The following is a 56,678-nucleotide window of genomic DNA, read 5'->3' on the forward strand; positions in this document are numbered from 1 at the left end:
CGACCATCGACTCGGTCCCTGGGTGGCTGGTGCCCCAGGCGAAGCTGGAAATGGCGGTGTCGATGTGGTCGGCACCGTTTTCGATGGCCTTGAGCTGGCACATCGCGGCCAAACCAGCCGTGTCATGGGAGTGGATGAAGATCGGCAGGGCCTGCTCGGCCTTCAGCGCCTTGACCAGTTCGCCGGTGGCATATGGCGTCAGCAGACCGGCCATGTCCTTGATCGCGATGGAATCGCAACCCATGGCTTCCAGTTGCTTGGCCTGGGCCACGAACGCTTCAACGGTGTGCACCGGGCTGGTGGTGTAGGCGATGGTGCCTTGGGCATGTTTGCCGGCGGCTTTCACCGCTTCGATGGCCACGCGCAGGTTACGCACGTCGTTCATGGCGTCGAAGATGCGGAATACGTCGATGCCATTAACGGCGGCCTTGGCCACGAATGCCTTGACCACGTCGTCACTGTAGTGGCGGTAGCCCAGCAGGTTCTGGCCGCGCAGCAGCATTTGCAGGCGGGTGTTGGGCAACGCGGCGCGCAGTTTGCGCAGGCGCTCCCACGGGTCTTCTTTCAGGAAGCGCACGCAGGCGTCGAAGGTCGCGCCGCCCCAGACTTCCAGGGACCAGTAGCCGACTTTGTCGAGCTTGTCGCAGATCGGCAGCATGTCGTCGGTGCGCATGCGGGTCGCGAGCAACGATTGGTGGGCGTCGCGCAGGATGGTGTCGGTGACAAAGATTTTCTTGGACATTGTTGTATTCCTCACAGGCCTGCGTGGGCGGCGATGGCGGCGGCGATGGCCAGGGCCAGCTCTTCGGGTTTGCGCTTGATCGAGTAGTTGGTCAGTTCAGGGTGGGCTTCAACGAAGCTGGTGTTGAACTGGCCGCTGCGGAATTCCGGGTTGCGCAGGATTTCCTGGTAATAGGCGGCGGTGGTCTTCACGCCTTGCAGGCGCATGTCGTCCAGGGCACGCAGGCCACGGTCCATGGCTTCTTCCCAGGTCAACGCCCACACCACCAGTTTCAGGCACATGGAGTCGTAGAACGGCGGGATGGTGTAGCCGGTGTAGATCGCCGTGTCGGTGCGCACGCCAGGACCGCCGGGCGCGTAGTAACGGGTGATCTTGCCAAAGCTCGGGAGGAAGTTGTTTTTCGGGTCTTCGGCGTTGATACGGAACTGCAACGCGAAGCCACGGTGCTGGATGTCTTCCTGTTTCACCGACAGCGGCAGGCCCGAGGCGATGCGGATTTGTTCGCGGACGATGTCGATCCCGGTGATTTCTTCGGTGATGGTGTGTTCCACCTGCACGCGGGTGTTCATCTCCATGAAGTACACCTCGCCCTCGGCGAGCAGGAACTCCACGGTGCCGGCGTTCTCGTAGCCCACCGCCTTGGCGGCACGTACCGACAGGTCGCCGATGTAGGCGCGCTGTTCCGGTGTCAGTTGCGGGCTTGGAGCGATTTCAATGAGCTTCTGGTTACGACGCTGGATCGAGCAATCGCGCTCGAACAGGTGCACCACGTTGCCGAAGCTGTCACCGAGGATCTGCGCCTCGATGTGCTTGGGGTTGACGATGCACTTTTCCAGGAACACTTCCGCCGAACCGAAGGCCTTGGTGGCTTCGGAGATGACACGCGGGAAGGCTTGTTCAAGTTCTTCGCGGCTGTTGCAGCGACGGATACCACGGCCACCACCACCGGAGGTGGCCTTGAGCATCACCGGGTAACCGATGCGGTCGCCTTCGGTGAGTGCTTCGTGGATGTCCGCAACGTTACCTTCGGTGCCCGGCGTGACCGGCACACCGGCCTTGATCATGCTGCGTCGCGCTTCGGTCTTGTCGCCCATGCGGCGAATCACTTCCGCCGACGGGCCAATGAATTTGATGCCACGTTCGGCGCAGATGTCCGCCAGTTCGGCGTTCTCCGACAAAAAGCCGTAGCCGGGATGCAGCGCATCACAACCGGTTTCCACCGCCAGGTTCACCAGCTTGCGCGGGTTCAGGTAGCCAGCCAGCGGCTCTGCACCAATGCTGTGGGCTTCGTCGGCACGCTTGACGTGCAACGCGTGGCGGTCGGCGTCGGAGTAGACCGCGACCGAGCGAATGCCCATCTCGGCGCAGGCACGCACGATTCGTACGGCAATTTCACCACGGTTGGCGATCAGGATCTTTTTTATCACTTGGAAATTCCCTTGAGCCGATTGCTGCGTTCTTTGACCCGCTGGATCCGGGTCGGCGCGTGACCAAATGTTTCATGACAGTCGCGAGACACACACTAAGCCCGCCGAGGGATTAACAAAAATCAATAATTATTGGGTCGTGCATAAGTAAAGACTTATAGTTTGGCTCATCGGGTTCAGCGGGAGTGTGCTAAAAATGCGTAAGTCATTGATGCGTATGACATTGCGTCAATTGCAGATCTTCAATGAAGTGTGCGATTTGCGCTCCTACAGCCGCGCTGCGGAGGAAATGTCCCTCACACAACCCGCCGTCAGCCTTCAAATTCGCCAGTTGGAAGAGCTGATCGGGCAGCCGCTGTTCGATTATGTCGGCAAAAAGCTCTACATGACCGAGGCCGCTGAAGCCTTGCAGCGGGCGAGTCGCGACATTTTCGGGCGCCTGGAAAACCTCGATATGCAGCTGTCGGACATGCAGGGTTCGCTGCAAGGCCAGTTGAAGCTGGCGATTGAGTCCAGCGCCAAGTACTTCGTGCCGCACCTGTTTGCCGCCTTCAAGCGCCAGCACCCGGAAGTGCAGTTACACCTCACGGTGGTGAACCGCGCCCAGGTGATCCGCAGGCTTTCGGACAATCGCGATGACTTGGTGATCATGTCCATGGTGCCTCAGGACATGGGCCTGGAATTCCTGCCGTTCCTCAACAACCCGATCGTCGCCGTGGCGCCACCCGATCACCCGCTGAGCCTGCAAGGGCCGCTGCGCCTGCAGGATCTGGAACCCTACACACTGCTAGTGCGCGAACCGGGTTCCGGTACGCGGCTGGCGTGCGAGGAGTATTTCAAGGAGAAACGCGTGCACTTCACCCAGACGGTGGAAGTGGCCTCGGCCGAGGCGCAGCGTGAGTGTGTATGCGCGGGGTTGGGCGTGGCGCTGATGACGCGTCACGCGGTCAACATGGAACTGGCCACCGGCGGGCTCAAGGAGCTGCCGGTGGAAGAGCTGCCGCTGTACCGCAGTTGGTGCCTGGTACAGGCCAAGGCCAAGCGCCTGTCACCGGTGGCCCATGCGTTCCTGGGCTTTATCCGCAGCGAAAGGGTGCAGATCAGCGCGCTGGCTGAGCGTTTCGCTGGGCAGCCGCGGGTGCCTGCCAGTGGAGTTCCGGGTAGTCACTGATGCTCTGGAGCAACTGGCGCTCCTCGCAACGGTCTTCGATTGCGCGACGGAACGCCATGCGGCGTTGGTCTTCCTGCTGACGACGGGTTTTAACGGAGCTGTTGCTGTCTTCGTAGGGCCGGGCCATTTGGAGTCTCCCAATGCGAGTGCGGGGAGTTCAGGATGGCCCTGGGCGATGACGGTTTGGCGGCGCGGGGATTACAAACTGATGAAAGTTTGATCAATCATCCAATGCTTTGACGGACTTGGGCGACAGGCGAAGGCTACGCAAACTGCGCTTCACGCTCTTGAGGTGGTTGACCAGGCTCGGCCCACGCGCCATCGCCACGCCCATCGCCAGCACGTCGATCACCACCAGGTGGGCGATGCGCGAAGTCAGTGGCGTGTAGATCTCGGTGTCTTCGTGCACGTCAATCGCCAGGTTGACCGTAGACAGTTCCGCCAACGGCGTCTGGCTCGGGCACAGGGTGATCAGCGACGCACCGCTTTCACGTACCAGGTTGGCGGTGATCAGCAGGTCTTTGGAGCGCCCCGACTGGGAAATGCAGATGGCCACGTCTGTAGGCTTCAAGGTCACCGCCGACATGGCTTGCATGTGCGGGTCGCTGTAGGCCGCAGCGGTGAGCAGCAAACGGAAGAATTTGTGCTGGGCATCGGCAGCCACCGCGCCCGAAGCGCCAAAGCCATAGAACTCGACACGCTGGGCCTGGGACATGGCGGTCACGGCCTTTTGCAACTCCACCGGGTCGAGCTTCTCGCGCACTTCCATCAGGGTGTGCAAGGTGGTGTCGAAGATTTTCAGGCTGTAGTCGGCGACGGAGTCGTCTTCATGGATCGCAAATTGGCCGAAGCTGGCGCCAGCGGCCAGGCTTTGCGCCAGCTTGAGTTTCAAGTCCTGGAACCCGGAGCAACCAATAGCGCGGCAGAAGCGCACGATGGTCGGTTCGCTGATGCCCACGCTGTGCGCCAGGTCGGCCATGGAACTGTGCATCACAGCCGCAGGGTCAAGCAGCACGTGATCGGCAACCTTGAGTTCCGATTTGCGTAACAGGTGGCGCGACTGGGCGATATGTTGCAACAGGTTCAAAGGGCAGGACTCTTGTTATGGGCAGGGCCAGGGATGTAGCAAGCTTGTAGTTATACTACAAGAATTGTCGTTTTGCCCGTCCGACGCATCACTAAATCGCCCCGCTCCCCTTTGAATCTAAGGGCGGCCAAGTTGTAGCCACAGGGGCGCCCCAGGCATCACTAGGGAAAATCTGCATTTTTCCGTAACAAATCTGCCAGCCCTTCGGCCTGCATCGGCCGACTGATCAAATAGCCCTGCACTTCGTCACAACGTTCACCGCGCAGGAAATCCAACTGCTGCTGATCTTCCACGCCTTCAGCCACCACCTTGAGCGCAAGGCCGTGGGCCATAGCGATAATGGCGCGGGTGATAGCGGCGTCTTCACGCCCCTGGCCCAGCCCACGGATGAAGGTCTGGTCGATCTTCACGTAGTCCACGGGAATGCGCTTGAGGTAGCTGAGGGACGAATAACCGGTGCCGAAATCGTCGATCGCCAGCTTCACGCCCAGGTCCCGCAGTTGCTGGAAGGTCGCGATGATGTGTTCGACGCTGTCGAGCAATTGGCTTTCGGTCAGCTCCAACTCCAAGTACTGCGGATCCAGGCCGGTCTCTTCGAGCACCTGGCGCACCAGGCTGACCAGCTTGCCCTGGCGCAGCTGATGCACCGACAGGTTCACTGACACCCGGATCGGCGCCAGGCCCTGGCGCTGCCATTCACACGCCTGCCAGCAGGCCTCGCGCAGCACGAACTCGCCCAGCGGCACGATCAGGCCGGTCTCTTCGGCCAGGCCGATAAAGTCTCCCGGCGGCACCATGCCCCACTGCGGATGCTCCCAGCGGATCAACGCTTCAGCGGCATTCAACTTGCCGGTGGCCAGGCACAGTTTCGGCTGATAGAACACCGTGAGCTGGCGCTCCTCAATGGCTTTGCGCAAGTGGTTTTCCAGTTGCAAACGCTCCAGCGTGCTGGCTTGCAGGCTGTCGGTGTAGAACTGGAAGTTATTGCCGCCCAGGTGCTTGGCATGCTGCATGGCCATGTTGGATTGGCTGACCAGTGCGGAAATTTCCCGCGCATTGTCCGGCAACAGGCTGACGCCCATCGAGGCACTCACCACCAGCTCATGCCCTTCCACCGTCACCGGCACCCGCAGTTTGGCCAGCAGCCGCGTGGCGACCCGCGCCAGGCTCGACAGGTTGCCGTAGGCGTCGAACAGTACGGCGAACTCATCCCCGGACAGACGAGCAATAGTGTCAGCCTCGGGTAACGCATTGATCAGGCGACGCGCCATTTTTTGCAGTAGTTGATCGGCCACTTCATGGCCGAGACTGTCATTGAGCAGTTTGAAGCGATCCAAATTAATGTGCAGCAGCGCCAGGCTACGCCCGCCCTGGCGGACCCGCTGGTGGGCCTCGCGCAGCCGTTCGCGGAACAGCGAGCGGTTGGCCAGGCCGGTCAATTCGTCGTAATGGGTAAGGTAGCGCATGCGCTCTTCGGACTCACGTCGCGCCGAGAGATCGGCGAAGAAGCCCACGATATGGCTGACGTTTCCCCGGATATCGCGCACCACATTCAATTGCAGCCACTGCGGGTACAGCTCGCCGTTCTTGCGCGTTTCCACCAGCTCACCTTGCCAAGTGCCGTGGCTGAGCAATGCCTGGCGGATCACTGGAAAGTGACGGCGTGCATCGCGGCTGCTGGGCAGTTCGACCACATTGCGGCCGATCATGTCGTCGGTTTCAAAGCCTGTGACACGGCTGAACGCCTGGTTCACGGCGATCAGCTTGTAGTCGGGGTCAAGGATCACGATGCCTTCGCTGGCGGCCTCGAATACCGTCGATGCCAAACGCTGCTGTTCTTCCAGGGCCTTGCCGGCAGTGATATCGCGGCGTGTACCGAGCATGCGCGTCACCCGCCCACTGGGCGCGCGCTCTACGGCGCGGCCACGGTCTTCGATCCACACCCAGTGCCCATCGCCGTGGCGCACGCGGTATTCCACCAAGTAGTCCTCGCTGCGACCCTTAAGGTGTTCCACCAAGGCACGCTTGAGCAGCGGCAGGTCTTCGGGATGCAGGCGCGGCTTGAGGTGGCTGAGCATCGCCGTGACGTATTCCGGCTCCAGGCCGAACAGTTCCTTGAGCTGCGTGTGATGGACTTCGTCGGTTTGCAGGTTCCAGTCCCACAGGCCCAACTCACTGGCCTGCAGGGCCATGGCCAGGCGCGCTTCGCTTTTATTCAGGGCCAGGCTGGCAGCGTCCAGCTCCTGGCTGCGTTGGGCCACACGGTCTTGCAGGCCGATCTGGGCTTCGCGCAGTTCTTGCTCGACCTGGCGACGTTGTTCAACTTCGCGCACCAACTCCTGATTGAGCTGCTCGCTGCGCTGTTGTGCCTGTTGCAGATGCTCGATCAGCGCCTGATTCTGAAAACGGCGCAGCAGCCCGCGCTGGATCAGGCGATTGACCTGCCACGCCACCAGGCTCAAGGACGCCAGCAGGATCAGGCCAAGCACGCCCCAACCGCGCTGCTGCGGATCGCCCGTCCAGAACAAATAGACGATAGCCGGCACCAGGCACGGCAAGGCAAACGACAAGAACGCCGGCAAGCTCACGGCATAGGCCACGCTGGCCGACAGCGTCGCCGCGCCGATCAGGCCGAACACCCAGGCCTGTTGCATGAAGCTGTCCACCGGCACCAGCGCGATGGCGGCCGTAGCCAAGGTCAGGCCGCTGACGGCCGAGCCGAGCATGAACATACGCCGCCACACCGGTTGGGCCTGGCGACTGGGCATGGCCGAATCGAACGCCGCCACTTGGATCACGCGCATCGCCACCAGGGCCAGCAGCCAGACCAGCCAGATGCTGTCCAGCAGGTATTGCTTGGGGTTCCACAACAGCCAGGCGCAGACCAGGCCATTGACCAGCATCAACAGGGTCGGCAGCAGCGAGCCTTGATACAGCAGGCGCGTGCGCTCGACCGCCATCTCCGTGGCGTAGTGTTTGCGAAGAACCTGCGCGGGGGCCGCTGAGGGGCCGAGCAGGTCAGTGCTGAGGGTCATAGGCAGTGTTCTTATAATGGTGAGCCCGAAACGTCGACGGAGCATACACAAGCAAGCGCCTGGGCCAAACTGCTCTGCGTCATAAAAACTGCACGGTCGCGCAGCGCAAACTTCCGGGCCAGACGGCTTGAGCGAGACGCCGCGCGGGCTGTGGCCATTGACCGACCGGTCATCAGCCTGGCGGTTTTCCGTCGACCACCCGGCATTGGTATTTGCCCCACTCCCCCGGGCACCCTAGAATGCGCCGATGCGCGATGATCTCTCCCTTTTGCTGAACTCCCTCAACGATGCCCAACGCCAGGCCGTAGCGGCCCCCGTTGGCCGTCAGTTGGTCCTGGCCGGTGCTGGCTCCGGTAAAACCCGAGTGCTGGTGCACCGTATCGCCTGGTTGATCCAGGTCGAAAACGCGTCCCCGCATTCCATCCTGTCGGTGACCTTCACCAACAAGGCCGCTGCCGAGATGCGCCACCGCATCGAACAGTTGATGGGCATCAGCCCGGCCGGCATGTGGGTAGGCACCTTCCACGGCCTGGCGCACCGCCTGTTGCGGGCGCACTGGCAGGAGGCGGGCCTGGCCCAGACCTTCCAGATCCTCGACAGCGATGACCAACAGCGCCTGGTCAAGCGCGTGATCCGCGAGCTCGGCCTCGACGAACAGCGTTGGCCAGCGCGCCAGGCGCAATGGTTCATCAACGGCCAGAAAGACGAAGGCCTGCGCCCGCAACATATCCAGGCCAGCGGCGATTTGTTCCTGGCCACCATGCGCAGCATTTATGAAGCCTACGAGGCTGCCTGCGTGCGCGCCGGGGTCATCGACTTCTCCGAGCTGCTGCTGCGCGCCCTCGACCTGTGGCGCGACAACCCAGGCCTGTTGGCCCATTACCAGAAACGCTTCCGCCACATCCTGGTGGACGAGTTCCAAGACACCAACGCCGTGCAGTACGCCTGGTTGCGCCTGCTGGCCAAGGGCGGTGACAGCCTGATGGTGGTGGGCGACGACGACCAGTCGATCTACGGCTGGCGTGGCGCGAAAATCGAGAACATCTATCAGTATTCCGAAGACTTCCCGGACGCGGTGACCATCCGCCTGGAACAGAACTATCGCTCCACCGCCGGGATCCTCAAGGCCGCCAACGCCTTGATCGCCAATAACACCGGGCGCCTGGGCAAAGAGCTGTGGACCGACGGCGGCGAAGGCGAGGCGATCAACCTGTACGCCGCGTTCAACGAGCACGATGAAGCGCGTTACGTGGTGGAAACCATCGAAAGCGCGCTGAAGACCGGCCTGGCGCGCAGCGACATTGCGATTCTGTACCGTTCCAACGCCCAATCGCGGGTCTTGGAAGAAGCCTTGCTGCGCGAGCGCATTCCGTACCGCATCTATGGTGGCCAGCGCTTCTTCGAACGTGCGGAAATCAAGAACGCCATGGCTTACCTGCGCTTGCTGGAAGGCCGCGGCAACGATGCGGCGCTGGAGCGGGTGATCAACATCCCGGCGCGTGGCATCGGCGAGAAAACCGTCGAAGCGATTCGTGACCATGCGCGCCATGCCGATGTGTCGATGTGGGAAGCCATGCGCTTGCTCATCGTCAACAAAGGCCTGACCGGCCGCGCAGCCGGCGCTTTGGGCGTGTTTGTCGAGCTGATCGAGAACCTGGCGGCCAAGTGCGCGGAAATGCCGTTGCACCTGATGACCCAGACGGTGATCGAACAGTCCGGGCTGATCGCTTACCACGAAGCGGAAAAAGGCGAGAAAGGCCAGGCCAGGGTAGAAAACCTTGAAGAACTGGTGAGCGCCGCCCGTGCGTTCGAAAACACCGAGGAAGACGAGGAGCTGACCCCGCTGGCCGCGTTCCTCGGCCATGCCTCGCTGGAAGCCGGCGATACTCAGGCGGATGAGCATGAAGACAGCATCCAGCTGATGACCTTGCACAGCGCCAAGGGCCTGGAATTCCCCTATGTGTTCCTGGTGGGCATGGAAGAAGGCCTGTTCCCGCACAAGATGAGCCTGGAAGAACCCGGCCGGCTTGAGGAAGAACGCCGCCTGGCCTACGTGGGCATCACCCGCGCCATGCAGAACCTGGTGATGACCTACGCCGAGACCCGACGCCTGTACGGCAGCGAGACCTACAACAAGGTGTCGCGCTTCGTACGTGAAGTGCCGAAGGGTCTGATCCAGGAAGTGCGCCTGTCCAACAGTGTCAGCCGCCCGTTCGGTGGTGGCCAGCAGCAGAGTGCCAGCACCTTGTTCGCCGGTTCCGAGATTCCGGAAACCCAGTTCAGCCTTGGCCAGCAGGTAAGGCACTCAGTGTTTGGCGAAGGCGTGATCCTCAATTTCGAGGGCGCAGGTGCACAGGCGCGAGTGCAGGTGAATTTCGCCGAAGGCAGCAAATGGCTGATGATGGGTTACGCGAAGCTCGAAGCCATCTGAAACACTGCACCTTTATTGTAGGAGCCCGGCTTGCCGGCGATAGCGGCCTTAAGATTGCTATCGCCGGCAAGCCGGGCTCCAAAAGGTGAAGAATCGCGCCCCTCCCTTGTTTTTTACCCGCTCGGGCCAATATCTGTAATTAGTCCTACAGACCCTTCTGAATCGATCTTACGCAAAAGCCCGAAACATTATGTCGCTAGCCACTGTCACTCCACCTGTGCAACATGGCGCGCGTGCAATCCACAAATGGGAATTCCCTTTATGAAACGTTTTCTTAGCATCGCCATGGCGTTGTGCATCGGCCTGACGATGAGCATCGACGCCAACGCCAAACGCTTCGGTGGCGGCAAAAGTTCCGGTGCGGCACCGACTCACCAGACCAGCCAAATGGCTCCATCCGCCGGCGGCATGGGCGGTGCAGCCGCGACCGCAGGCGCAGCCGGTGCTGCTGGCGCCGCTGCCAAGGCCGGCGGTGCTTCGCGCTGGTTGGGCCCCCTGGCCGGTATCGCCGCCGGTGGCCTGCTCGCTTCCATGTTCATGGGTGGCGGCTTCCAGGGCATGCAGATCTTCGACATGCTGATCCTGGCGGTCATCGCCTTTGTGATCTTTCGCTTTATCGCCGCTCGTCGCCGCAAGCAGCAGGAGCACCTGGCTCCAGCCGGCGCGCCGATGCAACGTGAAGTGTTCGAGCAAAAACCAGCCATGGGTTCGATCTTCGGTGGTTCGGCAGCGCCTGCTGCGGCCCGTCCGGTGATCAACGCGCCGGCCTGGTTCAACGAAGAGCGTTTCGTCGAAGCGGCCCGTAGCCACTTCCAGTCCCTGCAGCAGCACTGGGACGCCAACGAAATGGACAAGATCGCCGAGTTCGTGACCCCGCAACTGCTGGAGTTCCTCAAGCGCGAACGTGCCGACATTGGCGATGCTTTCCAGTCGACCTACATCGACGACCTGCGCGTCCAGCTGGAAGGTGTGGATGACCGCGCCGACAAGACTATCGCCACCCTGACCTTCAGCGGTGTGTCGAAGACCTCGCGTTTCGACCAGGGCGAAGTGTTCAGCGAAAGCTGGAACATGGAACGTGCCCAGGGCGACAACCAGCCTTGGCTGGTCGCCGGTATCCGCCAGAACGGCTGATCCTTGCACGCGTGAGCAAGCAGTTACAAAAAACCCCGGACCTGTCCGGGGTTTTCTATTTCACGGTTGCACTTATAGCGAGCTACTGTATAAAACGCCCCTATAAACCGCGCCATCTAGCAAGAGGATCCCGGCCGTGGAAGAAATCATCGAACAATTGCGTGAAGCCAACGAACCGGTCCCGGTTCCTTTGGAGCTGCCTGACGAAGACCAACTGGTGGAAATCGAGGAACAACTGTTCATCGACATCCCGTTCGTCTTTCGTGAATTCCTGCTGACCGTCAGCGACGTGGTGTACGGCAGCCTGGAGCCGGTGACCGTCACCGACCCGCAATCCCACACCTACCTGCCGGACGTGGCCGCCAACGCCTGGGACGCCGGTGTTGATCGTAGCCTGATCCCGATCTGCCAGGACGGCGACGACTACTACTGCGTTGAGGAAGACGGCACTGTGGTGCTGTGGTCTGGCGAAGAAGAAATCGTCACCGAGGAAACCTGGGAATCGGTGTGGCACTGGGCGCGGGACGTCTGGCTGGAAAGCTGAGCCCTGCACCCATGGTGACCGGCTCGCTGTGGTGATCGGGCTTAGCGTGGTGAGCGCGCTCGCCCCGCGCTGGGCTGCGTAGCGGCCCCATGCCTCACATCGCCAAACCTGAAAGAACGCGTCGCCTGGACTGGGGCTGCTACGCAGCCCAGCGCGAGCAAGCTCGCTCACCACAGTAAGTGGCCCGCTTACCTCAGTGTTCGGGCGTATCCTTGTGGTTATCCAGCGTCTCCAACAAGGCGACCTGCATCCGCGTATGCACGCGGATGAACCACCGCCAAAGCACCGCCGCCACTGCAGCCGTGACCACGGCGATCAGCACCAGCAACTTGTTGGTCGGCAGAATACTGGCCGACAAGGCTGCCAATAGCAGGAAGATCACCAGCAACGAAAGAATCGGGATCAACTCCGCGATCACCCGTCGTACGCGCTGGGTATGCCGCCCGGCCATTTCCGGCTTCACACTCATCTCCGCCAACAGCATCGACAGCGCCTTGAGCTTGCGATACGCCGCGATCAGGAAGGGCAGCGACAATAGCAACGCCCCACCCCAGATCAACGCCTTCTGCCAGCTTGGATCACTGATCCAGCCTTCCAGATACCCACCGATACGCGCCGCGAAAAAGCTGCCGGCAAAGAAGATCGCCACCACCAGCGCCAGGTTCACCCCGACTTGCAGGATGATCTTGCGGATCATCGACGCCAGCATCGCGCCTTCGCCCTGGGGCTGGATACTGCGCAGCCATTCACCGTACATGCCGAACACCCGGCTCAATCGCTTGGGCATGACCGCTGCAATCTTCAAGGACAGTGGGTCGGCACCACGAATCAGGTACGGCGTGAGCAGTGTGGTTATCGCTGAAACGGCTACGGCGACAGGGTAAAGGAAGTCGCTGGTCACCTGTAGCGTCATCCCCAACGCCGCAATGATGAAGGAAAACTCACCAATCTGTGACAGCCCCATGCCGACGCGCAGTGAGGTACGCCCGTCATTGCCGGCGATAAACGCCCCCAGGCCACAGGACAGCATTTTGCCCAGCACCACGGCCACAGTGATCACCGCGATCGGCCAGGCGTATTGCAGCAGGATCTGCGGGTCGATCATCAAGCCGATGGCCACGAAGAAGATGGCGCTGAACATGTCGCGGACTGGCTCGATCAGTCGCTCGATCTTAATCAATTGCTTGGATTCGGCCATGATCGCACCGATCAGGAACGCGCCCAGCACCATGCTGTACTCCAGCTTGACCACCAGCAGGCAGAAACCGAAACACAGGCCCAATACGGTGATCAGCAGCATCTCGTTGCTGTCGAACTTGGCCACGTAGGCCAGCAAACGCGGCACCAGCAAAATGCCGATGACCAACGCAACAATCATGAACAACGACAGTTTGCCGACCGTGGAAAACACCTCGCCGGAGCTGACCGTGCCGCTGACGGCAATGCTCGACAGCAAGGCGATGATGCCGATGCCGAGGATGTCCTCGACGATCAGCACGCCGAAAATAAGCTGGGCAAAGCGCTGGTTCTTCATCTTCAGGTCATTGAGCGCCTTGACGATGATGGTGGTGGAGGAAATCGCCAGGATCGCGCCGAGGAACAGTGAGTCCATGGTGCTCCAGTCAAACCAGCGGCCGATCTCGTAGCCGATCCAGATCATCAAGATGATTTCCAGGAAGGCCGCGATAAACGCAGTGGCGCCAACCTTGAACAATTTGCGCAGGCTGAACTCTAGGCCCAGGCAGAACATCAGGAAGATCACCCCCAACTCGGCGAGGGTCTTGATGGTGTCTTCGTCGTGGATCAGGCCGAATGGCGGGGTGTGGGGGCCGATGATGAACCCGGCGACGATGTAGCCCAGGACCACCGGCTGTTTGAGGCGGTGAAACAGGATGGTGACAACCCCAGCCACCAGCATGATCACGGCCAGGTCCTGGATAAAGCTGATGGCGTGCATGGCGAGGGGCTCCTTGAGGGTACTGGCGCTTTTCCCACTTCCGCCCGCGCCTTTGAAATGTCGCAAAGAGCGAAAGGAAAAGTCTGCCTTGATCGTAAGAAATGCCCTGAGGTGGGCTTTTGAAGGTTAACACCGCGACTTCCGGCAGAAAGCCGGTGCAATATATGGAAACAGATCGGTGCACGCGTGACGGCAAGCCGCCTACCGGCGTCCCGTTAAGGAAGGCGCAGCAAAGAGTCCAGCACCCGCAGAGGTGTCCCCCAACCAAATGCCTACAACCCGTGAGTGTGCTATGGAACCCGGAAACGCCCAGCTGTCGATGACGGTATTGATGACCCCTGATATGGCCAACTTTTCAGGCAATGTCCACGGCGGCACCCTGCTCAAGTACCTCGACGAAGTGGCCTACGCCTGTGCGAGCCGTTATGCCGGCCGCTATGTCGTGACGTTGTCGGTGGACCAGGTGATTTTCCGCGAACCGATCCATGTCGGCGAGCTGGTGACCTTCCTCGCGTCGGTCAACTACACCGGCAACACCTCGATGGAGGTGGGCATCAAGGTGGTGACCGAGAACATCCGCGAACGCTCGGTGCGCCACACCAACAGCTGCTTCTTCACCATGGTGGCCGTGGACGACCAGCGCAAACCGGCCGCCGTGCCGCCGTTGCAGCCGCAGAACAGCGAAGATAAGCGCCGGTTCGTTCAGGCACAGCAGCGCCGGCAGATCCGCCAGGAGCTGGAGAAGCGGTATCAGGAAATCAAAGCAGACGCGTAATCACAGGCCGATCGGCGTCGCCTCGAACCGCACGCGGGGATGGGCGATACGGTCCTGAGCACGCACCAACTCCAGTTCATAACTGGCGCAAGCCTGGGTTTCCAGCAGCACTTCATGCACCGCTGCGGCAGTGAACTCGAACGCCGCCACCAGGCTGTCGCCCAACAGTACCCGCGCCAGGAACAACCCCGAGGTCAGGTCGCCCACGCCCACGGGCTGACGCGGAAACGCCAGCAGCGGCCGGCGCAGGTGCCAACTGCCATCGGCGGTCACCAGCAGCATCTCAAAACCGTCCGGCAGCTTGCCGGGGTAATCCAGGTGCTTAACCAATACCGCCTTCGGCCCGCGCGCCAGCAACGCCTTGGCCATGGCCAGGCAGTCGAACAGCGATTGCGGCTTGCGCCCGGCAAAGCTGTCCAGCTCCAGCTGGTTGGGGCACAGGAAGTCAGCCATGGCCGCGGCTTCGTCCAGCAGAAAATCGCTGACTTCCTGGGGCACGATGCAGCCCTTTTCCGGATGGCCCATCACCGGGTCGCACAAATACAGGGCCTTGGGGTTGATGGCCTTGATGCGCGCCACACCGCTGAGAATCGCACGGCCCTGGTCTGCACTGCCCAGGTAACCGGACAGCACCGCATCGCAGTTGCCCAGCTCGCCAATCGCGGCGATGCCTTCTACCAGCGCCGGAATCTGTTGCGGCGCCAGCACTTCGCCCGCCCATTGGCCATACTGGGTGTGGTTGGAGAACTGCACCGTGTTCAACGGCCAGACGTTCACCCCGACGCGCTGCATGGGGAATACGGCGGCGCTGTTTCCGGCGTGGCCAAAGACCACATGAGACTGGATCGCAAGCAGATGAGGTGTGCGTTTCATGCGCGGGATTTCCGTAAAGCCATTGAAATTCTGGCCGCGCAGTATGCGACTAAACGCAGCCTGTACGACAGACCGGCGACACAGTTAAGCTGCTCTCACTTTGTTGGAGTCTTTCGCATGCTGACCCTGGGAAACATCTTCGTGTTGATGCTGCTGGCGACCGGTGCCGCCTGGGTGTGGCACAACCACGGCCTGCGCGAGCGGGCGCTGGAGCGGGTCAAGCAGCATTGCGCCAAGCTCGACATCGAACTGTTGGACGGCGCGGTGGCGCTCAAGCGCATCGGGTTTGTGAAAGATGCCAACGGGCGGCGGCGCCTGGCGCGTATCTACAACTTTGAATTCACCGTGACCGGCGAAACCCGCCACCCGGGCACCATCACCCAATTTGGCGCCCACAGTGCGCAGATCGAACTGGCGCCCTACCCGTTCGAGATCAAGACGCCGCTGCCCAGTGCCGAGGTGATCGAGCTGAGCCAGTGGCGCCAGGACCACGCCAAGAACCGTCAGTAACGGCAGGCCTTTAGTGCGGCCTGCAAGGCAGCCAGGTCCTGTGGCTCGCTGAAAATCAATTCGATACGTGAATCGCGGCGCCACTCGCTGGCCTGCCAAGTCAGCTCGCTGTTATCCACCGCGTTGGTCGAAACCCACCCTTCGGCGCTGTGGATAACCAGTTTGGCGCGGCGCCATTCAAGGCTTGTCAGCCACTGGTCGAGGCGGCGGGTATCGAACTGCTGGCTCGGGTGCCAGCGCCAGCCGACACTCCAACCACCCTCTTGGGCCTGACTCAGGCAGATCGGTTGAGTGGGATCGCTCCACACCGCCGGCATTTGCGCGAGGCCTTCGGGCACTTCGATGTTATCCACAGCGGCTGAAGCCTGCGCGTTCAGGCCGGGTAATTGTTGCAAGGGCAATTGCGCCTGACGGGTCCAGTAGAGCGGGCATTCTGGCAACTGCAGTTCGATCGCTCGGCGCTGCCCAGCGTCCACCCCTTCATCCTTGTTCAACACCAGCAACCCGGCACTCGTCAGAGCCTCTTGCTGCGCTGGCGGTAATGGTTTCCCTGCGGCCAGCGCCTGGGCATCCAATACCAGCACGCAAGGCTGGACGGCCAGCACGCCCTGCCAGGGCGCCTGTCGCAACTGCTTGAGCAATTGCGCCGGATGGCCCAGGCCCGACGGTTCGATAAACAGCCGGTCGGGCTTGGCCTTGCGCAACAGACGGCCCAGTCCTACCTGAAACGGTGCACCGTTCACACAACACAGACAGCCTCCGGCGACTTCGCCCAGGGCAATGCCGTCGTCATCCTGAGTGAGCAAGGCCGCGTCCAGGCCAATCTGCCCGAACTCGTTGATCAGCACGGCCCAGCGCTCGTTGGCCGGACGCTGGGCGAGCAGGTGCTTGATGAGGCTGGTCTTGCCGGCGCCCAAGGGCCCGGCAATCACGTGGGTGGGAATGTTCTGCAGCATGAAGGGCATCGTTCGGACCGTGTAGAGCGTTTGATCCTACGCGGTTATGCGAGCCAATCCAGTGTCAGGATCAATCGGCGCTCGTCGGCCTTGAGTGCCGGTGACCGGTGGATCAAGCCGTAATTCTCATTACCGTGCCATTTGGTGCCCTTGAGCAGGGCGACTTCGCCGCAGTGAATCTGTTCGACACGCTCGCTGGGCTCGGCCTCCGGCTGGCTCAGCCTGCGCCGGTCCATCACGCCTTCGCGCAACCACTGGCTGCCGACCCCCGCATAGGTGGTGATCAGCCGCACTGGAACATGGTCGACGTGAAAACGTGGGCACATCGCCTTATCCAGCAACCTCAAACGCACACCAATACGCTTGGCGCCCAGCAAGCAGGCGAATGCGCTGACCAGCCACGACAAATCGGCAACAAAGCCTTCGTAGCCTTCAAGATCACGGCAACTGGACGCCAGACCCTGCAAGTCAGGCACGGCGTCTTCGTTGTTAAGGTCGATCACCATGGAATCGGCCAACGGCTCGTTGAGCGCCACCAGCAAGGCGCCGAACTCGGCGATGTGCAACGGCAACTGCCGCTCCCACACAGCCAGGTTGACGCCATCTTCCAGGATGTCGGACAGCGCCAGCGGGGTTTCGCCACGGGTCTGGCGAATCACGGGACGCAGGGGAATCACCGGGGCCAGCATCAGGCGGCTGCCTCCTCATACCAAGGGCCAAAAGGATCGGCCAGCAGGCGCCAACCGTCGACGCCCAGGGCCATTTCTTCATCGTTTAGCAGGCATGCGTCCAGCTCGGCACGCAGTTGGGTGAAGTCGATGTTCTGCCCGATAAACACCAGTTCCTGGCGGCAATCACCGGTGCTCAGTTGCCAGTTGCCCATGATCGCCGCGATGCTTTCTTCGTCCTGCGGCCACTGGCTTTTTGGCACAAAGCGCCACCAGCGTCCGGCAAAACCATGGCGCATCAAACCGCCGGCCTGGGACCAACTGCCCGCATCTTGGTGCTTGCTGGCCAGCCAGAAAAAACCCTTGGAGCGCAGCAGTTTGCCGTTGACCCACGGGCGGTCGATGAAGTCGAAGAAACGCTGTGGATGGAAGGGACGGCGCGCACGGTAAGCGGTGGAAGCAATACCGTATTCCTCGGTTTCCGGTACATGTTCACCACGCAATTCCTGCAACCAGCCCGGCGCTTGCGCGGCGCGTTCGAAGTCGAAACGGCCAGTGTTGAGAATCTTGTTCAGCGGTACTTCACCCATGACCATCGGGATGATTTCCGCCTGGGCGTTGAGGCGTTCAAGGATCGCCATCAACTCTTCGCGTTCGCGGCTGCTGATCAGGTCGATTTTGCTGATGAGGATCACGTCGGCGAATTCGATCTGCTCGATCAGCAGGTCGGTGATGGAGCGCTCGTCTTCTTCACCGAGGGTTTCACCACGTGACGCCAGGCTTTCGGCGGCCTGGTAGTCGAGCAGGAAGTTCATGCCGTCGACCACGGTGACCATGGTGTCCAGGCGTGCGATGTCGGCCAGGCTTTGCTCGTTTTCGTCGCGGAAGGTGAAAGTTTCGGCCACGGGCAAGGGTTCGGAGATGCCGGTGGACTCGATCAGCAAGTAATCGAAACGACCTTCCTTGGCGAGTTTTCCGACTTCTTCGAGCAAGTCTTCCCGCAAGGTGCAGCAGATGCAGCCGTTGCTCATCTCCACCAGTTTTTCTTCGGCGCGATTGAGCGTGACGTCGCGCTGGACTTCACTGCCGTCGATGTTGATTTCACTCATGTCGTTGACGATCACCGCCACCCGCAGGTTTTCGCGGTTGCGCAGGACATAGTTGAGCAGCGTGCTTTTACCGGCGCCGAGAAATCCGGACAACACAGTAACGGGGAGACGATTGGGCATCAGGTATTCCTTATCAGGGTTGGCCGGTCAAATCGCCCGTTTGTGGCGTTCGCGCAGCTCTTCACGTTCTTTGGCTTCGATACACAGGGTGGCGGTAGGACGCAGCAACAAGCGCTGTAGGCCGATGGGCTCGCCGGTTTCGCGGCACCAGCCGTATTCCCCGCGCGCGAGCAATTCGAGGGCGTCGTCGATCTTGTCCAACAGCTTCTTTTCCCGCTCCAGCAGGCGCAGTTGCCATTGGCGCTGTTCTTCGGCGCTGCCGACATCGGCGGGGTCGCTGTTGGTTTCCTGCTCGCGCAGTAACAGGAACTCGGCGTCGATGCGGGCTTGCAGCTCATTGCGCTGGGCCAGCAGCAACTCACGGAAGAACCCTTGCTGGGCTTCATTCATGTAGTTGGCGGAAGGCTGGGCCAGGAGGTCTTGTTCGGTCATGGGGAGCGGTTCACGGGTCAGGCTGTTTTTTAATGTTATAGTATAACAATACAAATAAGCCAATCCTCTCTTGCTCGCCACGACGAGGGGCGCAATGCTTGAATACTTCCCGACCTCGAGAAACCCTATGAAACGCTTGGTGTGCGCCCTGTTATTGATTGCCGCAGGACCTGTCTGCGCCCAGGTGCCGAGCCTGCTGGCCAACTGCACGCGCAGCGCCAACCTGCTTGCTTGCGTTGACCCTTCAGGCAACGCCTACAGCGTGGCGACGGTCGGCAGCACCACGTATTTGCGCGGGTACGAGGTGATCGGCAAACGCTATTGGGCACAGACCAACAGCCGCTACGGGCAACTGACGTTCTTTACCGGGTTGGCGTCGGATGGTGAGGCGTGGGTCGGCTACACACGGCGCGTGGGCTGGACCACCCTCAACCGGTTTTCCAGTTCAGGCGGCGCCAGCGCCAAATTCACCTGTAGCCGTATAACCGGCTGTTAGACCTGGCCGTTCTTCTGTTCCTGCACCCACGCCATGTAACTGTTCATCGGTGGGTTCTTCTGGAAGTATTTCTTCAGGCCTTCGAACAGGCCATCGGCAACCGCCTGTTGATGACGCGCGGTGACCAGCCGCGCACTGTCCCGCGCGTTGGAAATAAACCCGGTTTCCACCAGGATCGACGGCACGTCCGGTGACTTGAGCACGGCGAATCCGGCTTGTTCCACGCGCTTCTGATGCAGGCTGGTGATGCCTTCCAGGCTGCCCAGGATCGAGCTGCCCAGTTGCAGGCTGGACGCGATGGTGGCGTTCATCGACATATCCAGGATCACCCCGGCGAGCATCGGGTCCTTATCTTTCAGATTGAGCAGACTGGTGGCACCGAGCAGATCGGCGCCGTTCTCACGTTGCGCCATGAATCGCGCCGTAGCGGAAGTGGCGCCGCCTTCGGACAGGGCATACACCGAAGCGCCCGACGCCGTGATACGCGGCGCCGCGTCCGCATGCACCGAAATAAACATATCGGCATTGTGCTTGTGGGCGATTTCCACGCGCTTGCGCAGCGGTACGAAGAAATCGTCGTTGCGCACCAACTTCACGTCGAAACCTTTCTCGCGCTTCAAGCGCTTAGCCAGCAGTTGGGCGATGGACAGCACCACATCTTTTTCGCGCTGGCCTTTGGAGCCGACGGCGCCTGGGTCCTTGCCGCCATGGCCGGGGTCGACCACCACGATGATGTCGCGTTTGGGGTGGGCCTTGTCCACCAAAGGCTTGGGCTCGGCCGCAATCTGGCGAGGCGCCTGGGTGGCGCTGGTCAGGTCCAACACCAGGCGATGGCCTTGGCCATCCTGGGGCGGCAATAGAAAGCTGTTGAGCTGCATCGGTGCGGCAAGGTCCAGCACGATGCGCGTATCGCCTTTGCCGAAATGCCCGGAGCGGATCGAGGTGATCCCGCTGTTTTTCAGCGCCAACTGAGAGAAATCACCACTGAGCCCGGCGCCGCTGAGGTCGATGATCAAGCGTTCCGGCGCGCTTAAGGTGAAGGTCTTGTACTGGACCGGACCGCTGAGATCGAACACCAGCCGCAGCTTGTCGTCCGAGCGCCACAGGCGGGCGTTGCTGATCTGCGTGGCGTGGGCGGTAAACGGCAAGGTGAACAGCGGGCTGGCCAGAAGCAAGTTTAGGAGCTGACGTCTGTGCATGAAAAATACCGCAAATAAAGGAGCGTCCCTACTCGACATGACTGAAAAAAGGCTGGAGCAGAAAAATCATCGTCGACTCAATAGTTATAATATAACATGTCTTTTTATTTCCAACGATGGACCTGCTCATGAATGCGCTGACTCTGCCGGATATCGCCGCGCAGGCTTCACGCCAAGCCTTGCCACTCGACTGGGTGGGCATGTGCGGTATCGCCCTACCGGTTCTTATCGACGGCCAACGCTTGGCCGCAACCGCCGATGCCGGCGTGAGCCTGGACGATGGCGCCGCCCGTGGCATTCATATGTCTCGCCTGTACCTGGCGCTGGAGATGCTCGACCAGCAACCGCTTACGCCCGCACTTCTGCGTACTGTACTGCAGCGTTTTCTCGACAGTCATGAAGGTTTATCTAATAACGCCTACCTACGCATCCACACCGATTTGCTGCTCAAACGCCCGGCGCTGGTCAGCCCGCTGGCCGGCTGGAAAGGCTACCCGGTGAGCATTGAAGCGCGCCTGGAAAACCAGATGTTCCACGTGGAACTAAAAATTGACGTTACTTATTCCTCAACGTGCCCATGCTCCGCTGCCCTCGCCAGGCAGTTGATTCAGCAACAATTTCTCGACGACTTCGCCAACACACCGTTGCAGCATGAAGACATGTTGACCTGGCTTGGCAGCGCCAATGGCATCGTCGCCACGCCTCATAGCCAGCGCAGCAGTGCGCAGTTGCATGTCCAGTTAAATGGCGAGCAACTGCCGCTTACGGAGTTGATCGACACCGTCGAAGCCGCCCTGGGCACCGCCGTACAAACCGCCGTAAAGCGCGCGGACGAACAAGCATTCGCCCTGGCCAACGGGCAGAACCTGATGTTCTGCGAAGACGCCGCCCGCCGCCTGAACCTCGCCTTGAAACGGTCGGATGCCGTCAAAGCCTTCCACCTGAAAGTGGTCCATGCCGAAAGCCTGCACGCGCACGATGCCGTGGCTGAAAGCCGCTGGACGAGACACCCTGCATGATCACCTGCACCGCTTTACGCTGGGGCGCACCCGGCCAGCCGCTGACGCCCGCCATCAACCTCACCCTGGAAAAAGGCAGCCTCACCGGCATCATCGGCGCCAATGGCACCGGCAAAAGCAGCCTGCTTAAAGTCATCGCCGGCCTGCAGAAACCCCTGGCGGGTAAAGTCACGGTGGATGTTCCACGCCGTGGCGGGCTGTCGTTTCTGCCCCAGCAGCAACACTTGGACCGACAGTTTCCCATCAGCTTGCAGGAACTGGTCGCTGCCGGTTTCTGGGGGACGCAACTTTCCCCGCAACAACGCAGCCAGCGCCTGGAAGCGGTATTGGAAGACTGGTGCCTTGGCGGCCTCGAACACCGCCCCTTGATGGCGTTGTCCGGTGGCGAACTGCAACGCGCCCTGCTCGCCCGCATGAGCCTGACCGAAGCGCCGGTTCTGCTACTTGACGAGCCCCACGCCGCCCTCGATGAAGAAGGCCAGGCGCTGTGCTGGAAGCATATCCACGCGTGGCATGAGCAAGGTCGCACGTTGATCGTGGTCTGCCATGACCTCGCCTCCGTGCGCCACCACACCCAGCAAGTGGTGCAGATCAAAAGCAGCGGCTGCGTGTTCGGCCCGAGCAAAGAGCTGATACGCCCGCAGCCACAGATGCAGGTGGCCTGATGCATTTCGCCGCCCACCTGTGGATGCCTTTTGTTGATTTCGTCTTTATGCGCCGCGCCCTCATCGGCGGGTTGGTGCTCGCCTGCAGCACCGCGCCACTGGGCGTGTTCCTGATCCTGCGACGCATGAGCCTGATCGGTGACGCCGTCGCCCACGGCATCCTGCCCGGCGCAGCCCTCGGCTTCTGGTTCGCCGGCCTCAGCCTCCCCGCCCTGACCATCGGCGGCCTCGGCGCGGGCCTGAGCATGGCAGGCCTGTCCGCGTGGATCACTCGTCGTACCGGCCTGCGCGAAGACGCCAGTCTCGCGGCCATCTACCCCATCTCCCTCGCCGCCGGCGTACTGATCCTGGGCCTCGCCGGCAAACGACTCGACCTGCTACACCTGCTGTTCGGCTCAGCCCTGGCGGTGGACGAAACCACCCTCACCGGCATGCTGTGGGTGTCCAGTTTCAGCCTGATCGCCATGGCCGTGATCTACAAACCCCTGCTGCTGGACACCCTCGACCCGTTGTTCCTGCAAACCGTCAGCCGCCTCGGTCCGCTGGCCCATGGTTTGTTCCTGACTTTGGTGGTGCTGAACCTGGTGATCGGCTTCCAGGCCATCGGCGCCTTGATGGTGGTGGGCCTGATGATGTTGCCGGCCATCGCTTCACGTTTCTGGAGCCGGCGCCTGCCGGTGTTGATCGCGGTATCGGCAGTGCTGGGATGCCTGTCGGTGTGGCTGGGTTTGTTGCTGTCGTTCTACTACTCGTTGCCCAGCGGCCCGGCGATCGTGCTGGTGGCGGGCGCCGGGTATCTGCTGTCCGTGGTCTTCGGTCCGGTGCACGGCTTGCTGCGCCGCCCGCCCTTGCTGTCATCCCAATGAGGTGTTTACCGATGCGCGCTCTACTCGTGCTGTTCAGTCTCGTCCTGTCGTTGTCGACGGCCCAGGCCGCCGACAAGCTTCAGGTGGTTACCAGCTTCAGTATCCTCGATGACATCACCCACCAGATTGGTGGTGATCACATCCAGATCAGCAACATGGTCGGCCCCGACGCTGACGCCCATACCTACGAGCCTACCCCGGACGATGCCAAGGCATTGCTCAAGGCCAAGGTGATCATCAAGAACGGCCTGGGCTTCGAACCCTGGCTGGACCGTCTGGTGACCAGCACCGAAACCAAAGCCACGGTGGTGACCGCCAGCAAAGGCGTGATCTCCCACACCATGGACGAAGACGGCGAAACCATCCCCGACCCGCACGCCTGGCACAACCTGGCGAACGCTGAAATCTACGTGAATAACATCACCAAGGCGCTGATCGCTGCCGACCCGGCCAACAAGGCCGACTACCAGCACAACAGCCAAACCTACCTGAAAGAAATCTATCGCCTGCTGGCCGAAGCCAAGACCAAGTTCGGCGCTCTACCCGCCGGTAACCGTCGCATCGTCACCTCCCACGACGCCTTCGGTTACCTGGGCCAGGCGTACGGCATCGAGTTCCTTGCGCCACAGGGCCTGTCCACCGAACGCGAGCCGTCCGCAGCCGAAGTGGCCGCACTGATCACCCAGATCCGCAAAGACAAAGTCAAAGCCGTGTTCATGGAAAACATCAAGGATTCGCGCCTGCTCAAGCAGATCGCTGACGAAAGCGGCGCGCAGATCGGCGGCACGCTTTACTCCGACGCCCTTGCCGCTGAAGGCCCGGCCAGCACCTTCACCGGGCTGTTCGAATACAACCTCAACACACTGTGCGCGGCCCTAAGCTCACCTGAAAAAGCCAAGCCATGACCTTGAGCATGCTCGACCTGGAAGGGGCTGCCGTCGGCAGCCGCTTTCCCCTCGAACCCGTGCTCGATGCCCTGCCGTGGAACAGCGATGGCCTGATCGCCGCCATCGCCCAGCAACATGGCAGCGGCGAGGTGTTGATGCTGGCCTGGATGAACCGCCAGGCCCTCAAGGAAACCCTGGGCACCGGGCAGGTCTGCTACTGGTCGCGCTCACGTCAGCGGTTGTGGCGCAAGGGCGAAAGCTCCGGTCACTGGCAACAACTGGTGGAAGCACGCCTGGATTGCGACGGCGACGCGGTCTTGCTGATCGTCGACCAGCAAGGTCCGGCCTGCCACACCGGTCGGCCGACCTGCTTCTACAACGCCATCGACGGCAACTACGTCCACATCATTACGGAGCCCTTAGCATGATCCGCAAAAACCCGTCCGGCGATCTGCCCGTGATTGCCGAGTCAGCCTACGTCGACAAGACCGCCATCATCTGCGGCAAGGTCATCATTGGCGAAAATGTTTTCGTCGGCCCCTACGCCGTGATCCGCGCCGACGAAGTCGACGCCAGCGGCGGCATGGACCCGATCATCATCGGCGCCAACTCCAATATCCAGGACGGCGTGGTCATCCACTCCAAATCCGGCGCGGCGGTGACCATCGGAGAATTCACCTCCATTGCGCACCGCTCCATCGTCCACGGCCCCTGCACCGTCGGCGACCGCGTGTTCATCGGTTTCAACAGCGTGCTGTTCAACTGCGCCGTGGGCGACGGCTGCGTGGTGCGCCACAACTCGGTGGTCGACGGCCGTGATTTGCCTGCGGCGTTCTATGTGCCCTCCACCACCCGCATCGGACCCAACACCGACCTCTCGCAATTCCCGCCGGTGAGCGTGAGTGCCTCGGAGTTTTCCGAAGACGTGGCGCGCACCAACGTTGATCTGGTGCGCGGCTACAAAGCCCTGCAAAACGAGTTCTGAACCATGAGCCGCCTGCTGATCCGCAACGCCCGCCTGGTGAACGAAGGCCAGGAATTCGACGCCGATGTATTGGTCGCCAATGGTCGTATCGAAAAGATCGCCAGCAGCATCCAGGACAGCAACGCGCCCGTCGCCATTGACGCCCAAGGTCACTGGCTGCTGCCCGGCATGATCGATGACCAAGTGCATTTTCGCGAACCTGGCGCGCCAGACAAAGGCAGTTTCTACAGCGAATCCCGCGCAGCGGTAGCCGGTGGTATCACCAGCTTCATGGACATGCCCAACACCCACCCGGCCACCCTCGACCTGGACGCCCTGGCCGACAAGAAACGCCGCGCCGCCCTGCACTCGGTGGCCAACTATGGCTTTCATTTCGGCGTGAGCAACGACAACCTCGACACCGTCGCCGCCCTCGACCCGCGCGAGGTGGCCGGAGTCAAAGTGTTCATGGGCGCTTCAACCGGCAATATGCTGGTGGACGACCCTCGGATCCTGGAACGCCTGTTCGCCGAAGTGCCCACCATCCTGCTGGCCCATTGCGAACACACGCCGAGCATCCAAGCCAACGAGCTGCGCCTGCGCGAGCGTTTCGGCGAGCACATCCCCGCCGTCGCGCATCCGCTGATCCGCGATGCCGAGGCGTGCTATCGCTCGTCATCCTTTGCCGTGGAATTGGCCAAGCGCCATGGCACCCGTCTGCATGTGCTGCACCTGACCAGCGCCCGCGAACTGGCGCTGTTCGAAGACAAGCCCCTTGCCGAAAAACGCATCACCGCCGAGGTCTGCCTGCACCACCTGCTGTTCGATGACCGTGACTATCATCGCCTCGGCCACCAGATCAAATGCAATCCGGCGATCAAGACCCGCGCCGACCGTGATGCCCTGCGCCTGGCGTTGCTGAGCGACCGCCTGGACGTGATCGGCAGCGATCACGCGCCGCATACCTGGGCGCAAAAACAGTTGGCTTATCGCGAGGCGCCGTCGGGATTGCCCCTGGTGCAGCACGCACTGCCGGCGCTGCTGGAGCTGGTGGCCGATGGGCTGCTGCCGCTGACCACGCTGGTCGCAAAAACCAGCCACCGCGTCGCCGACCTATTCGCCATCCCCGATCGCGGCTATCTGCGTGAAGGTTATTGGGCCGACCTGGTGCTGATCAAACCCGAGCCCGAGGGCAAGCCGGTCAGCAGCCAACCGATCCTGGCCCGCTGCGGCTGGACGCCCTTCGCCGACCGCAGTTTTCGTCACAGTGTCAGCACCACCCTGGTTTCCGGCCACTTGGCTTTTCATAACGGTCAGGTAATCGACAGCTGCCAAGGATTACCTTTGCATTTCCTGCGTTAGAGACGACGGCGATGATCCGCATCACCTTGCCAGACGGCACGCAACGCGAGTACGACGAGGCGCTGTCGGTTTACGAAGTTGCTGCCAGCATCGGCGTGGGGCTGGCCAAGACGTCGGTCGCCGGCCGCGTTGACGGTGTGCTGGTGGGCTGCGAACACCTACTAGAGCAGGACGCCCGGCTCCAGATCATCACCACCCAGGATCCCGAGGGGCTGGAGATTCTGCGACGCTCCTGCGCGAGTCTGTTGGCGATGGCCACTCAGCAACTGTTTCCTATCGCTCAACTGACAGCCGGGTCGCCCATCGACGATGGTTTCTTCTACGACTTGGCCTACGAACGCGCCTTCACACCGGTCGACCTTGAACAGATCGAAGCACGCATGCGCCATTTGGCGAACACCAATCATTCGGTGCGGCGCCTGGGCGATTTTGAAGCCCTATGTCACGGTCTTCATGTGCCCAGCACCGGTGTGATCCGAGCCTTCAAGCTGACCAAGGTCACCATCAACGCGTCGCAGCAACGCATTTACGGCACCTGTTGGGCCAGCCAGCAGGCGGCGGTGCTCACCCTGAGTGAAAGCCAGGCTGACTTCGGCCAGCAGGTCTGTGAAGCATTGAGACGTGTGGGTATACGGGCGGTGGTGGACCGACGCAACGAGAAGGTCAGCTACAAGATGCGCGAGCACAGCCTGCATGAAGTGCCGTATCTGGTGATTGTTGGCGAGAGGGAAGAAGCCGGCGGCTACGTCAGCCTGCGTAGCCGCCTGGGGGAAGACCTCGGTCAGATGAGTGTCGAAGCCCTGTGCGAAAGGCTCAAGCGCGAGGCTTGACCGTCCCGCAATCGTTGCCCAACCATTGGGCATGGCTGTCCAGGCTGCCCTTCTGCTGAATGCCGGTGGCATTGAAGGTGCCGTTGACGGTGGTGGTGAATTCTTTCTGGCTCTGGAAAGTTGCTACGCCAGTGCCTTGGGCTTTCGGGCAACTGAAACGGAATTTCCACTGGTTGCCGGTCTTGTCCGTCACTTCCTGCTTGCAGCCCGATTGCGGGTCGGTCAGCGGGATCGAATCGGAGGCGACCTGCGCCGGAGTCAGGCACACCTGCACACCTTTACCGGCCATAGTGATGCCTTGTTTTTCGAGCATGGCGCGTTGTTCCGGGGTCATCTGTTGCTTGAGCTGACCGAGGATCAGCGACAGGTCCGGCAGGTCCTGGTTATCGACTTTCATATTGCTGGTGGTCAGTTCCCACAAGCCCGGCGCCAGCATCTGCGCCTGCGCCGCCACCGGCAGCGACACACCAATCATCATGGCCAAAGACAGCAGACGAGCATTCATCGGGTAACTCCAGGGTAATGTTGGGCGTTAGACGCCGCAAAGGTGCCAGGGTTGCACGGCAAATAAAATAGCGACATTCCTGACCAGACATGGTCTGTTAGGCACTTGGATTGCCTGGAGTAACGTCGTCCATGGATTTCTTTGGCCCGCACCTGCTCGCCTACTTAATCGCCACGCTGCATTTTCTCGGGACCCTCGCCGCGATCCACGCGGTGCTGACCGTCAGGACCGCCCAAGGCTCAATCGCCTGGGCCTTGTCGCTGATGTTCATGCCCTACCTCACGCTGATCCCGTACCTGATCTTCGGCCGCAGCACGTTCGACGCCTACATCCAGGCCCGTCGCCAGGCCAACCAGGAAATGCACACCGCCATCACCGAGCTGAACTGGCGCCCATGGGTCGAAGAAGCCTTGGCGGCACGCAACTCCAGCGCCTACGCTTCGCTGCGCGCCATGCCCAAGCTGGGCCGCATGCCGTGCCTGGCCAACAACGAAGTGCGTTTGCTGATCAATGGCGACGCTACCTTCAGTGCGATCTTCGCGGCAATCCGCAGCGCCAAGACGGCGGTGCTGTTCCAGTTCTTCATCATTCATGACGACGAACTTGGCAGGCAGTTGCACGCCCTGTTGAAGGAAAAGGCCGCAGAAGGCGTCTCCATCTACGTGCTGTATGACCGCATCGGCAGCCATGCCCTGCCCCATCGTTATGTGCAATCGCTGCGCGACGCCGGGGTGAACGTCAAAGCCTTCGCCACCCGCAGCGGCTGGCTCAATCGCTTTCAGGTCAACTTCCGCAACCATCGCAAGATCGTGGTGGTGGACGGTATTACCGGGTTTGTCGGCGGGCATAACGTCGGCGATGAATACCTGGGCAAGAAACCACCACTGGCACCATGGCGCGATACCCATGTGCAGGTGACCGGCCCGGTTGTGGCGTGCTTGCAGGAATCGTTTGCCGAAGACTGGTTTTGGGCCGCGCGCGAACTACCGCCGCTGATATTGCCGGACGCCTACCCGGAAGACGGCGTGCTCTGCCAATTGCTCGCCAGCGGTCCGGCCGACCCCTATGAAACCTGCTCACTGTTCTTCGTCGAAGCCATCCACGCAGCGACGGAGCGGGTATGGATCACCAGCCCCTACTTCGTCCCCGACGAAGCGGTGTTCTCGGCCCTGCGCCTGGCCGTGCTGCGCGGTGTCGACGTGCGTCTGCTGCTGCCTTCACGGCCCGATCACCGCATCGTCTACGCCGCGTCCAGCCTGTACGCAATCGAAGCCGTGCGCGCCGGCGTGCGGGTGTTCCGCTATATGCCGGGCTTCCTGCATCAGAAGGTGGTGTTGGTAGACGACGAAATCGCCGCTATCGGCAGTGCGAACATGGACAACCGTTCGTTCCGGTTGAATTTCGAAGTGATGTTGCTGACGGTCGACGAGGCCTTCGCCAAGGAAGTCGAGCACATGCTGCTGGGCGACTTCGCCCTGGCCCATGAAGTCAGCCAAGAAGAAAGCCGCGAAACCCGTCGCCTTCAGCAACTGGGCATGCGGGTTGCGCGGCTTATTTCACCGATTCTCTAACAAACAACCCAATACCCACTGCAGGAGCTGGCTTGCCAGCGATGGCGGTGTATCAGTACCGAATCAGTCGGCTGACACCACGCAATCGCCGGCAAGCCAGCTCCTACAGTGTTTTCAATAATCAGCGGTAGATATCTTCCCGTGTCCACGGCAGGTCATGGCTGCCATCGGCATGGGGTTTCACCGCCAGAATCTGGTGCAGGTTGATCCAGCCCCGGGCAAACGCATACGCGCAACCCGCCAGGTACAGCCGCCAGATGCGCAACGCTTGCTCCGGCACCATTTTCGCCGCCGCTTCCAGGTTGTCTTCCAGGCGCTCGCTCCAATGGTCCAGGGTGCGCGCGTAGTGCAGGCGCAGGCTTTCGACGTCGACCACTTCCAGCCCGACTTCGCTGATCTCGGCCGTCATCATCGCCAGGTGTGGCAGCTCGCCGTTGGGGAACACGTAACGCTCAATGAACTCCCCGGCGCCACGGCCCACAGGGCGACCATCGGTGTGCTTGGCGGTGATGCCGTGGTTCATCACCAGGCCGCCTTCGCGCACAGCGCCGAACAGGGTCTTGCAGTACTCCGCCAGGTTGGCGTGGCCGACGTGTTCGAACATGCCCACGCTGACAATTTTATCGAAACGGCCGTCTTGCGGCAGGTCACGGTAGTCGAGCAGTTGCAGGTCCACCTGGTCTTCCAGGCCTTCGGCTTTTACGCGTTCCCGGGCCAGCGCCAACTGCTCCTTGCTCAGGGTGATGCCAAACACCTTGACCCCGAACTCCCGCGCGGCAAACCGCGCCAACCCGCCCCAACCACAACCGACATCCAGCAGATACTCGCCCGGCTGCAGCCGCAGCTTGCGGCACAGGTGGCGGAATTTGTCTTGTTGGGCCTGGTCGATGGATTCGCTGCCGGTTTCGAAATAACCGCAGGAGTACACCATGTCCTGGTCCAGCCACAGCTGGTAGAAATCGTTGGACAGGTCGTAATGGTAGGAAATGGCCGCTGCGTCGGTGGCCTTGTCGTGGATCGAGCGCACCGGACGACTCCCCTCGTCATCCTCGATCAGGGCGTGACTCAATTCGTCACATACCCGGATGACCTCGGAAATGGAGCCTTCCAGCTCCAATTTGCCCTCGACGAAGGCTTCGCCCAGTGAGTTGAGCGTGGGATGGGTCAGCTGGCTGACAACCGTGGGGTCCTTGACCACGATGGTCACACTGGGCTCGGGGCCCAAGTTGAATTCATGGCCGTCCCAGAGTCGAAGACGCAGCGGTAGCTGAAGATTCTGTAAGGCCGGTGGAAGTTGCGCGAGCATGAGTAGTCCCCCCTTGTTTCAGACGTCTGCTGAGAGGTTAGACCATCCAAAGACAAAGTAGGAGGCTATCGATTTGATAGCGCTCCTCTATGGGGCTCGACGTTCGAGCAACCCGTCCTGGACCCACTGCTTCAGCCATGTGACGGCCTGCAGTGGCGCACCCTCTGCATGAGTGACTGCCAACTCGGCGCACAGTTCGGCAAAGCTCCAACCGGTGGTCGCCATTCCTGTCAAGGCAGAGACTTCGGCGGGCTCCAGGCTACGGTAATGGCAGACATTCTGATGGCGCCACACCAGGCACGTCTGCGCCGGGGCCAGTGCCTGGCTGTCGGGAAAGTCGGATTCGTCCTTACTGGCGCGCCAGATCGCTACGCTGTTGAACTGGCACAGCAGCGGTTGCACCGTCGGCGCCAGGGAAACCTGCAACACCGGCCACGCCTCCGGCGGTAACGACGCCATGTCGTTCAGCGTCAGCGGTTCGCCCTGCGGCGCATCAAATGCCAGGGTAAACGCCCATTCCAAACGCGCTACCTCCGCCAATGGCGCACTCTGCTCCGCCACCAGATGCTCAAGGATAAACGCCGGAAAACGCTCGCCCAGCCAGCGCAGGCTGTAATGAGCCGAGGGGTAGCGGCGCAGGTAGGCCTCGGTCAACGCGGCAAACTCGTCATCACCCAGCCAATAAAGGACGGCACTGAAGTCATGCCGCAAGACTTCTTGCAACCGTGAGAGGTAGGCGTTGTGGTAAATCGCCAGGCCCGTGTCCACATCCAGCGTCGGTCCGCCCAGCAACGTGGCGGCGAAGTCACTGCGGGCACTCGGTGTGTCGGCTAATAGATGTTGTTCGAAGGCCAACTGCCAATCGGTCAGGCGCATAACGGCCTCCTGGCCAGGACCGTCGCGCCCAGTTCACGGGCCTTGCTCAGCTCGGTGAGCAGCTCTTCAAAGGGTGGGAAATGGTCGTCCCGCTCCAGTAGCGTCGACACAGGTCCCAGGTACTCAAGCGTCTGTTGATAAAGCGCCCACACCGGATCACACACGGGATGGTCATGGGTGTCGACTACGTAGTCGCCGTAGTCCATATGCCCCGCCAGGTGTAGCTGGCGAATGCTTTCCGATGGCAGGTTGCGAATAAACGTCCAGGCGTCAAAACCATGATTGCGCGAGCTGACATACACATTGTTAACGTCCAGCAACAGCTGGCAGCCCGACAGGTGGGCCAGGGCATTGAGGAATTCCCATTCGGTGAATTCGTCCGCTTTCGAACGCACGTAACTGGAGACGTTTTCCAGCACCAATGGGCGTTGCAGCACGTCCTGCACTTGGCGCACACGGGCGGCCACGTGGTAGAGGCTTTCTTCGGTGTAAGGCAGCGGCAGCAGGTCATGCAACTGGTGGGCGCTGCCGCGGCTCCAGCACAGGTGATCGGAAACCCACGCCGGCTGGATACGCTCGGCGAGCTGTTTGATCTGCTTCAGGTAATCGATATCAAGGGCATGCGGCCCGCCGATGGACAGGGAGACACCGTGCATGACCAAGGGATAACGCTCGGCTATCGCATCCAGGTAATACAAGGCTTTACCGCCCTGGACCAGGTAATTCTCGGAGATCACTTCGAACCAATCCACCGCGGGGGATTGCGCAAGGATCTGCTCATAGTATTCGTTGCGTAAACCCAGGCCGTAACCCAGAGAGGAGAAAGAGGTAGGCATGTGGACTCCTGGAAAGTGTCCGCAGCGGCTTGAAGGTCCGCTGCGGTTGCACCCGGCTAGCGATTACTCGCCGACTTTTCCGCCAGCAGCATCGCAGGCGGCCTTGGTCATCGCCTTGAAGCCATGACCCTTGCAGACAGCCTGGCCTTTGCAGGCGTTCTCGGCGGTCTTGCAGTCGTTCATGCCTTTGCAGGAGGTCACGCCGTAGCAATGAACAGTAGCGTCGGCGGCCTGTACCTGGGTGGCGACACCGGCAAACATGGTGGCGGCAGCGATGGCCAGAGCAGCACCGGAAACGGCGTTTTTGATGTTCATTTTTGTAGTCCTCAGAGATCAGTAAGGGTGTCGGTCTGAACGGATTGTTCAGTCTCGACACACCACTAGAGTGAGGTCCCTCATGCGCGTTACAGCGCTGTACAAAAATTTCTGAAATTATTCCTCAAGCTTCAAAAGCGGTTCCTGAAAACGCAGTAATCGCCCGGCGTTGCCCAGTACCAGCAAGGTGCTGAGGTTATGCAACACCGCTGCAATCATGGCGCCCGCCGCACCCAACCAGCCAAACGCGGCAAACACGACAATGGCCAAGGTCCAACCCAGGCCGATGATCACGTTGACCTGCAAGGTCTGCCGGCACTGGCGACTCAAGCGCACACAGGTGCCCAGGCGCCGCAGGTCGCTGCCGATCAGCACCACGTCCGCCGACGCCAAGGCAATATCCGCCCCGCCCGCGCCCATGGCCACGCCGACCACACCGGCCTTGAGCGCCAGGGAATCGTTGATGCCGTCGCCTACCACCATCGGACGGAAGCCGCTGCCGATCTCACCCAACACGCGGTTGAGCTTGTCCTCCGGCAGGGCCTGGGCTTCGACATCGCTGATGCCTACCTCCAGCGCCAGGCTGTTGGCCACGCTTTGACGATCGCCGGTAAGCAGCAGTTGGCGACCGAGACCGAGGTCACGCAGTTCTTGCAGGGCCTGGCGAGCCTCCGGCTTGACGCTGTCGGCCAGCAGCAACCAGGCGAGGAACTGCCCATTCAGCGCCAGCCCGGCGATGGGGCCATCGTGGTTCGGTACAACGGTGGTGACGATGCCCAGTTGCTCGAACAACTCCGGCCGCCCCAAGGCCGCTTCGCCCTGATCGGTCTGCGCCACGACGCCCAGCCCCTGGCGCTCACGAATATCCGTCAACGCCAGCAGTTGTTCCTGCGTTGCCAACCCCGCCAACGCGCGGCTGACCGGATGGCTGCTCGCCGAGCCCAGGCTGGCTGCCAGATTGAGCAGCACTTGCCGATCCGGCGCGGTGGTTTCGATGGATTGCAGGCGCAGGGTGCCGAAGGTCAGCGTCCCGGTCTTGTCGACCACCAACGAGGTCAGGTCCGCCAGCTCCTCCAGAAACGCCGAGCTGCGAATCAGAATCCCATGCCGCGCCGCCACCGCGATCCCGGCAATCGCCGTGGCCGGTGCCGACAGCACCAACGCGCACGGGCACGCCGCCACCAGCACCGCGAGCATCGCCTGGGCGTCGTTGGTTACAAACCAGGTCACCGCCGCCAGCAACAACACCAGCACCATATAGCTGCCCGCATAGCGTTCCAGCAGCCGCGTGATCGGCGGTTTTGACCGCTCGGCGTTCTGCATCAGCGCAATCACCTTGCCCAAGGTGGACTCATTGCCCGTGCGCGTCACTTGCAGGCGCAGCAAGCCATCCAGGTTGATCGCCCCGCCAAACACCTGCACACCCACACTGGCTTCCAACGGCACCGACTCACCGGTAATCGGCGCCGTGTCCAGGCTCGCCAGGCCCGACAACACCACGCCATCGGCGGGCACCCGGTCACCGGCCCGCACCTCGACCACATCACCGGTATTCAGCGTGCCGTTATCCACTTCAACAATGCTGCCGTCGGCCTGCACCAACCGCGCATGGCTGCGCGTCAGTTTGCCCAACGCATGGATCGCTTCCTGCGAACCGATCACGCTGCGCTCTTCCAGCACATGGCCGAAGATCATGATGATCGGCAGCAACGCCGCCGTCAGCAGGTCCCCTGTGGCCCAGGCACCGAGCATCGCCAGGGCGATCAGTTGATCGGTGATGCCATGCAGGCTCGGAAACCGCAGGCTGTACCAGGCCGAACGCATCACCGGCACCGCCACCAGCAACGACGCGACGCCCAGCAGCAGTTGGCTCACGCCGGTCTGGTCCGGCGCCAGCCAGCGCCATACCAGGCCCAGCACCAGCAAACCCAAGGCCAGCATGGCAAGGGTCAATTGCCGGGCAGCGCTGCGCTGTTCGGCGGAGGTCAGCATGGGTGCGCTCATTGTTCGGCTCCCTGGATGATCAAACGGGAGTCGTCTTTAGGATCGACCGTGGTCACGGAACCGGCCTGGCCGAGAATTTTCGGCAAGCGCTCGCGGTACAGACGCAGCAGCAAACCCGGGTCTTTAACTTGGGCCAGGCTGGCAACGGTTGCGGTTTGCGCCTGGGCGTTGGCCAGGCGTTCGCTGGCCTGGGCGTGGGCGACTTGCACCAGGCGGTCGGCCTGCTGGGTCGCGGTCTGGGTGAGTTTTTCCGCGTCGGTACGCGCGTTGGCCACGGCCTTGTCGGCTTGTTGGCTGGCCGTCAGCACGGCGTTGAAGGCATTCACCGCCGGGGCCGGCAGGCTGGATTGCACATCGACACGGGTCACTTGGATACCCAATCCCAAGCCTGTGGAAGCCAATTCCACCAGGCGCTTGTTGATGCCTTGCACCAAGTCGCCACGCAACCGCTCACGGCGCTCGGCGGCGCCATTGTCGGTGCCGATCAGTTCAGGTCGCGCCACCAGAATCGTGTCCAAGTCCCGCGCCGCGGTGAGGGCTACCGCGCTGCGCGTCACCAGTCGATCCAGAGCCGGCAGCACATGGTCGCCCTGCAACACAAAGGCATAGGGTTCAGTGACTTTGTAGAACACCCGCACATCCAGTTGCACCACGCCGGCATCGCCGGTCAGCAGGTAACCGGAACCGGCCAGCGCATCACTCAAGGGCGTGGCGAAGCTGGCTACACGGTCGGCCTGGAGCGCCGCGTCGGAGCGCAGCAGGTTCTCCACCCGGCGTTCGATCACGCGATCAGCTGCCGGTAGCAGCACCACCTGCTCGAACGGCTGCGGCCATGCCAGCAAGAGTCCGGCATTCTGGATACGGTCTAGTGCGCCAAAATGCAGGACCACCGCACGGTTCTGCGGGTCGATCTGGCGCACATTGGAAAACGCCCAGGCCAACGCCGCCAATACCGTCACCGCGTACAACGCCAGGAAGGTCAGGCGCCCGGCCTGGATCCAGGGGCTGTCCGGGCTGTCACGCTCGGTCATGGCTGGACGTCCTTCGGCCCGTCCACCAAGGCGCGGAACGGCGCCGCGTCGGTGCGCAGGATGATCTTGGTGCCTGGCGTGACCACAGTGCCCAAGGTATCCAGAGAGCGCAGCAGGTTGTATAGCTGTGGATTACCCGCGTAGGCGCGGCCATAAATCTGCGCCGCTTCGACCCGCGACTGGGCCTCGATATCGGCAGCCTTTACCGTGGCATCGGCCTGCACGATGCGCGCATCACGCTCGGCGGCGGAGCGGATCTGCGCGGCTTCACGCTTGCCCACGGCGGTTCGTTCGGTGGCGATGGTTTCACGCTCAGCGCGCATACGGTCGACGGTGGCCGTGAGGGTGACGGATGGCAAGGTCAGGCGTTCAACGCCGATCTGGGCCACGCGCACGCCATAGGTGGTGAGCAATTGTTGATCAATCTGCTGGCGCAACTGCGCTTCGAAATCAGCGATGCGCACCTGGCTGGCATCGGTGTTGATCAGGCTGGACAGGTCGAAGCTGGCGGCCGTGGTTTCCAGCGCCGAACCCACGAAGGTACGAATCTGCCGCGCCGCTTCATCCGGCTGGTTCTGCACAGCGCGCATGAAACGCTGCACGTTGTCTGCGTCGCCCTGCACCTGCCAGGCCACATAGGCCTGCACGATAATCCGCAGGCCATCGCGGGTGCCCACATCCTGCAAACCACTGGAGGTGGTGCGCAGGCGCAAATCCACCGGGATCGCCGCTTCGAACGGCGCCGGCCAACGCCAGCCCAAGCCCGGTTCCAACAACACCCGCGACGGGTTACCGAAACGGGTAATCACCGTGGCCTCGCCGGAACGCACCTGCACCAGGCTGGCGGCAGCGACCGCAAACAGCACCAGCAACAGCGCCCAGGCCATACGCCGCCAGGGGAAAGGGCCGGCCGCTTGTTCGTCACCGTGATGATGGTGGTGGTGATGGCCGTGATGATGACCGTGATCGTGAGAATGAGCGCTCAACAGACAGACTCCTTATTGAACGGCTTTACGCGGCACCGAAGGATCGGCCGGCAAGGTAAAAGAACGCAGATCGATCGTCGGCGCGCCGTCGGCACCCAGGCGATGATCCAGAATCAGCAGCTTGGCGTGGGCCAGGCCCTGGCTGAGTTGGCCGAGGTACTGTTCCAGCACGAACGCCTGCCCGGCGGTGGCGTAGGCCTTTTGTTCGGCGGTGAAGCGCAGGTTGGCCGCTTGCGCGCCCGCGTTCACTTCGCGGGCCGTGGCCGTGGCCTGGTCGCGGGCGGTGCTGGCTTGCAGCAACGCCTGGTTGGTTTGCTCACTGGCCGCGCCGCGTTCGCGGGAGATCAGGGCCTGGGCGCCGATCTGTGCAGCCTGCACACCGTGGTAAGCGTTGGCGGCACCGGCCGGCGGGTGGATCGCCTCTACCACCGTGGCGAGGATTTCCACGCCGCTGTCGAGCTTTTGCAGGTCGGCCTGCACGGCGCGGCCAATTTCCTCGGCCAGGCGGGTGCGTTGTTCGCCGAGCAATTCGTCGAGGGTGCGCGAGGCGAAGTCATGCACAAGGATGCGGCTGGCGGTGCTGCGGATCAGCGTCGGCACGTCCGCGCTGTTATAGGTGGCGGCGAGCGCGGCCTGGTCGGTGAGGCCGATGCGGTAGACGAACCGCACATCCATATTGACGATCTGGAAGCTCTGTTTGTCGCCGCTGCTGCTGGCGATCACCTGGGACTTGTCATTCACATGGCTGGCGTCCCACAAACGGTTGGCGATCAGCGGGGCCGGGCCTTCGGCAGGCGCCAGCTCCGGTGTAGCGGCTTCGCTGACGCTGGTGGCCAGTTCATGCACCACGCCGTTTTCCACACTGATCACGCGTCCCAATGGCCATGGCAATCCCGCATGCAAGCCAGGGCCGAAGACCTGCACCGGCTTGCCGAAACGTTCATAGATCCCACGGCCCTGCAGAGGCACTTCGTGCACGCCAGTGAGCGCCCAGCCTACCGCCAGTACCACCAGCAACACCGGCAGGAACGCCCGGCGCATGTAGGTAAATGCCCAGATCTGGCGCAAGTCGATGCCGAAGCGGTTGTGCAATTCATGCTGCAGCGCGAGCAAGGGTTGCGGCGGCCAGCGTAACAATCCGGCGATAAAGCTTTGCGCCATCAGGCGAGGCTCGAGGCGTGGCTGGCGTGGGCTGAACAGGGACAGCACGGCTCTTAATAAAAATTCGAGCGAGACCAAGGCCGGCAGCAAACCGATCAACACAGCCAACCTCAGTGGCCAGACTGAGTTAGCCCCGGCAAACAGCAGACACACCGCACTGACCACCAGGCAAATAATCGCTACTCGGCTCAACTGCGCCAGTTGCGAGGCTTCCGGCCATTGCGCGGCGGTCTCCTGGGCCAGACGGCGTTCAAACACCAGCAAACCAAACGCCAATCCCAACGCCAGCGCGGTGCCGATGCTTGCCGATTGACCGACCGGTGCGGCGGGCAGCGCCAGGTTCCAGAACTCGACAATGCTGACCAGCGCCAGCAACGACCAGCCGCCGAGCCACAACACCGGCGTACCGATCTGTTTGCCAAAACGCTCCACAAGGCGCGCGTACCGGCTTGCGTCTTCAACCGGCGCATCAGCCGACGGTTCTTCCAACGCCTGGGCACGCCAATCCGCCACCCACCACGCCGATTGCAAGCCGGCCACCAACAACAGCAACGCCGAGGCACAGTTGATCAGCACCACCGGCCAGATCGACAGCGGCGCAAACAGCGCGACAAACAGCGCCAGCACCCAGCCGGCAACCGCCAACACCGTCAGGCTGGTACCGGCCTGGCGCAATCGGCGGACATGGAACAGCCCCTGTTGAAAACGCGGAAGGCCTTCCACCGAAGCGCCGTCAGCTTCCAGATCCACTTGCATCCACTTACGTCCGCTCGAACACAATTAGTTACGATATAACACAAGGCGTGAAATTTTTGTTCGCTTAGAAGCAGACCGTGACTAAACCCCCAGAAACACGCGCCATCACTGGTGCAGGCCACGAAGAATCGGGCACACTCCAGAACAGTTTTTCGCGGGTCCACGGACAAGGAAGCGTCACTCCCCATGATTTCGATCTATCAGCTCAAGCCGCGTTTTCAAAACTTGCTGCGCCCTCTTGTGCAGCGCCTCTATGACAATGGCACCACCGCCAACCAAATCACCGTGCTGGCCGGCGTGATTTCCTTGCTGGTCGGCCTGTTGATTGCCAGCTTCGCCCAACACCTGTGGCTGTTTGCGCTGATCCCGCTGTGGATGATCCTGCGCATGGCGCTCAACGCCATCGACGGCATGCTTGCCCGTGAATTCGGCCAACAGTCGCGCCTGGGCGCCTACCTGAATGAACTGTGTGATGTGATCGCCGACAGTGCGTTGATCCTGCCGTTTGCACTGATCCCCGGCGTGAGCCTGGCGCCGGTGCTGCTGGTGGCGCTACTGGCGGTGTTCAGCGAATACGCCGGCGTGCTGGGGCCGATGGTGGGCGCATCGCGACGCTATGACGGGCCGATGGGCAAAAGCGATCGCGCGTTCGTGCTCGGCGTACTGGCCACCGGCGTGGCGCTGGGCTGGCTGGGCGCGGGTTGGGTCGACGCGGTGATGTGGCTGGTGGCCGCCCTGCTTGCCTACACCTTGGTCAACCGAGTGCGTCAGGGCCTCAAAGAACAACAAGAAACCTCACCGATTGCATAAGGATTTTTGCGATGCGCGAACAACAACAGCACACCTTCAGTACCCACGACGGCGTCGAGCTTTTCTACCGGCACTGGCCGGCCACGGAGACTACCGGGCCGCGCAAGGCAATCGTGTTGTTCCATCGCGGCCATGAGCATTCGGGACGTATCGCCCACCTCGTGGATGAGCTGAACCTGCCGCAGTTTGATTGCTTCGCCTGGGACGCGCGTGGGCATGGCCAATCTCCCGGCGAGCGCGGTGACAGCCCCAGCTTCGCCACCAGCGCCCGTGATGTGCAGACTTTCTGCGACCACATCGGCGCCACCTATGGCATTGAGGAAGATAACTTCGCCGTCATTGCGCAAAGCGTGGGCGCGGTGATTGCCGCGACATGGGTGCACGACTACGCGCCGAAGATTCGCGCGCTGGTGCTCGCGTCCCCCGCGTTCAAGGTCAAGCTCTACGTGCCATTTGCCCGGCCAGGCCTGGCGCTGATGCGCAAGTTCCGTGGCAACTTTTTCGTCAACAGTTACGTCAAGGCCAAGTTCCTCAGCCATGACCCGGAGCGCGTGGCGTCCTACGACAGCGATCCGCTGATTACCAAGGCCATTTCAGTGAATGTGCTGCTCGGCCTGTACGAAGCGGCCGACCGGGTTGTCGCCGATGCCCAGGCGATCCAAGTGCCGACGCAACTGCTGATCTCGGGTTCGGACTTTGTGGTGCACCGCAAACCCCAGCAGCAATTTTTCGACCGCCTCGGCAGCCTGAAAAAAGAGCTGCACATTCTCCCCGGTTTCTTCCACGACACCCTCGGCGAACGCGACCGCGCCACTGCGGTGAGCAGCGCCCGGCGTTTCATCCTGCAGAACTTCGAACACCCGCTGGACCGCGCGTCACTGCTGGACGCCGACAAGCTGGGCGCCACCTGCGCCGAGTCCGAAGCCCTCGCCGCGCCACTACCGCGCAACTCCTTGCGCGACCTGTACTGGCGCATGACCCGCGCCAGCATGGGCCTGGGCAAGAACCTGTCGGACGGCGTGAAGCTGGGCTTCGACACCGGTTTCGACTCCGGCAGCACCCTGGACTATGTGTACCGCAACACGCCCACCGGCAAGGGCGGGCTGGGGCGGATGATCGACACCAACTACCTCAACTCCATCGGCTGGCGCGGCATTCGCCAGCGCAAGCTGAATGTGGAGGAACTCCTGCGCCTGGCGATGGCCAAGTTGCGTGGAGAAGATCGCGAAGTGCGTATCGTGGATATCGCCGCCGGTCATGGCCGCTACATCCTGGAAGCCTTGCAGGGTGTGTCGCCGCTGCCGGAATCGATCCTGCTGCGCGACTACAGCGACATCAACGTGCGCGACGGTGGCGCACTGATTCGCGAGAAAGGCCTGGGGGATATTGCGCAGTTCGTCAAAGGTGACGCATTCGACCGTCTGGACCTGGCGGCACTGGACCCCAAGCCGACGCTAGCGGTGGTGTCCGGGTTGTATGAGCTGTTTGCCGATAACGGCATGGTCGGCGGTTCGCTGGCGGGCCTCGCTGAGGCCGTAGAGCCCGGCGGCTATCTGGTCTACACCGGCCAGCCATGGCACCCGCAACTGGAGCTGATCGCACGCGCACTGACCAGCCACCGTCAGGGCCAGGCCTGGGTAATGCGCCGCCGCAGCCAGGCGGAAATGGATCAACTGGTGGAAGCCGCCGGCTTCCGCAAGATCACCCAGCGAGTGGATGAGTGGGGCATTTTCACGGTGTCCCTGGCACAGAAGATCTGAGCATGCGCGAACCCGGCTTATTGAAACCTGCGTTCCTGTGGCTACTGCTGTTGGCGCCGCTGTTTTTTAGCACCTATGGCTTTGCCACCTGGGTCACCAGCCAGCGCAGCGACGTCGGCACGCTGGTGTTCGATTGGGAAACCCATATGCCGTTCTGGGCCTGGACCATCGTGCCCTACTGGTCCATCGACCTGCTCTACGGGTTTTCCCTGTTGCTGCCCAACACCCGGCATGAGTTGAAGCAACATGCGCTGCGTTTGCTGAGCGCCCAGGTGATCGCCGTGAGCTGCTTCCTGATCTGGCCGCTGCGCTTCACCTTCGAGCGGCCGGAACTGGACGGCGTGTTTGGCTGGCTGTTTGCAGTGCTGGCAGGGTTCGACAAGCCGTTCAACCAGGCGCCATCCCTGCATATCGCGTTGCTGGTGATCCTGTGGGTCATGTACCAACGCCATACCCAGGGAATCTGGCGTTGGCTCGTGCATGGCTGGTTCGCGTTGATCGGCATTTCGGTGCTGACCACTTATCAACATCACTTTATCGACTTACCCACAGGCGCCCTCGCCGGTTGGCTGTGTGTGTGGTTGTGGCCGGTGGAACATCCGAGCCCACTGTTGAATGCACGGCTCACGCGGGACCCCAAGCGCTGGCGGTTGGGTGTGCGCTATGGCGTTGGGGCCTTGCTGGTGGCGATTCTTGCGTTTGTACTGGGCGGTGGCTGGTTGTGGATACTTTGGCCTGCGGTTTCCCTCGCCTTGATCAAGGCCAATTACTTCGTGCTCGGCGCTGCGGGCTTCCAGAAACGCGCTGACGGCCAACTGACGCCCGCCGCGCGTTGGCTTTATGCACCCTATCTGGCCGCCGCCTGGGTCAACTCGCGCCTGTGGACACGCAAGCATCCACAACCCGACCTGATTGTGGATAACGTCTGGCTTGGGCGTATTCCTACAACGAGCGAGCAAGAACCCTTCAAGGCCATCGTCGATCTCTGTGCCGAATTGCCGATTAATCCACAGGGCCGCGCTTACCAATTGATTCCCGTGCTGGACCTGATTGCCCCGAGCCCCACCGAATGCCTGCAAGCCGCGCAAGCCATCGAGCACTTGCGCGCAAGTGGCCCATTGCTGGTGTGCTGCGCTCTCGGCTACTCGCGCAGCGCCACCGCCGTCGCGGCCTGGCTACTGCACACCGGGCGCGCCGCGACGATAGAGGATGCGCTGACTATCATTCGTACAGCGCGGGCCGATGTGGTCCTGCACCCCGCACACCGTGAAGCTTTGGAGGGTTTACCCCATGCCCGCTGATATGGAACTGCAGGTTGTCGCCAGCTTGCTGCGTCGTGGTCGCTCGCTGGATCAGTTATCCACAGGCCTGACCCTGGTTGGCGTCGCGTTCGGCCTGGCTCAACTGCTGATGGCGAGTATTGCGCCGATCTGCCTGCTGCTGAGCCTGTGGATGATTATCCTCGGGCTGCTGCAAAAATACTGGGCGCTGCGCGTGGCCTTCGACGCCGACCTGTTCACCCTGCTGGCCCGCGACATCGACCGCACCCCGGACCTCGACCAGGCCTTGCAGACTCTTGGCCTGCAATCGGCCAAGCGCATTGGCCGGCCCTGGACCGAGCGCCGTCGTGGCGCGCTCAAACTGTTGCGCAAACAAGCCTGGCTGCTGGGCGCGCAAGCGCTGCTGACCCTGGGCGTGATCCTCGCCAGCCCTTGGCTGCCTTTCGCCGGATAAGGAATCCCCATGTTCGAACCCGTGGTCGCCACGTTGATTACCTCCATGGCCCGCACCGTCACCGGTGCCCGCAGCCTGTGGCTGGGGTGCGCGCCGGTGCCGGTGCAACGCATCTACTTCACCAACCACAGCAGCCACGGCGACTTCGTGTTGCTGTGGGCCTCGCTGCCGCAGAACCTGCGCAAATTCACGCGCCCGGTCGCCGGCAGCGATTACTGGACTAAAAGCGCCTTGCGCCGCTACATCATCAACCGCGTGTTCAACGGCGTGCTGATCGACCGCGAACGCAAGGACCCTGTGGATAACCCTTTGCAACCCATGCTCAACGCTCTGGAAGGCGGTGATTCGCTGATCATCTTCCCCGAAGGCACACGCAACCTTGAAGACGGCCTGCTGCCGTTCAAAAGTGGCTTGTATCACCTAGCGAAAAGTTACCCACAGGCCGAATTGGTCCCGGTGTGGATCGCCAATCTCAACCGGGTCATGCCCAAGGGCCGCGTCCTGCCGCTGCCCCTGCTGTGCACCACCAGCTTCGGCGCGCCGCTGCAACTGGAAGAAGGCGAAGACAAAACTGCCTTTCTCACCCGCACCCGCGATGCCCTGCTCGCCCTTGCCCCGGAGCATGTCTGACATGGATAGCCAAACCCTGATGCTGTTCGGCGGCATCGGCGCCATCCTGGTGCTCGCCTCGCTGATCGGCCTGATCCTCAAGCTGCGCACCCGTGGCAGCCCAAATGCCGTCATCGACAACCTCAACGCCCGCATCAACGCCTGGTGGGTGATGGTGGTGGTGATCGGCATTGCCTTCTGGCTCGGCACTGGCGCGGTGATCCTGCTGTTCTACGCGGTATCGTTCTACGCCCTGCGCGAATTCCTCACCCTCACACCTACCCGCCGCAGCGACTACCCGGCGCTGGTTGCCGCGTTCTACCTGGCGCTGCCGCTGCAATACCTGCTGATCTACTCGGACTGGTACGGGCTGTTCTCGATTTTCATCCCGGTGTACGTGTTCCTGCTACTGCCGATCCTCGCCTCCCTGGGTGGCGACAGCACGCACTTCCTGGAACGCGCGTCGAAAGTGCAGTGGGGCTTGATGATCGCAGTGTTCTGCGTGTCCTTCGTGCCGGCATTGCTGACGTTGGACATCCCCGGCTACGAAGGCCGCAACCTGCTGCTGATTGCCTACCTGGTGATCGTGGTGCAACTGTCGGACGTATTGCAGTACGTGTGTGGGAAGTTGTTCGGCAAGCACAAGATCGCGCCGAACCTGTCACCGTCGAAAACCGTGGAAGGCTTTGTCGGCGGCATCCTGTTGTCGTCCCTGATCGGCGCGGCACTGTGGTGGACCACTCCGTTCAACCCGTGGCAGTCGTTCTTGATTGCGCTGCTGATCAACCTGCTCGGGTTTGCCGGCGGCATCGTGATGTCGGCGATCAAACGTGATCGGGGCGTGAAGGACTGGGGCCATATGATCGAAGGGCACGGTGGGATGCTGGATCGGTTGGATTCGGTGTGCTTCGCCGCGCCCATCTTCTTCCACCTCGTGCGCTACTGGTGGACCTGAACAAGCCCCCTGTAGGAGACGGCTTGCCGGCGATGGCGACCCTGAACGTTCATAAAATTCACGGGCCTCATCGCCGGCAAGCTGGCTCCTACAGCCATTAGCCTGGCAAATGCCCCAGCGGCAATGCGCCTGGGGTTTTCACGGTCTGGATCGCGAAGTTGCTGCGGATATCCCTCACGCCCGGCAGCTTCAGCAAACTACCAGTGACGAACCGCTCATAGCCGCGCAAATCCGGAACCACCACCTGCAACAGAAAGTCCGACTCCCCCGACACCAGGAACGCCGAGATCACTTCCGGCAGCGCCGTCACTGCCTCGCGAAAGGCGTTGGCCTCGGTATCGTTATGCCGCTCCACCTTCACGCCCACGAACACCATCATCCCCAGGCCCACTTCATCGCGATCCAGTGTGGCCTGGTAGCCGCGAATCACACCGGCTTCTTCCAGCAACCGCACGCGTCGCAGGCAGGGTGAAGCAGACAGCCCGATCTCGTCCGCCAACTGCACATTGCTCAGGCGGCCGTCGCGTTGCAGGGCTTCGAGAATCTTGCGGTCAAAAGCATCGAGTTTCAGATTTGGCATAAATGGATGGCTTACAGAGCAATAAGTGGCAGATAGTGCCAAGAATAGACGCTTTTCTGACTGACTACGCAAGGACCTGTCCCGCCCTTCGGCCCTAGAATTGGCAGACACACAAGGGGGTGGAACATGGCGGAACTCTGGTTGTTTCTGGTGGCTCTTTCGGTGGCGTATCTGCTGCCAGGGCCGGACATGATCCTGCTGCTGCAGACCGGCGCGCGCCAAGGCAAAGCCTTGGCGCTGACCACCGCGATTGGCCTGGGACTGGCCCGCGCCTGCCATGTGGCCCTGGCAGGCATGGGCTTGGCGACCTTGTTCAAAGTGGCGCCCTGGACCTTTGATGTGGTGCGGCTGGGTGGCGCGGCCTATCTGTTGTGGCTGGGGGTGCAGTGCCTGCGGGCAGATAGGCTGCCGACGCTCGATACGGCCAACGCCACCCTGAAAACCCACGCCTGGCGTGCCGCACTGCAACGCGGCTTGCTGACCAATCTGCTCAATCCCAAGGCGCTGCTGTTCTGCTCGGTGCTGCTGCCGCAATTCATCGACCCGCAAGCTGGCCCCGTGGCAGCGCAATTCGCGTTGCTGGGCGTGATCCTAGTCGCGGTCGGTTTCGCCTTCGACTGTTGCTACGCCCTGGCCGGCGCGCGCATCGGCCAGTGGCTGGCACGCAATCGCTCGGCGCAGCGTGTGCAGCAGTGGCTATTCGGCAGTCTTTTGATCGGTTTTGCGGTGCGCCTCACTTTTGTGCAACACGCCTAGCAGTGCGGCGTATCGGCGTCATCTTTTGTATCAAAGACGCGTGTAAGATACGCCGCACTTAGCCAGGGATGCTCACCATGTTCGATTCGTTCAAAGCGATCAGCCGCCGTATTGTCGGTGCGTTATTGACTGTGGTGGGGGCCATCTTTGGCCAATGGCATCCGCCGTTCTGGCTGCGCGCCACCGGCCGTGGACTGGCGAACCTGGGCAGCAAGGCGCGCGCTTATCCGCGTCAAACCGGTGCCGGCTTAGTGGGCCTGGTGTTGCTGGCCGCCGCTGGTTTCTACGGCTGGCACTGGTATTCCAACCTGCCACAGCCGCATACCGTGAGCTACTCGCTGCATAAACCCAACCTCACCGACTACACCCAGCAAACCCCGGTTGTGGATAACTTGCAGGTGCGTTTCGGTGAATCCGTGGCTCCGTTGTCGGCCATCGGCAAACCGGTCACCGAAGGCATCACCCTCAAACCTGCGGTGGCGGGCACCTGGCGCTGGGCGGATGACCGCAGCCTGTTGTTCGTGCCGGAAAAAGACTGGCCCATCGACGCCCATTACACCTTGGATATGGCGAAGAAAAACCTGTTGGCGGATGGCGTGTTGCTGGACCAATACAGCACGCAGTTTTCCACCCAACCGTTCCGCGCCACCCTGGCGCAAAACGAGCTGTATCAGGACCCGTCCAACCCGACACTGAAACAGTTGGTGGCGACCTTCCATTTTTCCCACCCGGTGGATGAAGACAACCTACGCAAGCGCGTCACGGTAACCCTCGGCAAAGGCCTGGCTTATCGCGACGCCCAGTTGCCCAACCGCCCGGAAATCACCTTCGACGAGAAAAAACTCAACGCCTACGTGCGCTCCGCCGCCCTGGCCACGCCACTGGAAAGCACGCCAGTCAGCGCCAAGCTCGACGAAGGCATCAAGGCCCGCGATGGTGGCAACGCCAGCACCGCGCCGCTGGTGTCGGAAGTCACCGTGCCCGGGCGCTATCGCCTGACCTTTACCGGCGCCGAAGTGAGTTTTGTCGACAACGAACGTGGTGAGCCGGAACCCGTGCTGATGTTCAGCAGCTCCAGCGCCGTGGCTGACGAAACCATCGCCGGCAAGGTCCAGGCCTGGCTGTTACCGGAAAAAGCCCAGGACGACACGCGCCCCTACAGCAGCAACGAGATCGACGACGCCCTGCTCGCCCGCAGCACCAAGCTCAACCTGACCCACGTGCCCAGCGTCGAGCCGCTGAACACCCTGCATGCCTTCAAATTCAAGGCCCCGGCCGGTCGGGCCGTGTATGTGCGCGTACCTGCCAACCTAGAAGCCATCGGCGGCTACCTGGCGAAGAATCCTACGCCGTCGCTGATCAGCATGCCGGCTTACCCACGCACCCTGCAGTTCCTGTCTGACGGCGCTTTGCTCAGCCTCAACGGCGAAAAACGCCTGGGCTTCATGGCCCGCGGTGTGCCTGGCGCCCATGTGGAAATCGCTCGCCTGCTGCCCAACCAATTGCAACACCTGGTGGACCAAAGCAGCGGCAGCTTTGCCCGGCCGAACTTCGGCAACGAATACTTCGATCGCATGGTCGAGCGTCAATCGCTGGATATCCCGCTGTCATCCAATGACCCGGCGAAAACCGTCTACGACAACGTGGATCTCAGCCACTACCTCACCGCTAACGGCGGGCGGCGCGGCATTTTCGTGCTCAAGCTGAGCCCGCAGGATGATCCGGCCCAGCGCACCTTCGAGTACGACCGCAGCAGCACCAGCGACCTGCGTTTTATCGTGGTGACGGACCTGGGCATCATCGCCAAGCGCTCCAGCGATGGCAGCCATGACGTGTATGTGCAGTCCATCGGCAATGGTTCGCCGGTGTCCGATGCACAAGTCGACATCATTGGGCGTAACGGTCTGCCGGTGAGCAGTGGCCGCACCGACGCCGAAGGTCACGCGCACTTCGCCAAGCTGGATGAGTTGCGCCGTGAGAAAACGCCGCTGATGTATGTCGTCACTCGCGGCAATGACCAGTCATTTTTGCCGATCGCCCGTCAGTCCCAGCAACTGGATCTGTCGCGCTTCGATGTAGGCGGTTTGGAAGAAGACGGTGCGATTGATCGCCTCAGCGCCTACCTGTTTACCGACCGCGGCCTGTACCGTCCGGGCGAAACCGCGCACTTGGGCATGATCGTGCGCAGCGGCAACTGGAAAGGCGCCCTGCTGGGCCTGCCGGTGGAACTGCAAATCACCGACCCCCGTGGCCTGGAAGTGATTCGCCAACCGTTGAAGCTGTCCGCCAGCGGTTTTGAAAGTTTTGATTTCCCCAGCAGCGAAGTCGCCCCCGCCGGGGAATACACCGCGACCTTGCAGTTGATCGGCCAGAAGCAGACCCGCACCGACCTGGGCAGCGTGAGCTTCAAGGTCCGTGACTTCGAACCGGACCGCATGAAGGTCAGCCTGAGCCTGCACGACACGCCGGTGCAGGGCTGGATCCCACCGGATCAGGTGGTCGCCAAGGTCACCGCGATGCATCTGTTTGGCGCCCCGGCGTCCGGCCGTCGTGTGACCGCCAAAATGTCCCTGAGCCCAACACTCGCTGCGTTTGATCGTTACCCGGATTACCGTTTCCGTCTCAACGACTCCCTGGAAGACGCCACCACTGAAGACCTGGCCGAAACCACCGTCGACGATAACGGCCAGGCCGTGCTCGACCTCAACCTGCAACGCTTCGCCAACAGCACCTATCGCCTGCAGGTGATGAGCCAGGTGTTCGAAGCCGAAGGCGGGCGCAATGTGGCGGCGCAAAGTGCCTTGCTGGTGTCGTCCGCACCCTACCTTGTGGGTGTGAAAAGTCAGGACTCGCTGTCGTACGTCGCCAAGGATGCGCCGCGCCAAGTGCAATGGCTGGCCGTCGCGCCGGACCTTTCGCCCCAGGCGGTGGACGGCCTGACTACAGAGGTGGTCGAGCACCGTTATGTGTCGGTGCTGGTGAAACAATCCAACGGCACCTACAAGTACGAGTCGCGCATCAAGAACATCAGCCAGCCGGCCTCACCGCTGCTGATGACCAAGGAGGGCGCCAAGCAGGCCTTGAACACCGGCACACCGGGCGATTTCACCGTGCAACTCAAGGACGCCAACGGCAATCTGCTCAACCAGATCGACTACAGCGTGGCCGGGCGTGGCAACACTTCGCGCTCCCTGGAACGCAATGCCGAGTTGCAACTGCGCCTGGATAAACGCAGCTACGCCACCGGTGATGAAATCGCCATCAGCATCCGCGCGCCGTATACCGGCGCCGGCTTGATCACCATCGAGCGGGACAAGGTCTACACCCAGCAATGGTTCAAGGCCGACAGCACCAACAGCGTGCAACATATCCGCGTGCCTGATGGGCTTGAAGGCAATGCCTACGTCAACGTGCAGTTTGTGCGCGATATGGGTTCGGCCGAGGTGTACATGAGCCCTCTGTCCTATGGCGTGGTGCCCTTCAGCATCAACCTGGATGCGCGGCGCATGGCGCTGGCGGTTGAAGGCCCGGCGAAGATCGAGCCGGGGCAGATGCTCGACATCAAGGTCAACGCCGACCGCCCAGGCCGCGCGGTGGTGTACGCGGTGGACGAAGGCATCCTGCAAGTGGCGCGCTACCAGACGCCGGACCCGCTGGGCTTTTTCTTCCAGAAACGTGCGCTGGAAGTCGGCACCAGTCAGATCCTTGACCTGATCCTGCCGGAATTCAGCCGTCTGCTCAGTGGGGCAGCGCCCGGTGGCGATACGGAAGGCGCCCTGGCCAATCACCTCAACCCGTTCAAGCGTAAACACCAGCCGCCCGTGGCTTGGTGGTCTGGACTGGTCGACCTGCCAGCTGGCGAAACCGTGCTGCATTACCAGGTGCCGGACAGCTTCAACGGCAAGCTTCACCTGTTTGCAGTGGCGGTGGACAGCGACAGCGTGGGCGTCAGCGAAGCCAATACCGAAGTCCGCGGTCCGATCGTGATCACGCCAAACGTGCCGGCGTTTGTGGCGCCGGGGGATGTGTTCAACGTCAGCGCCGGGGTGTTCAGCAACCTCGACGCGGCGGCAGAGGTGAAGTTTGAACTGCAGACCAGCGATGGCCTGAAGGTACAGGGCGACAAGGGCAGCACCTTGTCCCTGCAACCGCGCAAGGAAGGCACCGCCGAGTTCAAGATCAAGGTCGGTGAAACCCTGGGGTCGGCGGACCTGCGTTTTGTCGCAGTGCTGCCGGACGGCAAACGTATCCAGGTGGCCGAAACCACTTCGATCCGCCCACTGAGCGAACATCGCGTCGCCCTGAGCCTGGGTCGCTTTGAGAGCGCCAGCAAAGAGCTCAAGCCGACCCGCGAGCTGTTCAGCCAACTGCGCGACGTACAGTTGGGTGTGGCGGCCTCGCCACTGGTATGGGCCAACGGCCTCAAGCATTACCTGGACGACTACGGCTACGCCTGCACCGAGCAACTGGTGTCCAAGGCCATGCCGGCGTTGATCTGGGGCGGCAACGCACCTGAAGCCGAACAGGCCTTCGGCAGTGCGGTGCGCATGCTGCGCCAGCGCCAGAACCAGGCCGGCGGCTTTGGTTTGTGGGCAGCAAACCCGGACGTGGCACCGTATGCCAGCCTGTACGCCACCGACTTCTTGATCGAAGCCAAGGAGCGCGGCTTGCCGGTGCCGGAAGACCTGTTGGTGCGCTCGAATGCGTACCTGACGGATCTGGCCAATGGCCCTAGCGAAGGCCTGTCGGAATTGCGCAACCGGGCCTACGCCAGTTACCTGCTGAGCCGTCAGGGGATTCTAGTGAGCGGTGCGTTGAGCGATATCCGCGAACGCTACGAGAGCTACTTCAAGGACACCTGGCAGAATGACCTGGGCGCCGCTTACCTGGCGGCCAGCTACAAGCTGCTCAAGCAGGATCGCCAGGCTGACACACTGTTCCGCAAAATCCCCTGGCGTTCGCTTGTGGATAAGTGGGACAGCGACGGTTTGTACTACGACCCGCTGGTGCACGACGCCGAACACCTGCACCTGCTGGCCCGACATTTCCCAGAGCTGATGGACGATGTGCCTACAGCGCTGCTGGATAAACTCGGTAAGCGCCTCAACGAGCAGCGTTACAACTCGCTGTCGGCCGCCCTGCTGTTGCGCGCCTTGGACAACTACGGCCAGCGTGCGCAAAGCGACATGACGCTCAAGGCCACCGCCTGGCTGGGGGACAAGCAGCAGCAATTGCTGGAGATGGCCGGCCAACCACCACTCGCCGCCGTGCCGGGCGCTACGCAGAAGCTGGTGATGGAAAAATCCGACGGCCCGGCGGCGTTCTTCATGCTCAGCGAAGCCGGTTTCGACAAGGGCGCCAAGCTCAAGCCGATCACCAATGGCCTGGAGATCATCCACGAATACCTCGACCTCAAGGGCGAGCCGGTGAGCAAGGTCGCGGTAGGCGATGAGTTCCTGGTGCGCCTGCGTCTGCGCGCGACCGACCGTGACCAGGTGCAGCAAGTGGCCGTGGTCGACCTGCTGCCGGGTGGCGTCGAGCCTGTGTATAACTTGCCACCGGAGCCAGAAGCCGCGAGCAGCGAGGAAGGCGAAGAGTCCGAGTACGTGGAAGAGGACAGCCAGGAAGAAGAAAGCTGGCAAGCCCCCATCGGCGAAACCGAGCTGAGCAACTGGCAGCCGGAGTACGTCGATGTGCGCGATGATCGAGTGGTGCTGTACGGTACCGCGCTGCGCGATGTAGGCACTTTCGTCTACCGCGTGCGCGCTACCAACGCGGGCACCTTCAATACGCCACCGGCCTACGCCGAGGGCATGTACGAAACCACCCTGCAAGGGCGCGGCAAAGTAGGCCAGCTTGAAATTACCAAGCCTTAAGCGCCTGACACTGCCGCTGTTCGCAGCGGCGGTGGTCCTGGTGGGGCTGCGGGTGTGGCCCCATGCTCCGCTGGAAAAGACCGTGACCTCATCGCGGGTGGTGTTGGCCGATGACGGCGCGCTGCTGCGCATGACCTTGGCGGATGACGGGCAATACCGTTTTTGGCTACCGTTGGAGCGGATTTCTCATTCATTGGTCGAAGCCTTGCTGCTCAAGGAAGACCGCAATTTCTACTGGCACCCGGGGATCAATCCCCCGGCGTTGCTTCGCGCGGCCATGGCCACCTACAGCGGTGGCCAGCGCCAGGGCGGCTCGACCTTGAGCATGCAATTGGCACGGCGCCTGTGGGACTTGAACACCCGCCAGGTGCCGGGCAAGTTGCAACAGATGGCCTTGGCACTGTGGCTGGAGGCGCGCTACAGCAAGCACGACATCCTTGAGGCCTATCTGAACCTGGCGCCCATGGGGGGCAATATCGAAGGTGCCGAAGCGGCCAGCCGTATCTACTTCGGCAAGTCGGCGGCGCAGCTGTCATTGTCCGAAGCCCTGGCGCTGGCGGTGATCCCGCAACAGCCAGGGCGGCGGGCGCGCTTCGGGCCGTCGCTGCAAAACGCCCGGCTGCGCTTGATGAACGACTGGCGCGAGACTTATCCACAGGACCCGCGTAACGACAGTTTGCTGGAGTTGCCCCTCGAAGCACGCGACCGTCAGCACATTCCGTTCCTTGCGCCGCATTTGAGTGAACAACTGCTGGCATCCCAGCCCGGCACTGAGCTGAACAGCACCCTCAACCTGCCGCTGCAACAATTGCTTGAACGCCTGATTACCGGCTTCATCGCCGAACGGCGCACCACGGGTGTGGAAAACGCCACGGCGATCTTGATCGACAGCCGCGACCAGAGCGTCAAGGCATTGGTCGGGTCGGCGGATTACTTATCCACAAGCCTTCACGGCCAGGTCAATGGCGTGCTGTCGCGGCGCTCGCCCGGGTCGACACTCAAGCCGTTCCTGTATGGGCTGGCGCTGGACCAAGGGGTGATCCACCCCATGAGCATCCTCAAGGACCTGCCGAGTAACTTCGGCTACTTCCAACCGGAAAATTTCGACGGCAGTTTTGTCGGGCCACTGACAGCGGGGGATGCGCTGATCCGTAGTCGCAACATCCCGGCGGTGTGGCTCGCCAGCCAGGTCAAGTCACCCTCTTTGTATGGACTGTTGCAACGCGCCGGGATCAAAGACCTGCGAGACGAAAGCCATTACGGCCTGGCCCTGGCCCTCGGTGGGGGTGAAATGACCCCGGAAGAGCTGGCGCGGCTGTATGTGATGCTGGCTGGTGATGGGCATCTGCGGCCGTTGCGCTATTTGCAGGAACAGCCCCAGACCACCGGCGCCCAACTGCTGACGCCCCAGGCAGCGTTCATGGTGCGCGACATGCTGCGTCGTAACCCACGCCCGGATGGCCTGCCTGGACGTCACTGGCGCACCGCCTGGAAAACCGGCACCTCCTGGGGTTTTCACGATGCGTGGAGTGCAGGACTGGTCGGCCCCTACGTGCTGGTGGTGTGGGTGGGCAACTTCGATGGTCGTCCAAACCCAGCCTTCATCGGGGCCAAGACCGCCGCGCCGTTGTTCTTCCGCATCGCCGACGCCCTGCCTTTGGCCTTGCCCAACGTGGTGATCAAAGCCGACAAACCGCCCGCCGGATTAGTACGCATTGCTGTCTGCGCCGCGTCCGGCGAGTTGCCCAACCGCTGGTGCCCGCAAACCCGCAAGACCTGGTACATCCCCGGCGTATCGCCGATTCGCGTGTCGAACCTGCACCGCCCGGTGCTGATCGATACCCGCACCGGCAAGGCCGCCTGCCCGCCGTTTGACGCGCAATACACCCGCGAAGAAGTCTTCGAATTCTGGCCCAGCGACGTGCAACGCCTGTACCGCGCCGCCGGCCTGCCGCGACGTACCCCGCCAACCGTGATGAAAAACTGCCAGCCCAACCGCCTCAGCGACCAGAGCGAAGCCCCGCAGATCCGCTCGCCACTGACCCAGGTGAGCTATCAACTGCGCCTGTCCCAGCCCCAGGAAAGCATCCCGCTGAATGCCAACGCCGCCAGCGATGCAACGACGCTGTACTGGTTTGCCGATCAAACCCTGATCGGCCAGGGGCCACCGCAAACCACGTTGAATTGGCGGCCGGGCAAGTCGGGGGAGTATCGGTTGCGGGTCAGTGATGATCAGGGGCGCAGTGCGAGCCGGGGGTTGCGGGTGGAGTTTGTGCCTTAGGAGTGGTTGTCGCACTCAGCAAGCTCAACGTAGATTGACTCCCCGCCTCCCGTCGCCCCCGACAACCAACCCCATACAAAGCTCAGCGTGGTAAACCCGACAGCATCCAAACCGACCGTGCCACGCGACCAACCGGACAGCAGCTCACCGTCCAAGGTCAGGCACTGAAACAGCAATTCGATAGTGTCTGGGCCTGTCACTCGTCCCACTTGCGTGCCCAGGCGAATGCGCCCGCCTTGGTAAGTGCTGGAGATGGCATCACCCTCGACAAGGTAATGAAACACCGTGCCCGAGCCGGAAAGCCCCTGGGCATTGTTGGCGACGGTGAAGCGACGGTTGTTCAAGCGTTGGTGAAGCTGGGAGGGGGTTTGCATTGAGGGCGCGTCCTTTCGCGGGAGCCTGGAGACCCGGGCGGGCCTCCAGGGTGTGGCGGATTACTCCACGGTCACCGACTTCGCCAGGTTACGCGGCTGGTCGACGTCAGTACCCTTGAGCACGGCGACGTAGTACGAGAGCAACTGCAGCGGGATGGTGTAGAGGATCGGCGACAGGGTGTCGTTGATGTGCGGCATGTTGATGACGTGGGTGCCTTCACCGTTGGTCATGCCGGCTTTTTCGTCGGCGAACACCACCAGTTGGCCGCCACGGGCGCGGACTTCCTGCAGGTTGGACTTGAGCTTCTCCAGCAGTTCGTTGTTCGGCGCCACGGTAACCACCGGCATGTCGTCATCCACCAGGGCCAATGGGCCATGCTTGAGTTCACCGGCCGGGTAGGCTTCGGCGTGGATGTATGAGATTTCCTTGAGCTTGAGCGAACCCTCCATCGCCACCGGGTATTGCGCGCCACGGCCGAGGAACAGGGTGTGGTTCTTGTCGGCGAACAGCTCGGCGACTTTTTCCACGGTGCTGTCCATGGCCAGGGCTTCGCCCAGACGGGTCGGCAGGCGGCGCAATTCTTCGACCAGCGTGGCTTCAACGCCTTCGGCCAGGGTGCCGCGCACTTGACCCAGGGACAGGGTCAGCAGCAACAGACCCACCAGCTGGGTGGTGAAGGCTTTGGTGGACGCCACGCCAATTTCACGACCGGCCTGGGTCAGCAGGGTCAGGTCGGACTCACGCACCAGGGAGCTGATGCTGACGTTGCAGATCGCCAGGCTGGCCAGGAAGCCCAGCTCCTTGGCATTGCGCAGGGCGGCCAGGGTGTCGGCGGTTTCGCCGGACTGGGAGATGGTCACGAACAGGGTGTCGGGCTGCACCACCACCTTGCGGTAGCGGAATTCGCTGGCGACTTCGACCTGGCACGGGATGCCGGCCAGTTCTTCCAGCCAGTAACGCGCAACCATGCCAGCGTGGTAGCTGGTGCCACAGGCAACGATCTGCACGTTGCGTACTCGGGCGAACAGCTCGGCGGCTTGTGGGCCGAAGGCATTGACCAGCACTTGGTTCTGGCTCAGGCGACCTTCCAGGGTGCGTTGCACCACCGCTGGCTGCTCGTGGATTTCCTTGAGCATGAAGTGGCGGTATTCACCTTTGTCGGCCGCTTCGGCGCCGTCGCGGTATTGCACGGCTTCGCGCTCGACGGATTGACCGTTAACGTCCCAGATCGCCACGCTTTCACGACGGATGTCAGCAATATCGCCTTCTTCCAGGTACATGAAGCGGTCGGTGACCTGGCGCAGGGCCAGTTGGTCTGAGGCGAGGAAGTTTTCGCCCAGGCCCAGGCCGATCACCAGCGGGCTGCCACTGCGAGCAGCGACTACGCGGTCCGGTTGGCTGGCACTGACCACGGCTAGGCCGTAGGCGCCGTGAAGCTCTTTGACAGTGGCCTTGAGGGCAACGGTCAGGTCGCCCAGGTCCTTGAGTTTATGGTTGAGCAGGTGGGCGATGACTTCAGTGTCGGTGTCCGAAGTGAACACGTAGCCCAGACCCTTGAGTTGTTCACGCAGCACTTCGTGGTTTTCGATAATGCCGTTGTGCACCACGGCCAGGTCGCCCGAAAAGTGCGGGTGGGCGTTGCGTTCGCAGGGCGCACCGTGAGTCGCCCAACGGGTGTGGGCAATACCCAGGCGGCCAACCAGCGGCTCGCCGGCCAGGGCCTGCTCCAACTCGCTGACCTTGCCCGGACGGCGCATGCGCTCCAGCTTGCCGGCGTTGGTGAAGACCGCCACACCAGCGCTGTCATAGCCGCGGTATTCCAGGCGCTTGAGGCCTTCGAGCAGGATCGGGGTGATGTTGCGTTCAGCGACTGCGCCTACGATGCCACACATGATGTTTCTCCTAGATGATTGCCGCGCATATCAGCGTAATGCCGCGGGCTTGGATCTGGTCGCGGGCCTCAAGCGGCAGGCGATCATCGGTGATAAGGGTATGGACGCTGCTCCAGGGCAGTTCCAGGTTGGGAATCTTGCGGCCGATCTTGTCGGATTCGACCATCACCACCACTTCACGGGCGACCTCGGCCATGACGCGGCTCAGGCCCAGCAATTCGTTGAAGGTGGTGGTGCCGCGTTCCAAGTCGATGCCGTCGGCACCGATGAACAGTTGATCGAAGTCGTAAGAACGCAGCACCTGCTCGGCAACCTGGCCCTGGAACGAGTCCGAATGCGGATCCCAGGTGCCGCCGGTCATCAACAGCACCGGCTCGTGTTCCAGTTCGCTCAAGGCGCGGGCCACGTGCAGGGAGTTGGTCATCACCACCAGGCCTGGCTGGT

The 56,678-nt window shown here is 61.9% G+C and carries 50 protein-coding genes (2 of these 50 cut by a window edge); 25 read left to right on the forward strand and 25 right to left on the reverse strand.

Features of this window, described 5'->3' with window-relative positions; genetic code table 11:
- Window positions 1–742: the start of a sodium-extruding oxaloacetate decarboxylase subunit alpha gene (gene oadA, locus ACP7C6_RS18390; protein ID WP_068937795.1), read on the reverse strand. The gene continues 1,067 nt to the left of window position 1, outside the view; the window shows 742 of its 1,809 coding nt (coding positions 1–742); the start codon lies at window positions 740–742; the stop codon falls past the left edge of the window.
- An 11-nt stretch (window positions 743–753) separates the two neighbouring features.
- Window positions 754–2,169 carry an acetyl-CoA carboxylase biotin carboxylase subunit gene (locus ACP7C6_RS18395; RefSeq protein ID WP_016978663.1) on the reverse strand — a complete coding sequence of 472 codons (1,416 nt, stop codon included), beginning with the start codon at window positions 2,167–2,169 and terminating at the stop codon, window positions 754–756.
- A gap of 196 nt (window positions 2,170–2,365) precedes the next feature.
- Between ACP7C6_RS18395 and ACP7C6_RS18400 the strand changes: the two genes are divergently transcribed.
- Window positions 2,366–3,340, forward strand: a complete 975-nt coding sequence (locus ACP7C6_RS18400) for a LysR family transcriptional regulator (protein ID WP_028618533.1) — start codon at window positions 2,366–2,368, stop codon at window positions 3,338–3,340.
- Here ACP7C6_RS18400 and ACP7C6_RS18405 read toward each other — a convergent pair.
- From ACP7C6_RS18405 to ACP7C6_RS18415, 3 genes are all read right to left on the reverse strand, one after another.
- Complete coding sequence (locus ACP7C6_RS18405) at window positions 3,270–3,467, reverse strand: PA3496 family putative envelope integrity protein (RefSeq protein ID WP_073860054.1); 198 nt, start codon at window positions 3,465–3,467, stop codon at window positions 3,270–3,272. The genes ACP7C6_RS18400 and ACP7C6_RS18405 overlap by 71 nt on opposite strands.
- Window positions 3,468–3,560: 93 nt before the next feature.
- Window positions 3,561–4,427, reverse strand: a complete 867-nt coding sequence (hexR, locus tag ACP7C6_RS18410) for a transcriptional regulator HexR (RefSeq protein ID WP_003177007.1) — start codon at window positions 4,425–4,427, stop codon at window positions 3,561–3,563.
- Between the two features lie 161 nt (window positions 4,428–4,588).
- Window positions 4,589–7,462, reverse strand: coding sequence for an EAL domain-containing protein (locus tag ACP7C6_RS18415; RefSeq protein ID WP_323988488.1), 2,874 nt, complete (start codon window positions 7,460–7,462; stop codon window positions 4,589–4,591).
- Between the two features lie 247 nt (window positions 7,463–7,709).
- On the opposite strand from ACP7C6_RS18415, the gene uvrD reads away from it, so the two are divergent.
- From uvrD to ACP7C6_RS18430, 3 genes are all read left to right on the forward strand, one after another.
- On the forward strand, window positions 7,710–9,893 hold the full coding sequence (gene uvrD / locus ACP7C6_RS18420) for a DNA helicase II (RefSeq protein WP_028618536.1): 2,184 nt from the start codon (window positions 7,710–7,712) through the stop codon (window positions 9,891–9,893).
- Window positions 9,894–10,154: 261 nt separating this feature from the next.
- Window positions 10,155–11,027, forward strand: a complete 873-nt coding sequence (locus ACP7C6_RS18425; protein ID WP_028618537.1) for a Tim44 domain-containing protein — start codon at window positions 10,155–10,157, stop codon at window positions 11,025–11,027.
- Between the two features lie 136 nt (window positions 11,028–11,163).
- Window positions 11,164–11,571 carry an SMI1/KNR4 family protein gene (locus ACP7C6_RS18430; protein WP_028618538.1) on the forward strand — a complete coding sequence of 136 codons (408 nt, stop codon included), beginning with the start codon at window positions 11,164–11,166 and terminating at the stop codon, window positions 11,569–11,571.
- A gap of 193 nt (window positions 11,572–11,764) precedes the next feature.
- On the opposite strand, the gene ACP7C6_RS18435 is transcribed toward ACP7C6_RS18430, so the two are convergent.
- Window positions 11,765–13,528, reverse strand: coding sequence for a cation:proton antiporter (locus tag ACP7C6_RS18435; RefSeq protein WP_028618539.1), 1,764 nt, complete (start codon window positions 13,526–13,528; stop codon window positions 11,765–11,767).
- Between the two features lie 292 nt (window positions 13,529–13,820).
- Between ACP7C6_RS18435 and ACP7C6_RS18440 the strand changes: the two genes are divergently transcribed.
- Window positions 13,821–14,303 (forward strand): acyl-CoA thioesterase, encoded by a 483-nt coding sequence (locus ACP7C6_RS18440; RefSeq protein ID WP_016978672.1) that lies wholly within the window; start codon window positions 13,821–13,823, stop codon window positions 14,301–14,303.
- Here the strand turns inward: ACP7C6_RS18440 and pdxY are convergent, their stop codons facing one another.
- Entirely contained in the window at window positions 14,304–15,176 is an 873-nt protein-coding gene (gene pdxY, locus ACP7C6_RS18445; protein ID WP_236317322.1) for a pyridoxal kinase PdxY, read from the reverse strand.
- Between the two features lie 117 nt (window positions 15,177–15,293).
- On the opposite strand from pdxY, the gene ACP7C6_RS18450 reads away from it, so the two are divergent.
- On the forward strand, window positions 15,294–15,686 hold the full coding sequence (locus ACP7C6_RS18450; protein WP_016978674.1) for a DUF3301 domain-containing protein: 393 nt from the start codon (window positions 15,294–15,296) through the stop codon (window positions 15,684–15,686).
- On the opposite strand, the gene ACP7C6_RS18455 is transcribed toward ACP7C6_RS18450, so the two are convergent.
- From ACP7C6_RS18455 to dksA, 4 genes are read right to left on the reverse strand one after another with little or no spacing between them, the layout of a single operon-like run.
- On the reverse strand, window positions 15,680–16,642 hold the full coding sequence (locus ACP7C6_RS18455) for a CobW family GTP-binding protein (RefSeq protein WP_028618543.1): 963 nt from the start codon (window positions 16,640–16,642) through the stop codon (window positions 15,680–15,682). The two genes, ACP7C6_RS18450 and ACP7C6_RS18455, sit on opposite strands and share 7 nt — an antisense overlap.
- A 44-nt stretch (window positions 16,643–16,686) precedes the next feature.
- Complete coding sequence (locus ACP7C6_RS18460) at window positions 16,687–17,331, reverse strand: DUF1826 domain-containing protein (RefSeq protein WP_426109077.1); 645 nt, start codon at window positions 17,329–17,331, stop codon at window positions 16,687–16,689.
- Window positions 17,331–18,539, reverse strand: coding sequence for a zinc metallochaperone GTPase ZigA (gene zigA, locus ACP7C6_RS18465; protein WP_122729979.1), 1,209 nt, complete (start codon window positions 18,537–18,539; stop codon window positions 17,331–17,333). Before zigA ends, ACP7C6_RS18460 begins: the two co-directional genes overlap by 1 nt.
- 27 nt (window positions 18,540–18,566) lie before the next feature.
- Complete coding sequence (gene dksA, locus ACP7C6_RS18470) at window positions 18,567–18,971, reverse strand: RNA polymerase-binding protein DksA (protein WP_028618546.1); 405 nt, start codon at window positions 18,969–18,971, stop codon at window positions 18,567–18,569.
- Between the two features lie 127 nt (window positions 18,972–19,098).
- On the opposite strand from dksA, the gene ACP7C6_RS18475 reads away from it, so the two are divergent.
- Complete coding sequence (locus ACP7C6_RS18475; RefSeq protein WP_028618547.1) at window positions 19,099–19,467, forward strand: hypothetical protein; 369 nt, start codon at window positions 19,099–19,101, stop codon at window positions 19,465–19,467.
- Here the strand turns inward: ACP7C6_RS18475 and ACP7C6_RS18480 are convergent.
- Window positions 19,464–20,666, reverse strand: a complete 1,203-nt coding sequence (locus ACP7C6_RS18480) for an N-acetylmuramoyl-L-alanine amidase (RefSeq protein ID WP_028618548.1) — start codon at window positions 20,664–20,666, stop codon at window positions 19,464–19,466. The two genes, ACP7C6_RS18475 and ACP7C6_RS18480, sit on opposite strands and share 4 nt — an antisense overlap.
- A 128-nt stretch (window positions 20,667–20,794) precedes the next feature.
- On the opposite strand from ACP7C6_RS18480, the gene folE2 reads away from it, so the two are divergent.
- From folE2 to ACP7C6_RS18520, 8 genes are read left to right on the forward strand one after another with little or no spacing between them, the layout of a single operon-like run.
- Window positions 20,795–21,685 (forward strand): GTP cyclohydrolase FolE2, encoded by an 891-nt coding sequence (gene folE2, locus ACP7C6_RS18485; protein WP_426109078.1) that lies wholly within the window; start codon window positions 20,795–20,797, stop codon window positions 21,683–21,685.
- Window positions 21,682–22,350 carry a metal ABC transporter ATP-binding protein gene (locus ACP7C6_RS18490; protein WP_426109079.1) on the forward strand — a complete coding sequence of 223 codons (669 nt, stop codon included), beginning with the start codon at window positions 21,682–21,684 and terminating at the stop codon, window positions 22,348–22,350. Before folE2 ends, ACP7C6_RS18490 begins: the two co-directional genes overlap by 4 nt.
- A complete protein-coding gene (locus tag ACP7C6_RS18495) occupies window positions 22,350–23,216 on the forward strand; it encodes a metal ABC transporter permease (RefSeq protein WP_028618551.1) in 867 nt (288 codons plus the stop codon). The genes ACP7C6_RS18490 and ACP7C6_RS18495 overlap by 1 nt, the downstream gene beginning before the upstream one ends.
- Before the next feature lie 11 nt (window positions 23,217–23,227).
- The gene (locus ACP7C6_RS18500) at window positions 23,228–24,121 is read left to right on the forward strand and encodes a metal ABC transporter substrate-binding protein (protein ID WP_028618552.1); all 894 of its coding nucleotides are present in this window, start codon (window positions 23,228–23,230) and stop codon (window positions 24,119–24,121) included.
- Window positions 24,118–24,531 carry a phosphoribosyl-AMP cyclohydrolase gene (gene hisI / locus ACP7C6_RS18505; RefSeq protein ID WP_028618553.1) on the forward strand — a complete coding sequence of 138 codons (414 nt, stop codon included), beginning with the start codon at window positions 24,118–24,120 and terminating at the stop codon, window positions 24,529–24,531. The genes ACP7C6_RS18500 and hisI overlap by 4 nt, the downstream gene beginning before the upstream one ends.
- Window positions 24,528–25,088, forward strand: coding sequence for a DapH/DapD/GlmU-related protein (locus tag ACP7C6_RS18510; protein ID WP_028618554.1), 561 nt, complete (start codon window positions 24,528–24,530; stop codon window positions 25,086–25,088). Before hisI ends, ACP7C6_RS18510 begins: the two co-directional genes overlap by 4 nt.
- Window positions 25,089–25,091: 3 nt before the next feature.
- The gene (locus tag ACP7C6_RS18515) at window positions 25,092–26,429 is read left to right on the forward strand and encodes a dihydroorotase (RefSeq protein WP_028618555.1); all 1,338 of its coding nucleotides are present in this window, start codon (window positions 25,092–25,094) and stop codon (window positions 26,427–26,429) included.
- Window positions 26,430–26,440: 11 nt separating this feature from the next.
- Entirely contained in the window at window positions 26,441–27,259 is an 819-nt protein-coding gene (locus ACP7C6_RS18520) for a His/Gly/Thr/Pro-type tRNA ligase C-terminal domain-containing protein (RefSeq protein ID WP_028618556.1), read from the forward strand.
- Here the strand turns inward: ACP7C6_RS18520 and ACP7C6_RS18525 are convergent.
- Complete coding sequence (locus ACP7C6_RS18525) at window positions 27,243–27,764, reverse strand: DUF3617 domain-containing protein (RefSeq protein ID WP_016978689.1); 522 nt, start codon at window positions 27,762–27,764, stop codon at window positions 27,243–27,245. The genes ACP7C6_RS18520 and ACP7C6_RS18525 overlap by 17 nt on opposite strands.
- A 131-nt stretch (window positions 27,765–27,895) precedes the next feature.
- Between ACP7C6_RS18525 and cls the strand changes: the two genes are divergently transcribed.
- Entirely contained in the window at window positions 27,896–29,335 is a 1,440-nt protein-coding gene (gene cls, locus ACP7C6_RS18530) for a cardiolipin synthase (protein WP_426109080.1), read from the forward strand.
- 121 nt (window positions 29,336–29,456) lie between these two features.
- Here cls and cfaB read toward each other — a convergent pair whose 3' ends face one another.
- The 8 genes from cfaB to hflK (ACP7C6_RS18570) all read right to left on the reverse strand — a co-directional run bounded on the left by cfaB (window position 29,457) and on the right by hflK (ACP7C6_RS18570) (window position 38,606).
- Window positions 29,457–30,641, reverse strand: a complete 1,185-nt coding sequence (gene cfaB, locus ACP7C6_RS18535) for a C17 cyclopropane fatty acid synthase CfaB (protein WP_028618558.1) — start codon at window positions 30,639–30,641, stop codon at window positions 29,457–29,459.
- A gap of 87 nt (window positions 30,642–30,728) precedes the next feature.
- The gene (locus ACP7C6_RS18540) at window positions 30,729–31,517 is read right to left on the reverse strand and encodes a putative DNA-binding domain-containing protein (protein WP_426109081.1); all 789 of its coding nucleotides are present in this window, start codon (window positions 31,515–31,517) and stop codon (window positions 30,729–30,731) included.
- Window positions 31,508–32,353 (reverse strand): DUF692 domain-containing protein, encoded by an 846-nt coding sequence (locus ACP7C6_RS18545; protein WP_426109082.1) that lies wholly within the window; start codon window positions 32,351–32,353, stop codon window positions 31,508–31,510. Before ACP7C6_RS18545 ends, ACP7C6_RS18540 begins: the two co-directional genes overlap by 10 nt.
- Window positions 32,354–32,416: 63 nt before the next feature.
- Window positions 32,417–32,668 carry a membrane protein gene (locus tag ACP7C6_RS18550; protein WP_028618561.1) on the reverse strand — a complete coding sequence of 84 codons (252 nt, stop codon included), beginning with the start codon at window positions 32,666–32,668 and terminating at the stop codon, window positions 32,417–32,419.
- Between the two features lie 117 nt (window positions 32,669–32,785).
- Window positions 32,786–34,672: a cation-translocating P-type ATPase gene (locus tag ACP7C6_RS18555; RefSeq protein WP_426109083.1), complete on the reverse strand. Its 1,887-nt coding sequence runs from the start codon at window positions 34,670–34,672 to the stop codon at window positions 32,786–32,788.
- Complete coding sequence (hflK, locus tag ACP7C6_RS18560; protein WP_068937783.1) at window positions 34,669–35,703, reverse strand: protease modulator HflK; 1,035 nt, start codon at window positions 35,701–35,703, stop codon at window positions 34,669–34,671. Before hflK (ACP7C6_RS18560) ends, ACP7C6_RS18555 begins: the two co-directional genes overlap by 4 nt.
- Window positions 35,700–36,689, reverse strand: coding sequence for a protease modulator HflC (gene hflC, locus ACP7C6_RS18565; protein ID WP_028618564.1), 990 nt, complete (start codon window positions 36,687–36,689; stop codon window positions 35,700–35,702). Before hflC ends, hflK (ACP7C6_RS18560) begins: the two co-directional genes overlap by 4 nt.
- A gap of 12 nt (window positions 36,690–36,701) precedes the next feature.
- The gene (hflK, locus tag ACP7C6_RS18570; protein WP_426109084.1) at window positions 36,702–38,606 is read right to left on the reverse strand and encodes a protease modulator HflK; all 1,905 of its coding nucleotides are present in this window, start codon (window positions 38,604–38,606) and stop codon (window positions 36,702–36,704) included.
- Window positions 38,607–38,792: 186 nt separating this feature from the next.
- Here hflK (ACP7C6_RS18570) and ACP7C6_RS18575 point away from each other — a divergent pair, with 186 nt between their 5' ends.
- From ACP7C6_RS18575 to ACP7C6_RS18600, 6 genes are read left to right on the forward strand one after another with little or no spacing between them, the layout of a single operon-like run.
- Complete coding sequence (locus ACP7C6_RS18575) at window positions 38,793–39,416, forward strand: CDP-alcohol phosphatidyltransferase family protein (protein WP_061434689.1); 624 nt, start codon at window positions 38,793–38,795, stop codon at window positions 39,414–39,416.
- Between the two features lie 11 nt (window positions 39,417–39,427).
- Window positions 39,428–41,176, forward strand: coding sequence for a bifunctional alpha/beta hydrolase/class I SAM-dependent methyltransferase (locus tag ACP7C6_RS18580; RefSeq protein ID WP_305383311.1), 1,749 nt, complete (start codon window positions 39,428–39,430; stop codon window positions 41,174–41,176).
- A 2-nt stretch (window positions 41,177–41,178) separates the two neighbouring features.
- Window positions 41,179–42,477: a phosphatase PAP2/dual specificity phosphatase family protein gene (locus ACP7C6_RS18585; protein ID WP_028618568.1), complete on the forward strand. Its 1,299-nt coding sequence runs from the start codon at window positions 41,179–41,181 to the stop codon at window positions 42,475–42,477.
- Window positions 42,467–42,910 (forward strand): hypothetical protein, encoded by a 444-nt coding sequence (locus ACP7C6_RS18590; protein WP_028618569.1) that lies wholly within the window; start codon window positions 42,467–42,469, stop codon window positions 42,908–42,910. Before ACP7C6_RS18585 ends, ACP7C6_RS18590 begins: the two co-directional genes overlap by 11 nt.
- A 9-nt stretch (window positions 42,911–42,919) precedes the next feature.
- A complete protein-coding gene (locus ACP7C6_RS18595; protein WP_426109085.1) occupies window positions 42,920–43,540 on the forward strand; it encodes a lysophospholipid acyltransferase family protein in 621 nt (206 codons plus the stop codon).
- Window position 43,541: 1 nt separating this feature from the next.
- The gene (locus ACP7C6_RS18600) at window positions 43,542–44,474 is read left to right on the forward strand and encodes a phosphatidate cytidylyltransferase (protein WP_010207670.1); all 933 of its coding nucleotides are present in this window, start codon (window positions 43,542–43,544) and stop codon (window positions 44,472–44,474) included.
- A gap of 97 nt (window positions 44,475–44,571) precedes the next feature.
- On the opposite strand, the gene ACP7C6_RS18605 is transcribed toward ACP7C6_RS18600, so the two are convergent.
- A complete protein-coding gene (locus tag ACP7C6_RS18605; protein WP_025854407.1) occupies window positions 44,572–45,045 on the reverse strand; it encodes an Lrp/AsnC family transcriptional regulator in 474 nt (157 codons plus the stop codon).
- A gap of 135 nt (window positions 45,046–45,180) precedes the next feature.
- On the opposite strand from ACP7C6_RS18605, the gene ACP7C6_RS18610 reads away from it, so the two are divergent.
- From ACP7C6_RS18610 to pbpC, 3 genes are all read left to right on the forward strand, one after another.
- Window positions 45,181–45,810 (forward strand): LysE family translocator, encoded by a 630-nt coding sequence (locus ACP7C6_RS18610; protein WP_305383312.1) that lies wholly within the window; start codon window positions 45,181–45,183, stop codon window positions 45,808–45,810.
- Between the two features lie 77 nt (window positions 45,811–45,887).
- A complete protein-coding gene (locus ACP7C6_RS18615) occupies window positions 45,888–51,686 on the forward strand; it encodes an MG2 domain-containing protein (RefSeq protein ID WP_426109086.1) in 5,799 nt (1,932 codons plus the stop codon).
- A complete protein-coding gene (gene pbpC, locus ACP7C6_RS18620; protein ID WP_426109087.1) occupies window positions 51,667–53,967 on the forward strand; it encodes a penicillin-binding protein 1C in 2,301 nt (766 codons plus the stop codon). Before ACP7C6_RS18615 ends, pbpC begins: the two co-directional genes overlap by 20 nt.
- Here the strand turns inward: pbpC and ACP7C6_RS18625 are convergent.
- The 3 genes in view from ACP7C6_RS18625 to ACP7C6_RS18635 are tightly spaced (at most 60 nt apart) and all read right to left on the reverse strand, a layout consistent with a single transcriptional unit that may run on beyond the window.
- Window positions 53,964–54,341, reverse strand: a complete 378-nt coding sequence (locus ACP7C6_RS18625) for a hypothetical protein (RefSeq protein WP_426109088.1) — start codon at window positions 54,339–54,341, stop codon at window positions 53,964–53,966. The two genes, pbpC and ACP7C6_RS18625, sit on opposite strands and share 4 nt — an antisense overlap.
- 60 nt (window positions 54,342–54,401) lie before the next feature.
- Window positions 54,402–56,234 carry a glutamine--fructose-6-phosphate transaminase (isomerizing) gene (glmS, locus tag ACP7C6_RS18630; RefSeq protein WP_028618575.1) on the reverse strand — a complete coding sequence of 611 codons (1,833 nt, stop codon included), beginning with the start codon at window positions 56,232–56,234 and terminating at the stop codon, window positions 54,402–54,404.
- Window positions 56,235–56,244: 10 nt separating this feature from the next.
- On the reverse strand, window positions 56,245–56,678 hold the 3' portion of the coding sequence (locus ACP7C6_RS18635; RefSeq protein WP_028618576.1) for a DeoR/GlpR family DNA-binding transcription regulator. The gene runs 334 nt beyond the window's last position; 434 of the gene's 768 nt are visible here — the last part of the coding sequence; its start codon lies off the right edge, out of view; it ends in the stop codon at window positions 56,245–56,247.

Origin of the sequence: Pseudomonas sp. TWR1-1-4, assembly GCF_049897165.1 — a bacterium.
GTDB lineage: Bacteria > Pseudomonadota > Gammaproteobacteria > Pseudomonadales > Pseudomonadaceae > Aquipseudomonas > Aquipseudomonas canadensis.

Excerpts from the sequence above, each read along its gene's own strand:
- ACP7C6_RS18400 (WP_028618533.1), top strand. The coding sequence starts at position 2,366 with ATGCGTAAGTCATTGATGCGTATGACATTGCGTCAATTGCAGATCTTC.
- ACP7C6_RS18405 (WP_073860054.1), bottom strand. The coding sequence starts at position 3,467 with ATGGCCCGGCCCTACGAAGACAGCAACAGCTCCGTTAAAACCCGTCGT.
- ACP7C6_RS18415 (WP_323988488.1), bottom strand. The coding sequence starts at position 7,462 with ATGACCCTCAGCACTGACCTGCTCGGCCCCTCAGCGGCCCCCGCGCAG.
- uvrD (WP_028618536.1), top strand. The coding sequence starts at position 7,710 with ATGCGCGATGATCTCTCCCTTTTGCTGAACTCCCTCAACGATGCCCAA.
- ACP7C6_RS18425 (WP_028618537.1), top strand. The coding sequence starts at position 10,155 with ATGAAACGTTTTCTTAGCATCGCCATGGCGTTGTGCATCGGCCTGACG.
- ACP7C6_RS18435 (WP_028618539.1), bottom strand. The coding sequence starts at position 13,528 with ATGCACGCCATCAGCTTTATCCAGGACCTGGCCGTGATCATGCTGGTG.
- ACP7C6_RS18440 (WP_016978672.1), top strand. The coding sequence starts at position 13,821 with ATGGAACCCGGAAACGCCCAGCTGTCGATGACGGTATTGATGACCCCT.
- pdxY (WP_236317322.1), bottom strand. The coding sequence starts at position 15,176 with ATGAAACGCACACCTCATCTGCTTGCGATCCAGTCTCATGTGGTCTTT.
- ACP7C6_RS18450 (WP_016978674.1), top strand. The coding sequence starts at position 15,294 with ATGCTGACCCTGGGAAACATCTTCGTGTTGATGCTGCTGGCGACCGGT.
- ACP7C6_RS18455 (WP_028618543.1), bottom strand. The coding sequence starts at position 16,642 with ATGCTGCAGAACATTCCCACCCACGTGATTGCCGGGCCCTTGGGCGCC.
- ACP7C6_RS18460 (WP_426109077.1), bottom strand. The coding sequence starts at position 17,331 with ATGCTGGCCCCGGTGATTCCCCTGCGTCCCGTGATTCGCCAGACCCGT.
- zigA (WP_122729979.1), bottom strand. The coding sequence starts at position 18,539 with ATGCCCAATCGTCTCCCCGTTACTGTGTTGTCCGGATTTCTCGGCGCC.
- dksA (WP_028618546.1), bottom strand. The coding sequence starts at position 18,971 with ATGACCGAACAAGACCTCCTGGCCCAGCCTTCCGCCAACTACATGAAT.
- ACP7C6_RS18475 (WP_028618547.1), top strand. The coding sequence starts at position 19,099 with ATGAAACGCTTGGTGTGCGCCCTGTTATTGATTGCCGCAGGACCTGTC.
- ACP7C6_RS18480 (WP_028618548.1), bottom strand. The coding sequence starts at position 20,666 with ATGCACAGACGTCAGCTCCTAAACTTGCTTCTGGCCAGCCCGCTGTTC.
- folE2 (WP_426109078.1), top strand. The coding sequence starts at position 20,795 with ATGAATGCGCTGACTCTGCCGGATATCGCCGCGCAGGCTTCACGCCAA.
- ACP7C6_RS18490 (WP_426109079.1), top strand. The coding sequence starts at position 21,682 with ATGATCACCTGCACCGCTTTACGCTGGGGCGCACCCGGCCAGCCGCTG.
- ACP7C6_RS18495 (WP_028618551.1), top strand. The coding sequence starts at position 22,350 with ATGCATTTCGCCGCCCACCTGTGGATGCCTTTTGTTGATTTCGTCTTT.
- ACP7C6_RS18500 (WP_028618552.1), top strand. The coding sequence starts at position 23,228 with ATGCGCGCTCTACTCGTGCTGTTCAGTCTCGTCCTGTCGTTGTCGACG.
- hisI (WP_028618553.1), top strand. The coding sequence starts at position 24,118 with ATGACCTTGAGCATGCTCGACCTGGAAGGGGCTGCCGTCGGCAGCCGC.
- ACP7C6_RS18510 (WP_028618554.1), top strand. The coding sequence starts at position 24,528 with ATGATCCGCAAAAACCCGTCCGGCGATCTGCCCGTGATTGCCGAGTCA.
- ACP7C6_RS18515 (WP_028618555.1), top strand. The coding sequence starts at position 25,092 with ATGAGCCGCCTGCTGATCCGCAACGCCCGCCTGGTGAACGAAGGCCAG.
- ACP7C6_RS18520 (WP_028618556.1), top strand. The coding sequence starts at position 26,441 with ATGATCCGCATCACCTTGCCAGACGGCACGCAACGCGAGTACGACGAG.
- ACP7C6_RS18525 (WP_016978689.1), bottom strand. The coding sequence starts at position 27,764 with ATGAATGCTCGTCTGCTGTCTTTGGCCATGATGATTGGTGTGTCGCTG.
- cls (WP_426109080.1), top strand. The coding sequence starts at position 27,896 with ATGGATTTCTTTGGCCCGCACCTGCTCGCCTACTTAATCGCCACGCTG.
- cfaB (WP_028618558.1), bottom strand. The coding sequence starts at position 30,641 with ATGCTCGCGCAACTTCCACCGGCCTTACAGAATCTTCAGCTACCGCTG.
- ACP7C6_RS18540 (WP_426109081.1), bottom strand. The coding sequence starts at position 31,517 with ATGCGCCTGACCGATTGGCAGTTGGCCTTCGAACAACATCTATTAGCC.
- ACP7C6_RS18545 (WP_426109082.1), bottom strand. The coding sequence starts at position 32,353 with ATGCCTACCTCTTTCTCCTCTCTGGGTTACGGCCTGGGTTTACGCAAC.
- ACP7C6_RS18550 (WP_028618561.1), bottom strand. The coding sequence starts at position 32,668 with ATGAACATCAAAAACGCCGTTTCCGGTGCTGCTCTGGCCATCGCTGCC.
- ACP7C6_RS18555 (WP_426109083.1), bottom strand. The coding sequence starts at position 34,672 with ATGAGCGCACCCATGCTGACCTCCGCCGAACAGCGCAGCGCTGCCCGG.
- hflK (WP_068937783.1), bottom strand. The coding sequence starts at position 35,703 with ATGACCGAGCGTGACAGCCCGGACAGCCCCTGGATCCAGGCCGGGCGC.
- hflK (WP_426109084.1), bottom strand. The coding sequence starts at position 38,606 with ATGCAAGTGGATCTGGAAGCTGACGGCGCTTCGGTGGAAGGCCTTCCG.
- ACP7C6_RS18575 (WP_061434689.1), top strand. The coding sequence starts at position 38,793 with ATGATTTCGATCTATCAGCTCAAGCCGCGTTTTCAAAACTTGCTGCGC.
- ACP7C6_RS18580 (WP_305383311.1), top strand. The coding sequence starts at position 39,428 with ATGCGCGAACAACAACAGCACACCTTCAGTACCCACGACGGCGTCGAG.
- ACP7C6_RS18585 (WP_028618568.1), top strand. The coding sequence starts at position 41,179 with ATGCGCGAACCCGGCTTATTGAAACCTGCGTTCCTGTGGCTACTGCTG.
- ACP7C6_RS18590 (WP_028618569.1), top strand. The coding sequence starts at position 42,467 with ATGCCCGCTGATATGGAACTGCAGGTTGTCGCCAGCTTGCTGCGTCGT.
- ACP7C6_RS18595 (WP_426109085.1), top strand. The coding sequence starts at position 42,920 with ATGTTCGAACCCGTGGTCGCCACGTTGATTACCTCCATGGCCCGCACC.
- ACP7C6_RS18600 (WP_010207670.1), top strand. The coding sequence starts at position 43,542 with ATGGATAGCCAAACCCTGATGCTGTTCGGCGGCATCGGCGCCATCCTG.
- ACP7C6_RS18610 (WP_305383312.1), top strand. The coding sequence starts at position 45,181 with ATGGCGGAACTCTGGTTGTTTCTGGTGGCTCTTTCGGTGGCGTATCTG.
- ACP7C6_RS18615 (WP_426109086.1), top strand. The coding sequence starts at position 45,888 with ATGTTCGATTCGTTCAAAGCGATCAGCCGCCGTATTGTCGGTGCGTTA.
- ACP7C6_RS18625 (WP_426109088.1), bottom strand. The coding sequence starts at position 54,341 with ATGCAAACCCCCTCCCAGCTTCACCAACGCTTGAACAACCGTCGCTTC.
- glmS (WP_028618575.1), bottom strand. The coding sequence starts at position 56,234 with ATGTGTGGCATCGTAGGCGCAGTCGCTGAACGCAACATCACCCCGATC.